This is a genomic window from Staphylococcus sp. HMSC36A10, from assembly GCF_001838845.1.
Lineage (GTDB): Bacteria > Bacillota > Bacilli > Staphylococcales > Staphylococcaceae > Staphylococcus > Staphylococcus aureus.
Genome location: NZ_KV839069.1, coordinates 21,324 through 78,994 on the forward strand (window position 1 = coordinate 21,324; position 57,671 = coordinate 78,994).

The 57,671-nt window shown below is 34.6% G+C and carries 47 protein-coding genes and 1 pseudogene (1 of these 48 only partly in view); 18 read left to right on the forward strand and 30 right to left on the reverse strand.

Features of this window, described 5'->3' with window-relative positions; all coding sequences use genetic code 11:
- The 12 genes and pseudogenes from HMPREF3247_RS01015 to HMPREF3247_RS01065 form a co-directional block, all read right to left on the reverse strand.
- On the reverse strand, positions 1 to 1,456 hold a 1,456-nt coding region (locus HMPREF3247_RS01015), incomplete at its 3' end, for a CDP-glycerol glycerophosphotransferase family protein (RefSeq protein WP_070866167.1).
- 21 nt (positions 1,457 to 1,477) lie between these two features.
- Positions 1,478 to 2,503, reverse strand: a complete 1,026-nt coding sequence (locus HMPREF3247_RS01020) for an alcohol dehydrogenase catalytic domain-containing protein (protein WP_000610189.1) — start codon at positions 2,501 to 2,503, stop codon at positions 1,478 to 1,480.
- Complete coding sequence (locus HMPREF3247_RS01025; RefSeq protein ID WP_000638475.1) at positions 2,496 to 3,212, reverse strand: 2-C-methyl-D-erythritol 4-phosphate cytidylyltransferase; 717 nt, start codon at positions 3,210 to 3,212, stop codon at positions 2,496 to 2,498. The genes HMPREF3247_RS01020 and HMPREF3247_RS01025 overlap by 8 nt, the downstream gene beginning before the upstream one ends.
- Positions 3,213 to 3,739: 527 nt before the next feature.
- Entirely contained in the window at positions 3,740 to 4,783 is a 1,044-nt protein-coding gene (locus tag HMPREF3247_RS01030) for a galactitol-1-phosphate 5-dehydrogenase (RefSeq protein ID WP_000645608.1), read from the reverse strand.
- Positions 4,784 to 4,806: 23 nt separating this feature from the next.
- Entirely contained in the window at positions 4,807 to 4,953 is a 147-nt protein-coding gene (locus tag HMPREF3247_RS01035; RefSeq protein ID WP_000230358.1) for a hypothetical protein, read from the reverse strand.
- Position 4,954: 1 nt separating this feature from the next.
- On the reverse strand, positions 4,955 to 6,010 hold the full coding sequence (locus HMPREF3247_RS01040; RefSeq protein WP_000646203.1) for a zinc-binding dehydrogenase: 1,056 nt from the start codon (positions 6,008 to 6,010) through the stop codon (positions 4,955 to 4,957).
- Positions 6,011 to 6,027: 17 nt separating this feature from the next.
- On the reverse strand, positions 6,028 to 7,287 hold the full coding sequence (locus HMPREF3247_RS01045; protein ID WP_000120109.1) for a PTS galactitol transporter subunit IIC: 1,260 nt from the start codon (positions 7,285 to 7,287) through the stop codon (positions 6,028 to 6,030).
- A gap of 226 nt (positions 7,288 to 7,513) precedes the next feature.
- Complete coding sequence (locus HMPREF3247_RS01050; RefSeq protein WP_000815795.1) at positions 7,514 to 7,792, reverse strand: PTS sugar transporter subunit IIB; 279 nt, start codon at positions 7,790 to 7,792, stop codon at positions 7,514 to 7,516.
- A 22-nt stretch (positions 7,793 to 7,814) separates the two neighbouring features.
- Entirely contained in the window at positions 7,815 to 8,282 is a 468-nt protein-coding gene (locus HMPREF3247_RS01055) for a PTS sugar transporter subunit IIA (protein ID WP_000531479.1), read from the reverse strand.
- Positions 8,267 to 10,363 carry a BglG family transcription antiterminator gene (locus HMPREF3247_RS01060; protein WP_001012754.1) on the reverse strand — a complete coding sequence of 699 codons (2,097 nt, stop codon included), beginning with the start codon at positions 10,361 to 10,363 and terminating at the stop codon, positions 8,267 to 8,269. The genes HMPREF3247_RS01055 and HMPREF3247_RS01060 overlap by 16 nt, the downstream gene beginning before the upstream one ends.
- Before the next feature lie 130 nt (positions 10,364 to 10,493).
- Positions 10,494 to 10,590, reverse strand: a pseudogene (locus HMPREF3247_RS14650) (hypothetical protein).
- Positions 10,591 to 10,699: 109 nt separating this feature from the next.
- A complete protein-coding gene (locus HMPREF3247_RS01065) occupies positions 10,700 to 11,635 on the reverse strand; it encodes a nucleoside hydrolase (RefSeq protein WP_000823223.1) in 936 nt (311 codons plus the stop codon).
- 361 nt (positions 11,636 to 11,996) lie between these two features.
- On the opposite strand from HMPREF3247_RS01065, the gene HMPREF3247_RS01070 reads away from it, so the two are divergent.
- Entirely contained in the window at positions 11,997 to 13,526 is a 1,530-nt protein-coding gene (locus HMPREF3247_RS01070) for a PTS transporter subunit EIIC (RefSeq protein WP_000838204.1), read from the forward strand.
- A 319-nt stretch (positions 13,527 to 13,845) separates the two neighbouring features.
- Here HMPREF3247_RS01070 and HMPREF3247_RS01080 read toward each other — a convergent pair whose 3' ends face one another.
- Both HMPREF3247_RS01080 and HMPREF3247_RS01085 read right to left on the reverse strand, forming a co-directional pair.
- Positions 13,846 to 14,799 carry an L-lactate dehydrogenase gene (locus HMPREF3247_RS01080; protein WP_001031880.1) on the reverse strand — a complete coding sequence of 318 codons (954 nt, stop codon included), beginning with the start codon at positions 14,797 to 14,799 and terminating at the stop codon, positions 13,846 to 13,848.
- A 310-nt stretch (positions 14,800 to 15,109) separates the two neighbouring features.
- Positions 15,110 to 15,217: a hypothetical protein gene (locus HMPREF3247_RS01085; RefSeq protein ID WP_031866208.1), complete on the reverse strand. Its 108-nt coding sequence runs from the start codon at positions 15,215 to 15,217 to the stop codon at positions 15,110 to 15,112.
- 154 nt (positions 15,218 to 15,371) lie between these two features.
- On the opposite strand from HMPREF3247_RS01085, the gene HMPREF3247_RS01090 reads away from it, so the two are divergent.
- From HMPREF3247_RS01090 to nikA, 4 genes are all read left to right on the forward strand, one after another.
- Entirely contained in the window at positions 15,372 to 16,517 is a 1,146-nt protein-coding gene (locus HMPREF3247_RS01090) for a globin domain-containing protein (protein ID WP_000954800.1), read from the forward strand.
- 25 nt (positions 16,518 to 16,542) lie between these two features.
- On the forward strand, positions 16,543 to 16,716 hold the full coding sequence (locus HMPREF3247_RS01095) for a hypothetical protein (protein ID WP_000773990.1): 174 nt from the start codon (positions 16,543 to 16,545) through the stop codon (positions 16,714 to 16,716).
- Between the two features lie 156 nt (positions 16,717 to 16,872).
- Positions 16,873 to 17,229, forward strand: coding sequence for a DUF488 domain-containing protein (locus HMPREF3247_RS01100; RefSeq protein WP_000215214.1), 357 nt, complete (start codon positions 16,873 to 16,875; stop codon positions 17,227 to 17,229).
- A gap of 197 nt (positions 17,230 to 17,426) precedes the next feature.
- Complete coding sequence (nikA, locus tag HMPREF3247_RS01105; RefSeq protein ID WP_001808045.1) at positions 17,427 to 18,902, forward strand: nickel ABC transporter substrate-binding protein; 1,476 nt, start codon at positions 17,427 to 17,429, stop codon at positions 18,900 to 18,902.
- 313 nt (positions 18,903 to 19,215) lie between these two features.
- Here nikA and HMPREF3247_RS01110 read toward each other — a convergent pair whose 3' ends face one another.
- Positions 19,216 to 20,358 (reverse strand): PrsW family intramembrane metalloprotease, encoded by a 1,143-nt coding sequence (locus tag HMPREF3247_RS01110; RefSeq protein ID WP_072399734.1) that lies wholly within the window; start codon positions 20,356 to 20,358, stop codon positions 19,216 to 19,218.
- Between the two features lie 440 nt (positions 20,359 to 20,798).
- On the opposite strand from HMPREF3247_RS01110, the gene HMPREF3247_RS01115 reads away from it, so the two are divergent.
- The 6 genes from HMPREF3247_RS01115 (at position 20,799) to HMPREF3247_RS01145 (ending at position 29,293) form a co-directional block, all read left to right on the forward strand.
- Positions 20,799 to 22,376, forward strand: coding sequence for a fatty acid degradation protein FadX (locus HMPREF3247_RS01115; RefSeq protein WP_072467449.1), 1,578 nt, complete (start codon positions 20,799 to 20,801; stop codon positions 22,374 to 22,376).
- A gap of 25 nt (positions 22,377 to 22,401) precedes the next feature.
- Positions 22,402 to 23,907 (forward strand): long-chain-fatty-acid--CoA ligase FadD, encoded by a 1,506-nt coding sequence (locus HMPREF3247_RS01120; protein ID WP_001008411.1) that lies wholly within the window; start codon positions 22,402 to 22,404, stop codon positions 23,905 to 23,907.
- 111 nt (positions 23,908 to 24,018) lie between these two features.
- Positions 24,019 to 25,230: an acyl-CoA dehydrogenase FadE gene (locus HMPREF3247_RS01125; RefSeq protein WP_000142189.1), complete on the forward strand. Its 1,212-nt coding sequence runs from the start codon at positions 24,019 to 24,021 to the stop codon at positions 25,228 to 25,230.
- 186 nt (positions 25,231 to 25,416) lie between these two features.
- Entirely contained in the window at positions 25,417 to 27,678 is a 2,262-nt protein-coding gene (locus HMPREF3247_RS01130; RefSeq protein ID WP_000154523.1) for a 3-hydroxyacyl-CoA dehydrogenase/crotonase FadB, read from the forward strand.
- A gap of 29 nt (positions 27,679 to 27,707) precedes the next feature.
- Entirely contained in the window at positions 27,708 to 28,892 is a 1,185-nt protein-coding gene (locus tag HMPREF3247_RS01135) for a thiolase family protein (RefSeq protein ID WP_001154616.1), read from the forward strand.
- 293 nt (positions 28,893 to 29,185) lie between these two features.
- Positions 29,186 to 29,293 (forward strand): hypothetical protein, encoded by a 108-nt coding sequence (locus tag HMPREF3247_RS01145; protein WP_031835017.1) that lies wholly within the window; start codon positions 29,186 to 29,188, stop codon positions 29,291 to 29,293.
- A 181-nt stretch (positions 29,294 to 29,474) separates the two neighbouring features.
- On the opposite strand, the gene coa is transcribed toward HMPREF3247_RS01145, so the two are convergent.
- Positions 29,475 to 31,436: a staphylocoagulase gene (coa, locus tag HMPREF3247_RS01150; RefSeq protein ID WP_000744085.1), complete on the reverse strand. Its 1,962-nt coding sequence runs from the start codon at positions 31,434 to 31,436 to the stop codon at positions 29,475 to 29,477.
- A gap of 189 nt (positions 31,437 to 31,625) precedes the next feature.
- On the opposite strand from coa, the gene HMPREF3247_RS01155 reads away from it, so the two are divergent.
- Positions 31,626 to 31,970, forward strand: a complete 345-nt coding sequence (locus HMPREF3247_RS01155; protein ID WP_000211593.1) for a complement inhibitor SCIN family protein — start codon at positions 31,626 to 31,628, stop codon at positions 31,968 to 31,970.
- Positions 31,971 to 32,134: 164 nt separating this feature from the next.
- Here HMPREF3247_RS01155 and HMPREF3247_RS01160 read toward each other — a convergent pair whose 3' ends face one another.
- From HMPREF3247_RS01160 to pflB, 3 genes are all read right to left on the reverse strand, one after another.
- Positions 32,135 to 33,898, reverse strand: a complete 1,764-nt coding sequence (locus HMPREF3247_RS01160) for a glycerophosphoryl diester phosphodiesterase membrane domain-containing protein (protein WP_001566883.1) — start codon at positions 33,896 to 33,898, stop codon at positions 32,135 to 32,137.
- Positions 33,899 to 34,233: 335 nt separating this feature from the next.
- Positions 34,234 to 34,989, reverse strand: a complete 756-nt coding sequence (gene pflA / locus HMPREF3247_RS01170) for a pyruvate formate-lyase-activating protein (protein ID WP_000911657.1) — start codon at positions 34,987 to 34,989, stop codon at positions 34,234 to 34,236.
- Positions 34,990 to 35,011: 22 nt separating this feature from the next.
- Positions 35,012 to 37,261, reverse strand: coding sequence for a formate C-acetyltransferase (pflB, locus tag HMPREF3247_RS01175; RefSeq protein WP_000894659.1), 2,250 nt, complete (start codon positions 37,259 to 37,261; stop codon positions 35,012 to 35,014).
- A gap of 587 nt (positions 37,262 to 37,848) precedes the next feature.
- Between pflB and HMPREF3247_RS01180 the strand changes: the two genes are divergently transcribed.
- The 3 genes from HMPREF3247_RS01180 to HMPREF3247_RS01190 are packed head-to-tail and all read left to right on the forward strand — an operon-like array spanning position 37,849 to position 41,121.
- Complete coding sequence (locus tag HMPREF3247_RS01180) at positions 37,849 to 38,817, forward strand: ABC transporter substrate-binding protein (RefSeq protein ID WP_000837110.1); 969 nt, start codon at positions 37,849 to 37,851, stop codon at positions 38,815 to 38,817.
- Positions 38,814 to 40,370 carry a sensor histidine kinase gene (locus HMPREF3247_RS01185; protein ID WP_000127984.1) on the forward strand — a complete coding sequence of 519 codons (1,557 nt, stop codon included), beginning with the start codon at positions 38,814 to 38,816 and terminating at the stop codon, positions 40,368 to 40,370. Before HMPREF3247_RS01180 ends, HMPREF3247_RS01185 begins: the two co-directional genes overlap by 4 nt.
- On the forward strand, positions 40,363 to 41,121 hold the full coding sequence (locus tag HMPREF3247_RS01190) for a response regulator transcription factor (RefSeq protein WP_000477521.1): 759 nt from the start codon (positions 40,363 to 40,365) through the stop codon (positions 41,119 to 41,121). The genes HMPREF3247_RS01185 and HMPREF3247_RS01190 overlap by 8 nt, the downstream gene beginning before the upstream one ends.
- Positions 41,122 to 41,479: 358 nt before the next feature.
- On the opposite strand, the gene uhpT is transcribed toward HMPREF3247_RS01190, so the two are convergent.
- The gene (uhpT, locus tag HMPREF3247_RS01195; RefSeq protein WP_001008722.1) at positions 41,480 to 42,859 is read right to left on the reverse strand and encodes a hexose-6-phosphate:phosphate antiporter; all 1,380 of its coding nucleotides are present in this window, start codon (positions 42,857 to 42,859) and stop codon (positions 41,480 to 41,482) included.
- 232 nt (positions 42,860 to 43,091) lie between these two features.
- On the opposite strand from uhpT, the gene HMPREF3247_RS01200 reads away from it, so the two are divergent.
- Positions 43,092 to 43,586, forward strand: coding sequence for an isoprenylcysteine carboxyl methyltransferase family protein (locus HMPREF3247_RS01200; protein ID WP_000603755.1), 495 nt, complete (start codon positions 43,092 to 43,094; stop codon positions 43,584 to 43,586).
- A 360-nt stretch (positions 43,587 to 43,946) separates the two neighbouring features.
- Here HMPREF3247_RS01200 and HMPREF3247_RS01205 read toward each other — a convergent pair whose 3' ends face one another.
- From HMPREF3247_RS01205 to HMPREF3247_RS01240, 8 genes are all read right to left on the reverse strand, one after another.
- The gene (locus HMPREF3247_RS01205) at positions 43,947 to 44,915 is read right to left on the reverse strand and encodes a sugar phosphate isomerase/epimerase family protein (RefSeq protein WP_000690406.1); all 969 of its coding nucleotides are present in this window, start codon (positions 44,913 to 44,915) and stop codon (positions 43,947 to 43,949) included.
- Between the two features lie 54 nt (positions 44,916 to 44,969).
- Positions 44,970 to 46,010: a Gfo/Idh/MocA family protein gene (locus HMPREF3247_RS01210; RefSeq protein WP_000163812.1), complete on the reverse strand. Its 1,041-nt coding sequence runs from the start codon at positions 46,008 to 46,010 to the stop codon at positions 44,970 to 44,972.
- A gap of 24 nt (positions 46,011 to 46,034) precedes the next feature.
- Positions 46,035 to 47,111, reverse strand: coding sequence for a Gfo/Idh/MocA family protein (locus tag HMPREF3247_RS01215; RefSeq protein ID WP_000153474.1), 1,077 nt, complete (start codon positions 47,109 to 47,111; stop codon positions 46,035 to 46,037).
- A gap of 73 nt (positions 47,112 to 47,184) precedes the next feature.
- Positions 47,185 to 48,024, reverse strand: a complete 840-nt coding sequence (locus HMPREF3247_RS01220; protein ID WP_000162661.1) for a sugar ABC transporter permease — start codon at positions 48,022 to 48,024, stop codon at positions 47,185 to 47,187.
- Between the two features lies 1 nt (position 48,025).
- Positions 48,026 to 49,294, reverse strand: coding sequence for a sugar ABC transporter permease (locus HMPREF3247_RS01225; RefSeq protein WP_000166888.1), 1,269 nt, complete (start codon positions 49,292 to 49,294; stop codon positions 48,026 to 48,028).
- Between the two features lie 2 nt (positions 49,295 to 49,296).
- Complete coding sequence (locus tag HMPREF3247_RS01230) at positions 49,297 to 50,568, reverse strand: maltodextrin ABC transporter substrate-binding protein (protein WP_000034973.1); 1,272 nt, start codon at positions 50,566 to 50,568, stop codon at positions 49,297 to 49,299.
- 12 nt (positions 50,569 to 50,580) lie between these two features.
- Entirely contained in the window at positions 50,581 to 51,678 is a 1,098-nt protein-coding gene (locus tag HMPREF3247_RS01235) for an ABC transporter ATP-binding protein (protein WP_000818914.1), read from the reverse strand.
- A 382-nt stretch (positions 51,679 to 52,060) separates the two neighbouring features.
- Positions 52,061 to 52,639 carry a M23 family metallopeptidase gene (locus tag HMPREF3247_RS01240; protein WP_000166906.1) on the reverse strand — a complete coding sequence of 193 codons (579 nt, stop codon included), beginning with the start codon at positions 52,637 to 52,639 and terminating at the stop codon, positions 52,061 to 52,063.
- Positions 52,640 to 52,847: 208 nt separating this feature from the next.
- Between HMPREF3247_RS01240 and HMPREF3247_RS01245 the strand changes: the two genes are divergently transcribed.
- Both HMPREF3247_RS01245 and HMPREF3247_RS01250 read left to right on the forward strand, forming a co-directional pair.
- Positions 52,848 to 53,474 carry an FMN-dependent NADH-azoreductase gene (locus HMPREF3247_RS01245; protein WP_001151451.1) on the forward strand — a complete coding sequence of 209 codons (627 nt, stop codon included), beginning with the start codon at positions 52,848 to 52,850 and terminating at the stop codon, positions 53,472 to 53,474.
- A 188-nt stretch (positions 53,475 to 53,662) separates the two neighbouring features.
- Positions 53,663 to 54,436, forward strand: coding sequence for a tandem-type lipoprotein (locus HMPREF3247_RS01250; protein ID WP_000643622.1), 774 nt, complete (start codon positions 53,663 to 53,665; stop codon positions 54,434 to 54,436).
- A gap of 297 nt (positions 54,437 to 54,733) precedes the next feature.
- Here the strand turns inward: HMPREF3247_RS01250 and ggt are convergent, their stop codons facing one another.
- Positions 54,734 to 56,740 carry a gamma-glutamyltransferase gene (gene ggt / locus HMPREF3247_RS01255; RefSeq protein WP_000236408.1) on the reverse strand — a complete coding sequence of 669 codons (2,007 nt, stop codon included), beginning with the start codon at positions 56,738 to 56,740 and terminating at the stop codon, positions 54,734 to 54,736.
- Between the two features lie 37 nt (positions 56,741 to 56,777).
- On the reverse strand, positions 56,778 to 57,671 hold the 3' portion of the coding sequence (locus tag HMPREF3247_RS01260) for an ABC transporter substrate-binding protein (RefSeq protein ID WP_000720804.1). 882 nt of this gene lie beyond the right edge of the window; only the last 894 of its 1,776 coding nucleotides appear in the window; the start codon falls outside the window, past its right edge; its stop codon occupies positions 56,778 to 56,780.

Genomic DNA, 57,671 nt, shown 5'->3' on the forward strand with positions numbered 1-57,671 from the left:
TAAATACTGCATATTCATATATTAAAGATGAATAATCACTAATCAACAAGTCTGTAACAAAGAGAATATCGTTAACTTCACGATGATCTGACACATCGATAAAGTATTGTCTATGTTCACGTGAAATATTAAGTCTATTTTTTACGAACGGATGCATTTTGAATAACACAACTGCATTATGCTTCTCGCAGTATCTTGCTAAACGTTCAAAATCAATTTTAAAAAATGGATAATGTGCCGTACCGTGACCATTACCTCTAAATGTCGGTGCGAATAGAATAACTTTCTTACCTTTTATAATTGGCAATTCATCTTCCATCTCTTGTTTAATTTGTGTTGCATAAGCTTCATCAAATAGTACATCAGTACGTGGTACACCTGTTGGTACAACATTTTCTTCTCTAATTCCAAATGCTTCAGCATAAAATGGAATATCGGTTTCTGATGAAACATATGCTTTCGTGTAACTACGATGGTTTAATGAATCGATAAATGGACCACCTTTTTTACCTGTACGACTAAAGCCAACTGTTTTAAAAGCACCAACGGCATGCCACACTTGAATAATTTCTTGTGATGGTCTAAAGCGAACCGTATAAATTAATGGATGGAAATCATCAACAAAAATATAATCTGCCTTACCAAGTAAATATGGCAATCTAAACTTGTCTCTCCATTTACGTCTATCCGTAATATTCGCCTTAAATACCGTTTTAATATCATAATCAAAATCTACTTTTTGGCGTAGTAACTCATCATATACATACTTGAAATTCCCTGATAAATTCGGACGCGAATCTGATGTGAATAATATTGTTTTGCTTCTTTTAATATGTAGTAACTTTGTAATATTAAAAATAGCTTTAAATAAGAAACTTCTACTTTCAAATGAAGCTTTATGACCTTGTTTATGAAGCCAGTGTGCACTTGTCGCAATGACCCCTGATTTCTCTTGAGGTAAGGTGATTTCAATATCAAATACAAATTCGTTAACGTCACTTGCTATTTCCGGAGTAATGGTATAGACAGTATGTTGTGATACGCCACCTTTACGGAAAACTTTAGCATCATACGCTAATAAATAGTTTGCTTTTCCATTTTGTGTAGTCAGCTCATTGTATTCTTCAATTTGCTCTTCATTTAATCCCTCATAAGCTTGATCAATAATATTTGGATTAAGTTGTCCAATATACTCTAACTGGTCATGATAAACAAATAAATATTTATCCATTGGTAAATAATACCCATCGTCTAATATTGCGACGTTGAATCTACATATAAATGTATTACCGTCTATTTTCATTTCATTTGCTTCTAATGTTTTTGTTTCGGTTAAATTCCTCAGAACAAATTGTCCTGATGTTAAATCGACACCTTCACTATGTCCTTCAATATATAACTGAACACGTTCCCAGTATATGTTATCAATATGTATTGCTTGTTTCGTTTTTGTCATTGTTATTCCCCCATCGGTTTATTAAATCGTCCATTTCAATACTGTTTTTCCCCAAGATGTCGATAAATCCATTTCAAACGCTTGGACGATATCTTGCATCGTACATACATTAATTTCATGTCCTTTTAATAATGCTAACTTTTCAACAATGTCTGGGTACTTACGATATAAATCAACAACTTGCTCAAAATCTTTAGAGCCGCTTCGACTACTACCAATCAACGTTAATCCTTTTTCAAGTACTAATCGTGTATTCACTTCCACGGGTAATTCACTTACGCCTAACAAAGCAATACTGCCTTCTGGTGAAATATGTTCAACTATTTGTTGAAGTGCAACTTGACTTCCTTTACCTCCAACACATTCAAATGCATGATCAATTTTAAGATCATCTGGTATTTGATTTACTGTAAAGATGTCATCTACAAATGAAAAATGACTTAATTTATAGTCTGTCTTACCAAATACATAAGTTTTAGCTTCTGGGTACAACTTACGTAGCAAAATAGCAGTAATATAACCTAAGTTACCATCACCCCAAATACCAAAGCTGGTTTTCAAAGGTATAGATTTACGTTCAAATCGTTGTATAGCATGATAACTTACTGACACTAACTCTGTGTATGAAATCGTACTCAAATCAATGTCATTAGGCAGCGGAACGATACGATCATGTGCCATCACAACGTAGTCTTGCATAAAACCATCATAACCACTAGATCTAAAATAACTAGAGGCTAAGTAATTCTCCGCAATAATATGATGTTGCTCTGTAGGTGTATTCGGTACCATTACTACTTTCGTACCTTTTTCAAATACCCCTTTACTATCAAATACAACTTCACCAACAGCTTCATGAACTAATGACATTGGTAATTTTTTGCGTAGTACATTTTCATCTCTTCGACCTGTGTAATACCTTTGATCAGCTGCACAAATAGACAAGTATAAAGGTCTTACGATGACATGATTACCATAAATATCAACATTATTATATGTGACGTCGAACTGTCTCGGTGCAACGAGTTGATATACTTGATTAATCATCGGCAATATCACCTTGAATAATGGCATTTGCTACTTTTAAATCATACGGTGTTGTCACTTTAATGTTGTATAGTTCTCCACGTACCAATTTAACTGCATGTCCAGATTCGACAATGATTTTACATGCATCTGATAAGATTTCTTTTTGTTCACTACTTAAGGCGCGATAACTATCTTGTAATAATTTAATATTAAATGATTGTGGTGTTTGGCCTTGATACATTTCATTCCTTACAGGGATACTGTGTATGTTCTGTTTATCTTTAGACATTACAATCGTATCAATTGCTTCAATGACTGTATCTACTGCACCATATTTTGCTGCTACTTCAATGTTCTCTTTAATAATACGTTGAGTTAAAAATGGTCTTACGGCATCATGAGTTACAATCACATCATCATTATTAATTCCATTTACATTGCGAATATGGTCGATAATGTTCATAATTGTTTCATTTCGATCCGTACCACCTGCAACTACTTTGACACGTTGATCTGTAATGTTATATTTTTTTAAAATATCCTGTGTATGGGAAATCCACTGTGCTGGCGTTGCGATAATAATCTCATTAAATTCACTCACTAAAATGAACTTCTCAATTGTATGGATTAAAATCGGTTTATTATCAATATCTAAAAATTGTTTTGGTAATGGCACGTTCCCCATTCTCGAACCAATACCTCCTGCTAAAATACCTGCATAAATCATGTTGTCCTCCATTCTGTCATTACATCATTTCCATTTATACATTACTGACCTATGCCCGCACATAAGCCTAACCTATTGCTCACTTGCCTCTTTTATTAATCCAAAGATAGTTGTCACAATAGTGTGATAATTTTTTATAAAAATGTATTTTTGTAACTGACCATTCTAAGTTGTTTTGCCATGCAGTTAATCATTAACTCTGACGATATTAAATTGTTAAAGGTATTAATGTTTACTCTTTTTCAAATTCATTATTACTGCCATCATTTTACCATATATTATAATAAATTTATCTTATTAAGTGGCTGTACTTGATTTTCACTTTAAAAATTATCAAATATTGCCATCTCATTTTAAGTATACAAAATGCAAAACAACCGATTCACAAGCATATTTCACACAAGTAAACCGGCTATTTAGCAACGTATATTCGAAGATGAGTTATTTCGATAGTATCTGTAGACCAGACGGCATTCGCACTTTCATAGCTATAACTATACCAGTGTTTTCGTCCTCAAAGGTGCATACTAATAAATCGTAAACATGACTTTATCAAATCGTTCTTTCTTGTTAACTAATTTATCAAATGTCTCTGGGCCTTTTTCTAACGGTAAAAAATGAGAAATAATAGGCTTTACATTAATATCTTTCGTCTTCATATAATGTAAGGTTGCCGTCCACTCTTTGCCCGGAAAATTACTGGACAAACAGTTCCAAGAGCCACATACTGTCAACTCGTTACGCAGAATTTTTTCAAAATGAACGCGATCAATCTCAATATCATCATATGGTATTCCGAGTAATACCACCTCGCCACCTTTTTTAGGTAGCGTCAATATTTGACCAATCGTAACTTTAGCACCTGATGATTCTATAGCTAAATCGATTTGATTGGCGTAATGATTTTCGATGAATTTCTCAAGATTTTCTTCTTTTGAATTGATTGTTTGATGTGCGCCCAATGATGTTGCAATATCTAGTTTATGCGCATCTATATCTATAGCGATGATATGTGCAGCACCAAATATTCGTGCCCATTGAATAGCTAACAAACCTATACTGCCACACCCCATTACTGCAACAGTCATACCAGGTTGTATATTCGATTTATAAAACCCATGCGCAACAACGGCTGATGGCTCAACCATTGCTGCTTCAATGTAATCAACATTGTCTGGAACCTTTAAAACATTTTGCGCTGGCAATTTGACATATTCCGCGAACGATCCAGGTTCATATGAGCCAATAACGAATAACTTTTCACATCGTGCATATTCACCTTTTAAACAATACTCGCATTGATAACAAGGTATTGCTGGGCAACCTGTCACTTTGTCGCCTACATTAACATGCGTAACATCACTTCCAATGGCATCTACAACACCTGAAAATTCATGACCAAATGGCATACCTTTAATGTATGGCCCCATTTTTTTGTATCGTGACGTGTCTGAACCACATATGCCAGTCGCTCGTACTTTAACAATAACGTCATTCGCACTTTCAATGACTGGCTTTTCATTATCCTCATACCGTAAATCTTCCACGCCATATAATTTCAATGCTTTCACTTGTAAATCACCTCAAATTTGATTTAATTCACAACTTTTTTCTTTTTAAAAATACCTGTCGCAAAATAACCTGCAATGACAATGGAATTACTTACGAGTAAATGTTCCATATAAAAATCAGTGATTTGTCTTAATGGCCCAAGCATAAAAGTTAGCATTGATTCTACCATATTAATTCTCTCCTTCATTTTCATCTAAATCGAGCGGCTTAAGTAATGCTTTAATACCTTCGCCAGATTTTAAATGTTGATACGCCTCGTCCCATTTCGAAATATCATATATTTTTGTCACCAAAGCTTCAGCATTTACTAAACCATCCGCCATAAGTTGCAATGAAGGTTCCCAATCTGCTGGCTTTTGACTTCTACTACCAACAACTGTTATTTCTTTTTGAATCACTTTTTCCATATCAAATGGAATTTCAGCATCCTTAAAAATACCTATTTGACTGTAGAAACCTTTTTTGCGTAAAATATCCAAACCTTGTCGTGCTGCTGGAACTGCACCTGAACATTCAACAACAACATCTGCACCGTAACCGTCTGTAATTCCATTGATATACGTTTTTAAGTCTGTTTGTTGTAAATTGACTACATAATCCATGTGCAATGCTTCTGCTTTATCTAATCTGACTTTGTCATTGTCCAATCCAGTTACCACAACAGTTGCGCCTTTACTTTTTAACACTTGTGCTACAAGTAATCCGATTGGCCCAGGTCCCATTACAACTGCTACATCGCCTGAATTGACTTGAATCTTAGAAACGCCATGATGTGCACATGCTAATGGTTCTGTCATAGCTGCAGACTGATACGATACTTCATCTGGAATATGATGCAAACTTTCTTCACGTGCAATGACATAATTAGTAAATGCGCCATCAACTTGTGTTCCAATACCTTTTCGATGGTTGCATAAATTATAGTCTTTTGATTTACAGTATTCACACTCATTACAAACATAGAATGTCGTTTCAGAAGTGACACGGTCACCAACTTTAAAATCTTTAACGTCTGCTCCAACTTCAACGATTTCACCAGAAAATTCATGACCTAATGTCACTGGAAAATTAACTTTATAATGCCCTTCATAAGTATGAATGTCTGTGCCACAAATTCCTGCATAATGTACTTTAATCTTTACTTTATCATCTAGCGGTGTTGCAACTTCTTTATCAAGAAGTTCTAAGTTGCCATGTCCTTCTCTTGTTTTTACTAAAGCTTTCACCACAAACACCTCGATTTTTAATTGAATAGACTAAATAGTTTAAAGATAAGATAGTTAACGATATTACCACCTTGATCAATACTTGAAATTTCAGATGAACCTTTTGGCATTTGTACATTCGTACCTTTCGCCATATCTGTGAAAATAGGTGCTACGTCTGTTGCAATATATAATGAAATTGCAATCATAATCGTGCCCACAATGACAGAATGAATAATGTTTCCTCTTGCTGCACCAACAATAAACGCGACAACAAATGGTATCGTTGCTAAGTCACCAAAAGGTAGTACTTGGTTTCCTGGTAAAATAACGGCTAATAAAACAGTGATAGGTACTAAAATTAATGCTGTCGAAATAACCGCTGGATGACCTAATGCTACAGCCGCATCCAATCCAATATAAATTTCACGTTCGCCAAAACGTTTATTTAGCCATGTTCTTGCAGACTCTGAAACTGGCATTAAACCTTCCATTAAGATTTTTACCATTCTAGGCATTAATACCATTACTGCAGCCATTGACATTCCTAAATTAATGATGTCTCCAGGTTTGTAACCTGCTAACACACCAATACCTAAACCTAAAATTAAGCCGACAAATATAGACTCTCCAAATGCGCCAAAACGTTTTTGAATTGTTTCAGGATCAGCATCTAACTTATTCAGACCGGGTACTTTTTGTAACAATTTAACTAAGTAAATACCTGGTGCATAAGAAATTGTGCTTCCTGTCGCAATCGATACACCTGGTAAATCAAAGAACTCACTCATCATCGGTGCTGTCCAATCTGCTACTTTCAAACAGATAACTTGGAAAATAACTGCTGCTAATAACGCTTGCCAAATACTGCCTGATACGGCATAAACCATTGCTGCTGTAAACGTATAATGCCAAAAATTCCAAATATCTACATTCATCGTCTTTGTCACTTTAGTTACTAGCAATACAACGTTAACTATGATTCCGAGTGGAATAATAAATGCTGCGACAGATGATGCCCAAGCGATAGATGATGTTGCTGGCCAACCTACATCAATCACATTCAGACTGACGCCTAAATTTTTAACCATCGCTTGTGCTGCTGGCCCTAAATTTTTAACTAATAAATCGATGACTAAGAAAATCCCTACAAAAGCCACACCTATTGTTAAACCAGACCTAAATGCCGCTCCAATTTTCTGCCTAAAGAATAGGCCAAGCAAGAATATGACAACCGGTAAAATAACAGTTGCACCTAAATCTAAAAATCCCCTTACAAAATCAGTGAAGTAACTCATATTTAAACCCTCCCTGTTATATATGCATTGTCACGATACTTTCCGATTGTGATTACATTTGACGTTACGGTCATTTCAACGACAACCCTTACTACATTCGACTGCAGTCCCTTTGAATTACAGTCACTGCGTTTCTATGTCATCAACAATCATTTGTCGTGATAGTCATTTATATGCAATTTGCATATATTTATATGTTATTGACCCACGTTACATATCAATTCCGTTATTTTTGTAACTCTGTTAAGATTTGTTGTTTTGTTTCTTCAATACCAATACCAGTTAAGAAATTACGTGCGTTGATAACTGGGAATTTATATTCTTTTTTTGTCATTGCAGTTGTAACTAATAAATCTGCAGTGTCTTCATAAGGTCCAACTTCTGTAATTTTGATTTGTTTAATATCTACTTTAATATTGTGTTCCTTTGCCATTTCCTCAATTGCATTATTTACTACTGTTGACGTTGCAATACCTGCACCACACGCTACTAATACTTGTTTCATTTTCAATTCCTCCAATTAATTTTTAGTTATATTCCAAATAATCATTGATTAGTGTTGCTAAAATTGTTTCATCTTTCGTTCGTAGAATCTGCTCCAATTTTTCTTCACTTTGAAAAATTTGCATCAACTGTTGTAACAGCTTAAGTTGATCATCTACTTTATTCATTGCTAACATAAAAACGATTTTCACTTCTGTCTGTTGATCAAGTGTTCCCATTTCAATAAACGGCACTTCTTTTTCTAGAACAGCCACACCTATCGTTCTATAGTTAATATGTTCGACATCTGTATGCGGTATAGCGACCGAACATAGATGCGTTGGTAAACCAGTAGCAAATTCTTTTTCTCTATCGATGACTGCATCTTTAAACGTTGACTTCACGAACCCATTTTGAAATAACACATCTGACATTTGTGACAATACGGATTCTTTATCAGTTGCCGACAAATTGAGCATTATATTTTCTTTATGCACTAATTGCTGTCCCATCCATTTTCCCTCGCTTCTTTATTTGAATAATTTTTTAAAATCTCATTTACATCAGAATTTTTGCGACTTTGTATGATGCGCTTAATTGCGTCATTGTCTTGCGCCACATCTCTCAATTGTAGTAACGCTCTTAAGTGTGTCACTTTATCAACAGCAGCAATAGGTACAATAATATGGATTGCTGTGCCATCTGACATGTATATTGGTTCTTGTAATATCATCATACTCATCGCCGTTTTATGTACATGCTTTTCAGAGTATGCATGTGGAATAGCAATATTTTGCATGATAACCATATACGAATCATCAAATGCCTGTTGCATCTCATGAATATATTTAATATCAATAAAATGATTAGCAACTAACACATCACTTGCTTTAGCAATAGCTTCATCAATATTTTCAACATGATGTATTCTTTTCACGTGCCTTGCCGGTATCAAGTCAGCTAAATCTAATGTCTTATTTTGTGTGACAATCGATCCATTAATGGTTGAAATTGAATTATAATTCGCAATAAAATCTTCTAAACCATCACGTAGTTCTGTAATGTCATTAACTGTCGTAGTGCGTTCAATTAATGCCATTAACTTGTTTATTTCCTTATCAATGTCAGCCGATTCCTTATTAATGTACTTCATCACTTCTTTACGTAACTTTCGTTGCTCATTTTCAGATAAAGCTACTTTTGTGATAAATAATTTTTTATGTGTTAGGACAAACATTGGTGAAAAGACGATGTCATAATCTAATGTGTAATTTTCAAATGTTCTAAGTGAAATCGCATCTAAGAAAATAATTTCTGGAAATAAGTTTCGCAACTCGTATAACATCATTTGTGATACTGACGTGCCTTGTGTACACACGATAATAGCTTTTATCTTGCCATCGAAGTTTTCATCTTGACGTCTCAAACTACCTCCGAACAACATGGTTAAATATGCTATTTCATTATCAGGTAACGATTTTCCGAAATATTCAGTTAACGATTGACATGATTGTTTCACCATATGAAATAAGGATTGATAATTTCCTTGTAAAGGATTTATTAATTCATCACGATCCGTTAAGTTATATTTAATCCTATAAAAAGCAGGCGTTAAATGTAACAAGAGTTGCTGTGATAATTTCTCCTTATCTTCAATGTTAATAAAAGTGATTTGTTCAAAATGGTGAATCATTTGAGCGATAGCCATCGTTAAATTCGATATGTTATCTGATTCCTGCAAATCAGTCCATTGCACACTTGTTGAAAGTAAGTGTAATGTCAAATATAACTTTTCCGCTTCTGGCAAATCCGGCTCAAGTTGCGTCATAATCTCCGTTGCTTGATATTCTTTCGTATCCCTCAAATACTGATAATTAATATTTAATGGATTCATCACATGACCACTTTGAATTCGTCTACGAATCACACAAAGGACATAAGGCAATGAACTAAGTGATTTGTCTATAAAGCGACTCTTCAAAAATTGTTCTACCTGTTTGATTTTGTCTTTTTGATATGCGATATCTTCGAATGTTAAGTTGAGCGCCTTTAAAACTTCACTTTTAGTAATATCATGATTCAACCTTTGATCAATCAACTTAATGAAGAAACGGCGAACTTCAAATTCATCACCAACAATTTCATAACCATGTTTTCGAGAATACTTAAGTGACAAACCATGATTTTCCAATTGCTCTTTCACATGATTTATATCGTGAATGACAGTATTTTTACTGACTTGTAAATCAATTGAAAAATGGTTTAGAGACATTGCGTTTTCCTTACTAAAAAGCATGAGCATTAAATAATAACGACGTGTTTCTATGCTAAAAATGACATTGTTGCCGTTTAACATTTGCTGCTCTGATACATCTCGTTTGAACAACGTCATGATTTCAGAACTTACAATAAAATTTCCTTGGCTTGTTCTTTCAAGTTTTGGATAACCCTCTTGTTCAAGCCACAAATTGATTTTTTGAATGCGATATCCTAGTTGTCTACGAGACAAACCAAATATCGATTCAAGTTCTTTACCATGAATAGTAGGATTCAATACAATTTCTCTGAGTATTTGCTGATTATCCCCGTTCATGTTCGATCCTCCTTTGAGCATCTGAGCTCAATTTATCATCAATCGTCACACCGATGTACACACTTTGAACACATATTTTCAAAATGAGCATGTACATCATTGTGATGTTTTAACAACATTTCAATTATATCTATATTTTTTGTGATTTTAATCTTTTAAAATAAAGCAATTGAAATTTCGAATATATTTTTGTATTTTGTGTTTTTTGAAGCATTTTTAACATACATATCTCAATCATTATCAAATTGTCATGACCATTGTAATCCACTACAAAAACCCTAAGGACGCTTATATCAGGCACCTTAGGGCTAACTGTATCTATTTAATTAAGTATTATTATTCGTATGTACGTAACTTATGATCTATCAAGTTCCACACTTCTTCAACATCAACTGCTGTAGCAAAATAAGCATTGGCAGGCTTACCTGTAACATGATTTAAATCGACAGCCATAGTACCATAAGTTAGTGGACTTTGATGTTCAATGTCGATATTAACGGGTACCATTGTAAACAATTCTGGTTGTAACAAATACAAAATTGTACAAGCATCATGTATTGGACCACCGTCCATATTAAAGTGAGTCTTGTATGTCTTCTTAAAGAATTGCAATAATTCTACGACGAACTGTGCAACAGGATTATTGATACTTTCAAAGCGTTCAATCACGTGATCGTCGGCTAAAACTTGATGTGTTACATCTAAACCAAACACATTTATAGTAATCCCACTTTCAAAAACACGCTTCGCTCCTTCAGCATCTACCCAAATATTGAATTCTGCTGTAGGCGTCCAATTTCCAAATGTACCACCACCCATCAAAGTAATAGATTCAATATGCTCAGCGATTCTTGGCTCACGAATCAATGCCGTTGCTACATTCGTAAGAGGACCTGTCGCTACAATTGTTACAGGTGTATCACTCGTCATCACTTTGTTTATAATCACATCTGATGCTGGCATTGCAACTGCTTGACGTGATGGTGTCGACGGTAGTTTCGGACCATCTAATCCAGATTCCCCATGTATTTCAGAAGCAAAGGCAGCTGGTTTAATTAACGGCCTATCCGCACCTTTCGCCACTGCTATATCTTGGCGTCCCATAATATCCAATACGTTCAAGGCGTTTGTCGTATTCTTGTCAACTGATTGATTACCTGCGACTGTTGTTACAGCTAATATCTCTAGTGGACTGTCAATTGCCCCCGCTAAAATTAATGCTATTGCATCATCGTGTCCTGGATCACAATCCATAATAATCTTTCTTTTCATTTATATATCCACCTTTCTTAAGTTGTTATCGATAGCTTATGTATATTTATTTATGTGGTGAATCATGTTTATTTTGAAAAATAGTTTTAACTTTCTCATATTTTTGGATACAAACACTATTTATCTATTTTATGGCTTATAAATTTATCCGATATGCCTTATCAACCTACCTCGCTAAAAATAGGATGTCTACATATCTATACCGACTTTTGTCAACTCATTTTCACAACAATATAAACAGCAATTTATATGATTGTTACATGATTCAAACAATTTTTATGAAAAATATTTTCATACACAGAATATATATTAATATTAAATTTCTCAAAAGCTATATTGAGAATAATTAGGAGGGATGTTGATGAAATCTTTATTTGAAAAAGCACAGCAGTTCGGCAAGTCCTTTATGCTACCTATCGCAATCTTACCAGCTGCAGGTCTATTGTTGGGTATCGGTGGTGCATTAAGTAATCCAAACACCGTTAAAGCATACCCTATTTTAGATATTACCTTATTACAAAATATTTTTACATTAATGTCAGCTGCAGGTAGTATTGTTTTCCAAAATTTACCAGTCATCTTTGCAATTGGTGTCGCAATCGGATTATCTAGAAGCGATAAAGGTACTGCAGGTTTAGCTGCACTACTCGGTTTCTTAATTATGAACGCAACTATGAATGGCTTATTAACTATCACGGGCACATTGGCAAAAGATCAGCTTGCACAAAATGGACAAGGCATGGTGCTCGGTATACAAACGGTTGAAACCGGTGTTTTTGGCGGGATTATCACAGGTATTATGACCGCAATACTTCACAACAAATATCACAAAGTAGTATTACCACCGTATTTAGGTTTCTTTGGTGGCTCTAGATTTGTCCCTATTGTCACAGCATTTGCCGCAATCTTTTTAGGTGTATTGATGTTTTTCATTTGGCCAAGCATACAAGCCGGCATTTATCATGTTGGTGGATTTGTAACGAAAACAGGTGCCATCGGTACTTTTGTTTATGGCTTCATCTTAAGATTGTTAGGTCCACTCGGTTTACATCATATTTTTTACTTACCGTTTTGGCAGACGGCACTTGGTGGTACTTTGGAAGTCAAAGGGCACTTAGTTCAAGGTACGCAGAACATCTTCTTTGCTCAACTTGGTGATCCAGATGTGACGAAGTATTATTCAGGTGTGTCACGCTTTATGTCAGGCCGTTTTATTACGATGATGTTCGGCTTATGTGGTGCCGCACTTGCAATTTATCACACAGCTAAACCTGAACATAAAAAAGTTGTCGGCGGTTTAATGTTATCCGCTGCACTCACTTCATTTTTAACAGGTATTACCGAACCTTTAGAGTTTAGTTTCTTGTTTGTCGCACCTATTCTTTATGTAATCCATGCCTTCTTTGATGGATTAGCATTTATGATGGCAGACATTTTCAACATTACAATTGGTCAAACCTTCAGTGGAGGCTTTATCGATTTCTTACTCTTTGGTGTGCTACAAGGTAATAGTAAAACAAACTACCTATACGTCATACCTATTGGAATTGTGTGGTTCTGTTTGTATTACATCGTTTTCAGATTCTTAATTACGAAATTTAATTTCAAAACACCTGGTCGAGAAGATAAAGCTGCAGCACAACAAGTTGAGGCTACTGAAAGAGCACAAACTATTGTTGCTGGTTTGGGAGGCAAAGATAACATTGAAATCGTTGACTGTTGTGCAACGAGACTACGCGTCACACTTCATCAAAATGACAAAGTCGATAAAGTATTACTCGAAAGTACTGGTGCCAAAGGTGTAATCCAGCAAGGCACTGGTGTGCAAGTAATTTATGGGCCTCACGTTACAGTTATCAAAAATGAAATTGAAGAATTGCTCGGGGATTAAGACTAACCGAAATATCAACAGAACTAATGGCAACGATGTACGAAGTAAGAAGTGACATCGTTGCTTTTATTTTTAATGTTACATTTGAAGCATTAAGTTCATCATGCACTGTAGTGAGCCCGCAAATCGCCTCTGCTAGACAATCATCTTAATGCTATGATTAAAGCTTAAGTGCCAGATTTGAATTTAATTTCAACAACGACTTTCACTACATTAAAAATAGGGCTACTCGACACATATAGTTGTATCAAATAGCCCTTTATACAATTTTTGGGGTAAGGTTTTACAATTTTTGGAATGGTATAGATTTTATAAAAAGTTATTTAAGTTCTTCTGCTTCAGCCATAATATCTTTTAATGTTTTAGCTGAATGTGCGAACTTGCTTTGTTCTTCGTCGTTTAATGGGATTTCTACGACGTTGCGAATACCGTTTCTATTGATGACTGCTGGAACACCAATATAAACATCTTCTTCATCATATTCGCCTTCTAATAATGCTGATACAGTCAATACGGCATCTTCATTTCTGAAAATCGCTTCAGTAATTCTAGCTAATCCCATTGCAACACCATAATAAGTGGCACCTTTAGCTTGAATAATGTCATATGCTGCATCACGTGTTTGAACAAAAATTTGTTCAATTTGCGCTTTGCCCTCAGGACGTTGTTCAAGTAATGTCTTCAAAGGTTGACCCGCAATATTAGCGTGTGACCATACTGGTAATTCAGTGTCACCATGTTCACCAATAATTTGAGCATCGACGCTACGTGGCGCAACATCGAACGCTTCGCTTAACAATAATCTAAAGCGTGCAGAGTCTAAAATTGTACCAGAACCTATAACACGTTCTTTAGGTAAACCAGAGAATTTCCATGTTGCATACGCTAAAATATCAACAGGATTTGTAGCTACCAAGAAAATACCATCAAATTTTGATGCCATTACTTCACCAACAATTGATTTGAATATTTTCAAGTTTTTAGATACTAAATCTAAACGTGTTTCTCCAGGTTTTTGTGCAGCACCAGCACAGATGACAACTAGATCCGCATCATGACAATCACTGTATTCGCCAGCTTTCACACGAACTGTTGTTGGAGAATATGGTGTGGCATGTTTTAAATCCATAACATCTCCTCGAACTTTTTCAGTGTCTAAATCAATGATGACTAATTCATCAACAATGCTTTGGTTCACTAATGAAAATGCGTAGCTTGAACCTACTGCACCATTACCTATTAATACAACTTTGTTCCCTTTAAATTTGTTCATTACAAAAACTCCCTTATGATTAATTCACTAACATACGTGTAGCTTCAAATATGTTAGTTTAATGCTGCTTATTGACGATACAAAAGCAAATAAACATCTCTTTTATTTTCAACGCATAACTTAAAAGGTCATGTGTCATCCGCTTTTAAGTTTGTGATTTATTTCACATATAAAATGTAACATGCATTAAGTACTGGGTCAATATTAAATTGTGATTTATTTCACATTTTATTTTAATTTTTACACCTTTTTAATTTGTATACGATTACATCTTAGATGTCTTTAGTCTTCGTACTTCGCCAGTGATTATTTACACTTTCACATTTTTATTATCATGTTTACTTTTTTCTAGGAAAACAACAATGTTTTTTGAATTAGTCAAATAAATGTGCGCAATCGTCGGTGTGCAAACAGACAATTGTACACAATGCTTATTGATAAGTATTTAAAAAATTAAAAATGTCATACAATTATCAAATTTGCCATTTTATTTATATTTTCTCAAACCAATTAATTGAATATCGAAATTTTTAGTAGAATAATCAAAATAGACAGATTAAAGGAGGAGTATCATGCTTACAGAACAAGAGAAAGACATTATCAAACAAACGGTGCCTTTACTTAAAGAGAAAGGGACAGAAATTACGTCAATCTTTTATCCAAAAATGTTTAAAGCGCATCCTGAACTTTTAAACATGTTTAATCAAACGAACCAAAAACGAGGCATGCAATCTTCAGCATTAGCACAAGCTGTAATGGCCGCAGCGGTTAATATCGATAACTTAAGTGTTATTAAACCAGTCATTATGCCAGTCGCATATAAACACTGCGCACTACAAGTTTATGCTGAACATTATCCAATTGTGGGGGAAAATTTATTAAAAGCCATTCAAGACGTGACAGGATTAGAAGAAAATGATCCTGTCATTCAAGCTTGGGCAAAAGCATATGGCGTTATTGCGGATGTGTTCATCCAAATTGAAAAAGAAATTTATGATCAAATGATGTGGATTGGTTTTAAACCATGCAAAATTACCAATATTAAACAAGAATCTGAAGACATTAAATCATTTACAGTTGAAACTGAAGAATATGACTTTAGTGAATTTACACCAGGCCAATACATCACAGTTGATGTTTCTAGTGATAAACTTCCATATAGAGCTAAACGTCACTATTCTATCGTATCAGGTGAAAAAAACCATTTAACTTTTGGCGTTAAACGTGATGTCACAACAGAACATGAAGGCGAAGTTTCAACAATTTTACACGATGAGATTAAAGAAGGCGATATGATTAATTTAGCTGCGCCTGTAGGTGGATTCGTATTAGAGAATACGACTGAACCACAACTTTTCTTAGGTTCAGGTATTGGTGTTACACCTTTAGTAGCTATGTATGAAGCTGCCTCTGCCAAAGGTTTAGATACACAGATGGTTCAAGTTGCTGAAAATGAACAACATTTACCTTTCAAAGACAACTTCAACAGTATCGCAAGCCATCATGACAACGCTAAATTATATACACACTTAAAAGATAAACAAGGCTATATTGGTGCTGAAGAATTACAAGTATTTTTAGCAAATAAACCTGAAATTTATATCTGTGGTGGTACAAAATTCTTACAATCTATGATCGAAGCACTTAAATCTTTAAATTACGATATGGATCGCGTACACTACGAAACGTTTATTCCAAGACTAAGCGTTGCAGTATAACTGAGAAAAGAGGTTTAGTGCTCATATGAAACTTAATCAACGTTACGTAAAAGTATTTGCATTATATTTCGTAAGTATTGTTACTGCAAATATTATTGTTAAAAATAACAATTTAATCAAAACATTGATTCAAACACTTGCCGGTTACACCGTCTTTGCAGTTGGTTTGAAGTATTTAACTAAACGTAAAAATAAATAACATATATACAAAAACAGCTATGACTTTACTTTGTCATGGCTGTTTTTTAATTGGGAGTGGGACAGTAATGAGATTTTCGCAAAATTTATTTCGTCGTCCCACCACAACATGCATTGATGTATGCTCACTGAATTTCATAAGAAAGGAGTTCACAAGATGACCGTAGATATTGGACGGATTTATGACAATAAAGATAATACCGACGCTATTCGTATCCTAGTCGATAGAGTCTGGCCGAGAGGTATTTCGAAAAGAACTGCTAACCTAGATTATTGGTTAAAAGACATTGCCCCTTCTACTGAGTTGCGACAATGGTTCCAACATGATCCTAAACTTTTTGGAGCTTTTAAAGAAAAATATGAAAAAGAATTACGTGATCAGGATGCACAAAAAGATGCTTTTGACAAATTAAAGGATATTGTAAATCAGCATAATCATGTTCTATTGTTATATGCAGCAAAAGATACTAAACATAACCAAGCTGTAGTACTACAGCAGTTGCTCAATACTTAGGTATATATGTTTATCGTGAATCACTATAAATGTTGCTAACTTCATTTCTAATATTTATTTTTAAAAAGCATAATTACTACAATTAATTGAAATTTAATGATTACTAAACTTGAACAATATTTTACTTTAACAAAATAAAGTTTTAAAATATTAATTGTTGGGTTTTACATAGTAATTAGAAAGAGAGTGTTAATGAAATGAAGTTTAAAAGACTAGCAACTATATTTTCAGCAGTATTAGTGTTATCAGGATGTGGCTCAATGCATTCATCTGGCAAAGACTTAAATATTTCGTTACCGTTAAAAACAAAGTCTATTGCACCTTATGAAACAGATGTACCAGTTAAGATTGGTGCTGCAGAATCATTATTTAAAACAAATGATCAAGGAAAAATAGAAAAAGCATTAGTGAAATCGTATCATCAACCAAATGATACAACGTTAGATATAGAATTAAAAGATAATATTAAATTTCAAAACGGTCAAAAATTGACTGCAGAAAAAGTGAAATCTAGCCTTGAAAATAGCATGAAAAAAAGCGACTTGGTCAAATATTCATTACCAATATCATCAATTACCGCTAAAGGTCAAAAACTGACAATTAAAACCAACTCCGCTTACCCTGAACTTGTATCTGAATTAGCTAATCCTTTTATGGCAATTTATGATACAGATGCTAAATCAGATGTTAATCAAACTCCTGTTGGTACAGGCCCTTACCAAATAAAAGATTATAAGCAATCTCGAAAAATATCATTGTCGAATTTTAAGGACTATTGGCAAGGTAAACCGAAACTTGATCATATTACTGTGACGTACCAAGAAGACGGCAATAATCGCGTCAGAAATTTAGAATCTCAAAAAGATGATTTAATAACTGATGTCCCAGTTAATAAAGTTCATGACATAGAAAATAATCAAAATTTAAAAGTGTCAAAAGAATCTGGATTTAGAACTTCTTTACTTATGTATAATCATACTAATAAAAAAATGACTAAATCCGTTCGTGAAGCATTAGATCATATCATTGATAGACAAGGTATTGCAGATCATATTTATCAAGGTTATGCGAAACCTGCAACGAGTCCATTTAATGATAAAATTCCATATATTAAAGAACCTAAGTTAACCAAACAAAATATCGAACAAGCAAAAACGTTATTAGCTAAAGATGGTTATACAAAAGAACACCCTTTAAAAATTAAGTTAATTACGTATGACGGTCGTCCAGAGCTATCGAAAATTGCGCAAGTATTACAATCAGATGCTAAAAAAGCAAATATTGAAATCGACATTAAAAGTGTTGATGACATAGAAGGTTACTTAAAAGACCGTTCTGCATGGGATGCAACGATGTATAGTTTTGGGACAATCCCTCGCGGTGATACAGGTTATTTCTTTAATCAAGCATATAAAAAAGATGGTGCTATTAATAAAGGAGACTACAATAATAGCAACGTCGATGATTTAATTAATCAATTGAATCATACTGTAGATGTTAAGGAACGTCACAATATTTCTAATGATATTATTAAATTATCAAGTCGAGATGTACCAAACAGTTATATTGCTTACAACGATCAAATAGTCGCTGCTAACTCTAAGGTTAAAAATTATAAAGTAACACCTGAAGGTATCTATTTAATCGATTATCGAACAACGATTGAACGATAAGGGAGTGTGGGACATTGATTTATGTCTCAGCCCTGCTTCAACTATAAAAACCACGCCGAAGTCATCCAATATGATTATGGCGTGGTTTAATTTGCTTATATGATTGTATTAATTTCTGTTTGATGAATTTCAATAAAATGATTATTACATACTTTCAGTGAATCATGTTCATTTTATATAAATCTAATTGTCACTATTTGTTTAACGTGAAACACTTTTTTAACTCCGAAAAGTATTCCTATTCCACTCTTTTAAAGACAAATTATAAAAATAGCTTATGTCACAAACATATGAGCAACATAAGCTTTAATTATTATTCGTCTACTTTTTTCTGTTGTTCTTTAAATTCTTTCTGCAGTAAATTCACTTGTTTTAAACCTGCCCCCATTAAAATGAATACAAGTATCCACACAATAACGATTAAAATAAATATTTTCAACGTATCACTGCCAAGTACAGTTAAAGATGTATCCCAAATGCCATGTAAACCAACGGCTGATAAAAAGAATATTAAAAAGCGTTTATCAAAAATATCTTTGAATTCAAAGCCATGCTGTTCTTTCGCAATAACTATTGCAGCACCAACAATCGCTGACCAAACTAAATGACCACCAATCGCAGTCCACGCACGTGTGAAGACAATATCTAATAATGGGACATTTTCCCCTAAAGCGAAATTCAAAATATAACCTGCTGATTCAAAAACTGCGAACCCTGCACCAATAGCAGCACCGATTAATAATCCATTCAAAATCTTATTTGTTTTCAATTTATTGACGAAATAAACAATAATGAGTGCTTTTCCAGTTTCTTCAACTAATCCTACTAAAAATGCATCGAAAAATGTTAAAGAACCAAACCTTTCGAATTGATCACTAAAAACGACAAATCTATATAATACCATCGTACTTAGTAATGAAAATACGCCGCCAATAAAGAACATGATAATAACTTCAAAAATGCTAATATTTTTAAACGCATTTGATTCATAAAAGAAGAACAAACCCGATAATGGTACTGTTAAAGCCCCTATAAAAATGAGACCCGGAATCGCGTTAGTGTTATTAAAAATCGCTGCCATGACCCATAATCCAATAAATGTTACTGTGAAAGCGATGAATACTCGAGAAAAGAGCCATGGCTTCCCCCATTCTTCTGATATGTCACAAATTGCTGGCGTAGTTTTAGCAGTACCCGCTATAAATATTTCATCTGCTTCGTTTTTAGTATGCGGCTTAAATACTTCAGAAAACATATCTTTTAAATTAAGATTTAAGCTTTCATCATTGCCCGCTAGTCTACCGATTGATTTGGTTGCATTATCAAATAAACTTCTTGCTTCATTTTTTAAATCTGCATTTTGCGCTGTTTCATGCGCTTTGGCTTCCATTTGTTTATCGATAGATTCATTATGTATGTCGGACGTCTTAGTTGATTGTGTAATTGCTGATGACATCCCCTCTTCACCTGTATTAGTTGCAACTGATTGCGTTTGTGTTGTCTCTTCTTTTTCTGTATTTCTTCGATGATTAAGACCTTCCATAGACTTACCTACTTTCACTTTTCATAATAAAACTATTTTAATTTAATATTGATGGATTTTCCATATTTTAATATAAATACTTTGTTCGATTGGGCGCTTTGTATTTCATATTTAAAAATCAAAACCTATTTAACTTTTTATATTCCGAGCAATATTTTTATATAAGTATTTTAATGATATTCAATTCATTACAAACCCTTGATATTACAATTGTTATCAACCATCAAAATGTGTCTATACTGTGTCTATTATCAGAATAAAAAGATATTTCTAATTGATTTTAAACGTCGTTATGTTATATTTCTTGTAAGGGTTTACACAAAGTGTAAAAACGCTATATTTTATCAAATGTGATGGAGGTGACTTGCTTGAAACAAATCACATGGCACGACTTACAACATATCATTAAAGATGGTGATGTGATTGGTTTACCAGCATTAGCTGTAGCCAACTTACCCGCCGAAGTTCTACGTGCTGTGTTAGCGCAACATGACACATATCATACGCCCAAAGATTTAACGTTTATATTAGCGAATGATATCCATAGTTTAGGTGCCGCACCGGATTTAGATGATTTTATAGAACGTCGCATGATTAAACGTGTCATTATGAGCATTTTAACGGCTTCTTCCAAAACGGCACAAGCAATGAAAAATAATGACATTGAAGCTTATTTTTTACCACAAGGTATCATTGCAACTCATTATCGTCAGAGTAATCAATTATTACCTGGAGTTATTACTAAAATCGGATTAAACACAGCTGTTGATCCTAGATACGGTGGCGGTAAAGTAAATACACGAACAACTGATGATTTAGTTTCATTAGTAACCATCAACGATGAAACATACTTACATTACACATTCCCTAGCGTTGATGTGGCACTACTGAGAGGAACATACGCAGATCAACAAGGTAACATTTATTTAACTCAAGAAGCGTACTTGAGCGAGTGTTATCATGTCGCATTAAACGCGAAAGCCAATCATGGGAAAGTTATTGTACAAGTTAAAGCTTTAGTTGACGACTATCAACTAAAACCGAATGAAGTTGTTATCCCAGGAAATCTTGTCGATTATGTATACGTCACAGAAGATGAAAAGAATCACCGCCAAGTAATTCAGAGTCATTATTTACCAGCCTTGTCTGGAGAAGAACGAATTGATGGAATACCTGAAACCACATTACCTTTTAATAGTCGCAAATTGATTCTCCGACGTGCTGCTCAGTTTTTAACTTATGGCGATACAATTAGCATCGGTTATGGAATCAATAATGAACTCTCTAATTTATTGCACGAAGAATGTGTTGAACATGATGTGCAACCGATTCTAGATGTTGGCATTTTCGGTGGATTCGTTGGTAGTCGTGAACATTTTGGTATGAATTACAATGCAGATGTTCGCATGCCTCATGATCGAGCATGGGATTTTATTTATAACAATGGTGTATCAGTTGCCTATCTTAGCTTTGCTGAGGTTGATCAATACGGCAATGTCAACGTGTCTTACTTCAATGACCGACTAAATGGATGTGGCGGCTTTATAGACATTACGCAATCTGTAAATAAAATTATCTTTTCAGGTACTTTTGTAGCTGGCAGTCATGTCTCATGCCATAATCAACGATTAAACATTGAAACTGAAGGACAAAACCAGAAATTTGTATCAGATGTGAGCCATATCGACTTTAATGCACAATATTCACAATCACTCGAGCAAGAAGTCTATTTTGTTACTGAGCGTGCAGTATTCGAACTCACCAATCAAGGCTTGAAACTAATTGAAATTGCTCCAGGTCTTGATTTGCATAAAGATATTTTGAATCAAATGGCTTTTAAACCAATTATTGCTGATCATTTAAAATTAATTGATACCAGCATTTACAAAGAAAAATGGGGACAACTTAAACAATCAATTCATAAAGTATGAAAGTGAAGCTAAAGGGGGTATACTAATGAATTTCGATTGGATAAAAACGCGTTCAGACTTCGATGATGACAAGCCTGCCGTTATTGATCACGCAAAACAAACATCTTGGACATACCAACAACTCAATGCACGCGCTGATAATATGGCACATTATTTAACATCTCAAGGTGTTAAAAAAGGCGATGTTATCGGTATTTTTGCGCCAAATGATATTGCAATATTAGATTTATTATTTGCTTGTTTTAAAACAGGTGTGGTTTTTTTACCATTGAATTGGCGGCTTAACCCAAAAGAAATTGCAGCCATTGTGGAAGATGCACAATTAAAACTGCTTTTCTATGCTGAAAAACATTTAAGTTCACTCACCGATATTGACCAAAACTTATTGCATATGGATATTGATGTAGCCCAATATGATGAAATCGTAAATCCAGATTATCACCAACCTTTTCAAGCAACACCTGTTGAACCACAAGATCTTGCAGCATTAATTTATACAAGTGGTACAACCGGATCACCTAAAGGTGTGATGTTCTCATATGAATCATTTGTTCATAACGGTGCAAACTTAGAGCTGACGTACAAGTTCAATTCAAACTATATTACGATTGTATCAACACCAATGTTCCATGTTTTAGGGTTTAACGATACTGTATTACCAGTATTAATGTCAGGTGGTACACTTATTCTTCAACGTTACTTTAACGGCGAAGAATTGAATGACATGATTGCACAATATCACCCTACATTTATTATCATGATTCCGACAATGTATTATAGTACGCTACGTGCTAGTAATTTTAATCCTGAAAATTTTAAAGCTATGGATTATATCATCCAAGGTGGTTCACAACCATTACCAAGTATCCAAGCAGCTTTTAAACAATATGGCATAAACATTATTAACGGCTATGGTTTAACTGAAGCACCTCTTGTACTTGTTAATACACCGGAAAATTCAAAACGTAAGCCAATGAGTATTGGTAAAGCAGTCATGTTCGTTGATGCACGTATCCTTGATGATAACGGTGAGGAAGTACCTACTGGTGAGATTGGCGAACTTGCAATTAAGGCTAAAAATGTCACGCCAGGATATTGGAATAAACCAGCAGAGACTGCCAAAGCATTTCATGGTCGATATTTATTAACTGGTGACTTAGCGAAGATGGACAACGATGGCGATATATTTATTATTGACCGCAAAAAAGAATTAATCATAACTGGTGGCGAAAATGTCTTACCATCCGAAGTCGAAAATGCTTTAGCTGAGCATCCACTAATAGACCGGTGTGTGGTCGTTGGCTATGATCATCCAAAATATGGTGAATCAATTGCTGCAGCCATTATACTTCGCGAAGATGAACCTCATTACGCTGAAATTTTAAATCAACATATGCGAAGTCGTTTAGCAGGTTATAAAGTCCCAAGAATGTATGTACCAGTGACACATATGCCGTTAAACAGTACGCAGAAACCAGATAAACTTGCGATTCGACAAATGATGAATGACAAAGTCTCACAAACACTTTAAAGGTGATAAAAATTTTTGACATTTAGTGTAAGCGTTTACAAATAAAGCGTGTTGTTTTTGAATTAAATGCATTTCACATTAGTATTCATATTATTTTTAGGAGGAATTTATATGACATTTGAAAAAGAAACAGTCTTAAAAACATTATTTCCTGAAGATGTACTTAGTATTGCTAAAGGTTTAACAGACGGTGAAGTCGAATTTTTACAACAAGTAGATTCATTGCTAGAAAGTAAGTACCGTGAAAATATTAATCAACATTGGATAGACGCTACTGTACCCGAGGACTATTTTAAAGATCTGGGAGAATTAAATTATTTTAACAATCCATTACTTTACAAGGATCGTCCAAACGCCAAAATGCCTAGTCAACTATTTCAGTTTTTCATGTCTTACCTACTCGCGCGATTTGATATTTCCTTAGCTACCCTACTCGGTGTTCACCAAGGTTTAGGGCATAACACTTTCTATTTCGGAGGTAGCAAAGAACAAATTGCGAAATATGTACCTAAATTACAGTCACATGAACTGCGTACATGCTTTGCTTTAACTGAACCAGAACACGGTTCGGACGTTGCGGGAGGTCTTGAAACAGTCGCTGAACGCCAAGGCGATACTTGGGTTATCAATGGTGAAAAGAAATGGATTGGTGGTGCACATGTATCTGATGTCATTCCAGTATTCGCAGTAAATAAAGAAACTGGCAAACCCCATTGCTTTGTAGTCAGACCAGAACAAGATGGCGTCGATATTGAAGTCATTGATAATAAAATCGCACTTCGCATTGTTCCTAACGCCCTAATTAAATTAACTAATGTCAAAGTAGATGAAGCGGATCGCTTACAAAACATAACAAGCTTTAAAGATATTGCCAAAATTCTTTATTCAACGAGAGCAGGCGTTGCTTATATGGCTACAGGTGGTATGGCTGGCGCTTTACGTGCCACATTAGATTATGTCACTGAGCGTAAGCAATTCGGCAAACCAATTAGTAAATATCAGTTAATACAAGAAAAGCTAGCAATGATGCAAGGTAATTTAGCTCAAGCAATGGCAACATGTGCTCAATTAGCTAATATGCAAGCACATGGTGAATATGACGAGGTTGCAACTTCAACGGCGAAGATGATGAATGCCTTACGTTTGCGTGAGACAGTAGCTATGGGCCGCGGTATTACAGGTGGTAATGGCATACTAGCTGACGATTATGATATTGCACGTTTCTTCTCTGATGCAGAAGCGATTTACACGTACGAAGGTACACATGAAATTAATGCCTTAGTAATTGGACGCGCTTTGACTGGAGATTCTGCTTTCGTATAAATAGCAAAGAATTATATGAGATGCAGTAATATCACTAAAAAAAGACTTATTTTAAGCATAAAGCTTTTTCCTTAAATAAGAGGCTAAGATGACTGTCAAAGATACTTAATTAATTTTATAAAATAGCAACGTTATTCCAATTATCTTAATGGTTATCTTATCCTCAACTAAATTGGAGGAATCACTATGACAATTAATAAAGTAACCGTTCTTGGCGCAGGCACGATGGGCGCTCAACTGGCAGCACTCTTTGTGAATGCTGGACTTAAAGTAAAACTATTAGATATTGTAGTGGACAAAAACGATCCAAATCTCATTGCGAAAAAATCTTACGATAAAATTACAGATAAGAAACGGCCGCTACTATTCGACTTAAATCTAGCGAGTCATTTAACATATGGTAATTTTGATGATGACTTGGTAAATGATGATGCTGATTTATATATCGAAGCAGTTAAAGAAGATATTGAAATTAAGCATGCTGTTTGGCAACAAGTTCTACAACATGCTAAAGAAGATGCTTTATTCGCTACAAATACATCAGGTATTCCAATAAATGCGATTGCTCAAGCATTTAACGAGAAGGATCAAGAACGATTCTTTGGTCTACATTTCTTTAACCCACCACGTATTATGAAATTAGTGGAGTTAATACCTACGTCACACACGAAGGAATCTATCATATTAGATGTAAAAAATTTCGCGCAAAATGTGTTAGGTAAAGGTGTCATTGTCGTCAATGATGTGCCTGGCTTTGTCGCAAATAGAGTCGGCACGCAAACAATGAATGATATTATGTATCGCGCCGAGCAACACAAGTTAAGCATTGTAGATGTGGATGCTTTAACTGGGCAAGCGATTGGTCGTCCTAAAACAGGTACATATGCCCTATCTGACCTAGTCGGTTTAGATATTGCAGTGTCTGTAATTAAAGGCATGCAACAAGTACCTGAAGAAACGCCTTATTTTCATGATGTCAAAATTGTAAATACGTTGTTTGACAATGGCGCACTCGGACGTAAAACGAAACAAGGATTTTACAAAAAGGATAAAGAAACTAAAGCTCGGCTTGTTTACGATGTTGAAAAACAAGATTATGTACCTGTATCGCAACCACAATTACCAATTTTAAATGAATTTAATAAAGACTTAGTGCATAACCTTGATACCATATTCAATGCGCAAGACGAAGCGGGACTATTTTTATGGGAGACATTACGTAATAATTTCTATTACTCTGCTATCAATGTACCTAAAGCTACCGATGATTTCCGAGACATAGACCGTGCGCTTGTCTGGGGGTTCAACTGGAAACTTGGTCCATTCCAATTATGGGATGCAATGGGATATGAACGTGTTAAAACACGTATGGAAGACGAAATTGGAGACTTACCACAATGGATTAGTGATTTAGATGGTGGCTTTTATAAACAAGATGAGACCATCGAATATGCAACACCTGTTTCTCACTTCGTAAAAGATGAACTTTGGGATAAAGGTGATGCCAAACTTTCCGTAACTCATGATGATCAACTGTTACTGAAATTACAAAGTAAAAATAATGTCATTACCGATGAATTCAACGATGCGTTAGTTGATGCCATTGATTTACTGGAAAATGACCATTACACAAGTATGGTCATTTATACAGATGGTAACAATTTCAGTGTGGGTGCTAACCTTTTCTTAATGAAAAAGGCGCATGAAGACGGTCTTGTAGATGATGTCGTTGCACAATCAATTGATAAATTACATTATAGCTTTAATCGTTTGAAGTATAGTTTGAAACCAGTAGTCACAGCTGTTCAAGGTCGTGCCTTAGGCGGTGGCTGTGAGCTTGTACTTTACTCACCTATTGTTGTCGCTGCAAGTGAAACATATATAGGTCTTGTTGAAGCAGGCGTTGGCTTATTACCGAGTGGCGGTGGCCTTGCAGAAATGGCTGATCGCATATTACGCACATCGCATAAGTTTGATGACAAACAAGCTTCCATGACAAAAGTACTGACGAATATCGCATTTGCGAAAGTCTCTACAAATGCCTTTGAGGCACGTCGTTATGGTTATTTACGTGATACAGATACGATTATTTTCAATACAGCACAACGTGTCGAAGTTGCGCTCAAACGTGCGAAATATGAAGCAGAAACAAACTATATTCCGAATCCTAGACATCAATATATCGCTTTAGGTGAAGACTTCAAAGCATTGATCCAAGGACAATTAGATGCGCAAAGACGGGGTCATTTTATTAGCGACCATGATTATCATATCGCCTTAAATATCGCCACAATTTTAGCGGGTGGTGATTTACCAAGAAATACATTTATCAATCAACGTTACATTCAATCGTTGGAGAAAATTGGCTTTATTGACTTACTAAAATCTAAAAAATCATATGAAAGAATTGCACATATGTTAAAAACTGGTAAGCCATTACGTAATTAAAAGATAGTCATTAAGAGAGGATGATAACCATGCAAGAAGCATACATTGTAGCTTATGGGCGTTCAGCCGCAGCGAAAGCAAAGCAAGGCGCATTATTCCACGAAAGACCTGATGATGTCGCAGCCAAAGTATTACAAGGCGTATTGAAACGTATTGACGGAAAATTCAATAAGAATATGATTGAAGATGTCATTGTTGGTACGGCTTTTCCAGAAGGATTACAAGGACAAAACATTGCACGAACGATTGCATTGCTTACGGGATTATCTGACACGGTACCGGGTCAAACAGTGAATCGCTACTGCTCATCAGGATTACAAACCATCGCGATTGCAGCCAATCAAATTATGGCTGGTCAAGGAGATATACTTGTAGCTGGTGGCGTTGAATTGATGAGTGCCGTACCAATGGGTGGCAACGAGCCCACAAACAATCCTACCTTACAATATGATGATATAGGTGCGTCATATCCTATGGGTTTAACTGCTGAAAATGTAGCATCCCAATTTGACGTATCACGCGAAGATCAAGATGCTTATGCTGTCAGAAGTCATCAACGTGCCTATGAAGCACAACGTGATGGTCGGTTCAACGATGAAATTATCCCAATACAAGTAAACTCAGTTGAATATACAAACGCAGGACCAAAAGTACACACAAATATCTTTGACCAAGATGAATTTATACGCCCTGACACCACGATGGAGGCATTAGCCAAATTACGTACAGTATTTAAAGCTGACGGCACTGTGACTGCGGGAACATCTGCCCCACTTTCTGATGGTGCAGGATTTGTAGTTTTAATGTCTGGAGATAAAGTGAAAGAACTAGGCGTGACACCTATTGCACGATTCGTTGGTTATAAGGCAGTAGGCGTTGACCCGAAAATTATGGGTATTGGGCCTGCATATGCGATTCCTGAAGTATTGTCACTCAGCAATCTATCTGTTGAAGACATTGATTTGATCGAATTGAACGAAGCATTTGCTTCTCAAACAATTGCATCTATTAAAGAAGTAGGTCTAGATATATCACGTACGAATGTGAATGGTGGCGCTATTGCTTTAGGTCATCCATTAGGTGCTACAGGCGCAATGTTAACCGCGCGTTTACTTAATGAAATGGGTAGACGTCCCGATAGCCGTTACGGCATGGTTACGATGTGTATTGGTGTCGGTATGGGTGCAGCTGCTATATTTGAATATGTGCGTTAGAATGGTTGATTTTGGATGAAGCGGATTCGTTTGGTTATTGAAGTAGGCTGAAGTTGAAGCGGGTTGAAGCAGTTTCGTTTTATTATTGAAGCTATGTGAAACATAGTGATTGAACAAAAAAGTGGTTTAATGGGATGGTGGGTATTTCCGTTTTAGAATTTAACATTTACACGTCTAATTTTAATCATTGTTTTAAATTTTATGAATCGAAGCCCTTTGATTTAATAATATTTGCTAATGCTAGTAACTTATCTGATTGTTCATGTTTAAAATAAAGAAAACCACTCACATCAGTGTGTGTTCGAACTAGACTTGTAAGTTCCAGTTCGGTACGACTTTTTAAAGCAATTATTATTGCTGTGATTGTCGTATATCACTTAGATGTGCGTGGTTTATTTTAATAGGTTAGTAATATATTAGGTCATGTTATGTTTAAGACTATAATGAATAAATAATTTAGAAATATGCTTCCGATTGTTCGATGCTTTAATTCAGTTAGAAGCATCATAGAATGCATGATTACTGTTGTATAGATACATAATTCTTTGTATTGACTGTATGTCTTTGGATAGAGTTATAAATTTATTTTGTTACTCTAGGCCCATATGTCGCAGTACCATCTGCATGTGTTGTTACATTGTATGCATTTGTTTCGCTTGGCTTCTTGTATGTCGGGCGAGCTCCGTATGACACTTGACCGTTTGCATGTGTTGTTACGTTATATGCGTTTGTTTCGCTTGCCTTGTTTTGTGTCGGACGAGCGCCGTATGATACTTGGCCGTTTGCATGTGTTGTTACATTGTATGCATTCGTTTCGCTTGGCTTCTTGTATGTCGGACGAGCTCCATATGATACTTGACCATTTGCATGTGTTGTTACGTTATATGCATTTGTTTTACTTGGCTTGTTTTGTGTCGGGCGAGCGCCATATGATACTTGGCCGTTTCCGTGTGTTGTTACGTTATATGCGTTCGTTTTACTTGGCTTGTTTTGTGTTGGACGAGCGCCATATGTTACTGTGCCATCTTGATTTGTCGTTACGTTGTATGCGTTTGTTTCTGATGGCTTATTGAATCTTGGTCTCGCTTCATATCCAAATGTTCCATCGTTGTATTCACGGATACCTGTACCAGCATCTCTATATTTAACATACTTAGGTGTTTTGTTAAATTGCGGTCTCGGACCATATTGAGAAGCTTCTGTTGTTTCAGTTGCTTGAGGTTTAACTTCAATATCACTTGATTCTCCTTGAGTACCTTTTAACGTTGATTCAGTACCTTGTGGTTTTATTTCAAGTTTAGATGAGCTACCTTCAAGACCTTCTAAAATAGGGTTCGGTGTCGTCGGTTGAGTATAATTATCGCTTAAAGATGGTCTGTTTTGTTCCATTGTTAGAAAATCGGGACCTTGAACGATTTCACCTTGTAACGTTTTATTTTCCATCGTTGGATATTCCGGACCTTTTACAATTTCACCTGTAATTGTGCCCTGTGGAATTTTAACTAATGGTTGTGCAACTGGTTGTGTTGTTTCTTCAGCTTTACCAGCCGTAGTTTTAACCTCTTGCTGGTTTCCAACTTTAGGTAATTGAGGTTCTTCAACTTTCTTCTCTTCTTTTACAACAGGAGATTTTGTTACAGTTTCCTCGTATTTTTTGACAGTTTTATTTTTCCAAGAATCATCAGCCTTAGCAACCGCTTCTCTTGTTTCTTTAACTAAAGCATCGAAGTTTTCTTTGTTATCTTTAGGACTATGAATATTTGGATTATATTTAGTGATTTTAACCGGTCTGTTTTGTCCAGTTTCCATAAAGAAGTCATCGATAATAGAATTTAAATCATCGGTCATTTCTTTTCTAATACGTTCATTAGTTATTCTATTGGGCTTTTTTTCTTCTCCAAGAATAATATCTAGCTTAGCTCTCAACTCTTTAGCGTGCTCCCCATAATCCTTATCTCCATAATATGTTACAACAAGAGTATCAATTTCACTAACTAATGAATATACTTTATCAGTTTCTTCATCTTCAGTTTTCTTGTCATAAGTTTGTAAATCCGAATTCTTTGATTGAATATGTTTAACTTCTTTATAGAACTCTTCCACTGCACCTTTTAGAGAGTGATGGATATCATTATATTCTTTCATTGTAAAATCATAAAGGTTATAATCATAAAATTTCACCGGGCTTAAACCAGCTTTTAAATATCTTTCTCTATATTGTCTATATTCATCTATTTTTTTCTTTAATAAGTATTGGTCTTCACCTAATACCCTAGTCATCAATTTGTCTTTGGCGTCTTTATACTCTTTTTCCCCATATTGATAATCTTCTATAATATCTATCGCATCTGCAAATTGTGACTCCAAGGATTTAACCTTTCCCCAATAATACCAATTTGACATTGGCGAATCATATTTACTCTCTTCTTTCACTCTTGATTCTTTACTATAATCCTTTGTTACTATCGCATCTGCTTTGTTATCCCATGTAAATAAGCTAGATGCAACTGCTAATGCGCCTAGCGAAATTATTTGCTTTTTCATAATTTTTTAATTCCTCCAAAATGTAATTGCCCAATCTACATTAAAGAAACAAAATATTAAAAGACATTAACTATATATTAACTAGAATAAACAAAGCATTAACTATCTTTTTGTTATAGTTAATTAGCTTTGCAATATACAATAGTGTATAATTTTTTTGATTAATGTACATCAAAGGAGTAACAAAGCATGACAACACAAATGAAAATCAAAACATATTTAGTTGCTGGTATTAAAGCGGCGCTCCTTGATACGACTGGTATTAAATTAGCAAGCAAATCTGAAACTACATCACATACGTATCAACATCAAGCGCTTGTAGATCAATTACATGAATTAATAGCAAACACTGACTTTAATAAATTATCGTACCTAAATTTAGATGCGTATCAAAAACGCGACATTTTAGCTGCGCACTATATTGCTAAATCAGCTATACGCACTAAAAATTTGGATCAAATGACTAAAGCGAAACATAGATTAGAAAGTATTTACGTTTCAATTTCTAACCCTTTGCATTCACAAAACAATTAATAATTCACTAATAAATCATGTAAGTGTTTGTGACGCCAAATTGCCTTATAAATCCTTGTCATATGATTATAAACGAATGAAACGATTGCCTATCCCCATAGATGGCAACGTTAAAAAGACCTCTGAAAGTATCATCTTGATAACTTTAGAGGTCTTTGTTTATATTATTCAAACAAAATTCTTATAGAACGATCGAAGTATGTTTCGTCTTTCTTTTCTTCTTTAATCTGATCAGCTAATGCTGGGTCATCTGTGATAATACCATCAACATTGGTTTGTAAGTATTTCGTTAAATCTTCTTCGCCGTTAATAGTCCAAGTATAGACTTCTTTATTTTCCAAGTGCGCTTGATTAACAAGTCTTGGCGAATAAGAAAAATCTTCGATGACAAAGAAATCTAATGATGTTTCTTTAAAATGACCAAACTGCAACGGAATGATATAACCACACTTGAGATATGGCGCTTCTTTTTTCAACTTAGTCATCACATCATAATCCAATGACATCACACGATATTGATGTTCAACACCATGCTTTTTCAAAATATCAATAACACGTTGTGCATAATCTGCTGGTTCTTTACCATGTGGCTTTAACTCTACTAGTAGTTTCACATTTGATTGTTTAGCCGTTTCAATAAATTCGTCTAAGGATACAAGTTTTGCTTCATGTCCATTTTGACGCATTTTCAAACCGACGACATCTTTGAAATTAGATTCAGAAATGTTTTTATTAACACCTGTTAAACGTTTCAAATTGTTATCATGACTAACAACAAATTGTTTATCTTTCGTCATAATTGTATCTAACTCAACGTATTCGACATTCGCTTTTGCAGCAGCTTTCAATGACGGAATAGAATTTTCAACGCCTTTATCTTCGAAACCACGATGGCCAATAATAGAAATATTTGTATTGATAGTATTATTGTAAAGTAAGTACATGTTATAACCGATAAAACATGTCACTGCAAGCACCATTGAAATTATAAAGAACCTAGACTTCCGTTTCGGTTTTGGGTATTTAAATTCTAAGCCCGGTTGGTCTAATACATTCTCTTGTTTTAAGTGCAGTACTAACACACTGATTAATGATAATTTCGTAAATAAATAATAGAAGAACAATGAGCTTTTCAATACAACAAATAAAATTGATGAGACTAAAAACTTATCTCCTTCTTCATCTACACAAATAGCAAGATATGTTGCTCCTGAAATAATTAATGTTAAAATCGCACCAATGATGAGTTCCAATATAACTATTTCTATAACAAGTCGAAACTTATTTCGCTTCGTAATTTGCCAACTTAGTCTCATATTTTTAAATAACGACTGGCGGTTTAAAATCGTTAACGGTAAAGTAAATATTAATTTAAAGTTTAATATAAATACAGCAATCATAAAGGTACCGTAAATGATTATACCTTTCGTCGTTTTCATAAGTTCTTCCGTTAAAAATTTAGGTATGTAAATATTTTTTGTTAATACTGAACTTAGTCCTAGGTTGGCAATGGGTATCATTAACATTAAATAAATGACAAAGAAAATAACTGGTACACCTATGAGTTTACGCACATTTACAAAGGCATTTTTAAAAATGGATTTAAATGTAATAATCTGTCGATCAAAGCCGGCATAAATCATATAAACTAACAATGAAAACTCTACATAAATCAGAAAAGCAACACTTAATATGAATATAATAAGAAGTATCACACTGGCAGGATGACTTACGATTTCCGTCCAATTGTTAATCGTAAGTTGGCTTTGCCCAGCTACTTTTAACATCATATTAAATAGTAAAATTAAGTATGTACTACTAATAAAAATCATGATTAACTGCAATAGTAAGGCATTAATGCTAAAACGCCCTTTATTTTGATACAGTAATTTAAATACTGCCCATATATCTTTACTAATTCTCTTCATAATCACGCTCCGCATTGCTTTAATATTAAGTTTCATCTTAATATTTTTCATTACTCAGGGTCAATAAAAATTTGAAAAGACTCATATTCATATGCAAGTAGCAAATAATAACCCATTCAACATCAGCTAAATGATGATATTGGAACCCCATCTTTAACAAGACATCACATTCTTTATCAGCATAGCTACTTACAAAAACGTCTTCCTTCAACCATTGTAGAAGTTGTCTCATATACTTACTACGTCTTGCTAATACTCAATACTCAATTGAAAAAGAAGCATATGCCCCTTCACTCTTGAAGTTGCATATGCTTTCTTTTCGGTCTGAATTGTATTTATAATTCAACGGGAATTTTCCCTTTGAAGTTAACATAACGGTAGGCTGCTTTAACAGCTTCATCATCGGGCGCTTCGACATCTTCTAATTCATATGCAATGCCCAATGTTTTCCACTTATGAACACCTAACTGATGATATGGCAGAATTTCAAACTTTTCGACGTTATCAAGAGAATTAATAAATTCCCCTAGTTTAATTAAATCGTCTTTATCATCAGAATAACCAGGCACAAGGACATGTCGAATCCATACAGGTTGTTTCATATCTGACAGTTTGCGCGCGAAGTTAAGGATGTGTGTATTAGGCTTTCCTGTCAATCTAATATGTTTGTCATTATCAATATGTTTTATATCTAATAATATCAAGTCTGTATGTTTTTGTAATTCTTCAAAATGCCTTTGAAATGCTTTTGTATCATTAGCACATCCAGCCGATGTGTCTAAGCAAGTGTGCACACCATTTTCTTTTAATTCTGCAAATAATTTTTCTAAGAATGGCATTTGTAACAATGGTTCGCCACCACTGACTGTTACACCGCCACCCGATGCATCAAAGTATGGTTTGTATGGTAATATTTCATTCACCATTTCATCAACTGTGACTTCTCTTGATGGCTCACTAATTTTCCAAGTATCTGGATTGTGGCAATACAAGCATCTAAGTAAGCATCCTTGTGTAAATAATATATATCTTAATCCCGGTCCATCGACAGTACCTAAACTTTCGACAGAATGTAAGTGTCCCTTAAGCATAGTGCTCCCACCTTAAATTTTGTTACATACTTTCATGGAATGTACGAGAAATTACATCTAATTGTTGTTCACGTGTTAATTTAATGAAGTTAACAGCGTAACCAGATACACGGATTGTTAACTGTGGATATTCTTCTGGATGTTCCATTGCATCTATTAATGTTTCACGGTTAAATACGTTAATATTTAAGTGGTGACCACATTGCATTGCGTAACCATCTAACATACTAGTTAAGTTACGGTTTTGATCTTCTGGTTCTTTACCTAATGATTTTGGTACGATACTGAATGTATTTGAAATACCATCTTTACAGCAATCGTAAGGGATCTTAGCTACAGAACTTAATGAAGATAATGCACCTTTTTGGTCACGGCCATGCATTGGGTTTGCACCTGGAGCAAATGGTTCGCCAGCTTTACGTCCGTCTGGTGTGTTACCAGTTTTCTTACCGTATACAACGTTTGAAGTAATTGTTAATACACTCATTGTATGTTCTGAATCACGATATGTTTTATGACTACGTAATTTAGTCATGAAGCGTTCTACTAAATCAACTGCAATATCATCTACACGGTCGTCATTGTTACCGTATTTAGGGAAGTCGCCTTCGATTTCAAAGTCTACTACAAGACCTTCTTCGTTACGAATTGGTTTAACTTGTGCATATTTAATTGCAGATAATGAGTCAGCTGCTACTGATAAACCAGCGATACCTGTTGCCATTGTACGTACAATTTCTGTATCATGTAATGCCATTTCAATACGTTCATAGCTGTATTTATCGTGCATGTAGTGAATAACATTTAATGAGTTAATGTAAACACCTGCTAGCCAATCCATCATTTGATCAAATTTCTTGAATACTTCGTCATATTCTAATACTTCGCTGTTAATACCTTCGAAGTTTGGACCAACTTGTGCACCAGATTTTTCATCTTTACCGCCATTGATAGCGTAAAGTAATGTTTTAGCTAAGTTCGCACGTGCACCGAAGAATTGCATTTGTTTACCAATTGTCATCGCTGATACACAACATGCGATACCATAGTCATCGCCATAGCTTTCACGCATAATGTCATCATTTTCATATTGGATAGAACTTGTTTTAATGCTCATTTTTGCACAGTATGTTTTGAAGTTGTCAGGTAAACGTACTGACCATAATACTGTTAAGTTTGGTTCTGGTGCTGGACCTAAGTTATCTAATGAGTGTAAGAAACGGAATGAGTTTTTCGTAACAAGTGGACGTCCGTCAATACCTACACCACCGATAGATTCAGTTACCCAAGTTGGGTCTCCAGAGAATAATTCATTGTAATCAGGTGTACGAGCAAATTTAACAATACGTAATTTCATGATGAAGTGGTCAATAATTTCTTGAACTTCGCTTTCAGTAATAACGCCTGCTTTAAGGTCACGTTCAGCATAGATATCTAAGAATGTTGATGTACGACCTAAACTCATTGCTGCACCGTTTTGTTCTTTAATTGCAGCAAGGTATGCTAAGTATAACCATTGAACTGCTTCTTTGAAGTTTTCTGCTGGACGGCTTATATCGAAACCATATTTTTGTCCAAGTTCTTTTAATTCTTTTAATGCACGATATTGTTCTGATAATTCTTCACGTAAACGAATTACATCTTCTGACATTTCTGTAGACATCGTGTTGAAGTCGTGCATTTTTTCTTCCATTAAGAAATCTACACCATATAAAGCTACACGACGATAGTCACCGATAATACGTCCACGTCCGTATGCATCAGGTAAACCAGTGATTACACCTGCTTTACGGCAGTTCAACATTTCTCTAGAATATGCATCGAATACACCTTGGTTATGTGTTTTACGATAATCTGTAAAGATTTTTTCAGTTTCTTCGTCTAATTCGTAACCGTAAGCTTCACAAGCTGCTTTCGCCATACGAATACCACCGAATGGTTGCATTGAACGTTTGAATGGCTTTTCAGTTTGTACACCTACAATTGTTTCTAAATCTTTGTCTAAATAACCAGCATCATGAGATGTGATTGTTGAAGCTACTTTCGTGTCCATATCCCACATGCCGCCACGTTCACGTTCTTCTTTCGATAACTGCATTACTTGTTCCCAAAGTTTAGAAGTTGCTTCTGTTGGTCCTGCTAAAAATGAATCATTACCTTCATAAAGAGTGTAGTTTAATTGGATAAACTCTCTTACATCTACGTGTCTGTTCCATCTTCCATTTTTAAATCCTTGCCAAGCTGTTGCATGATTTTTATTTGTTTCTAACATACTAAACGCCTCCATCTGTATAATGTTGTGAATTTGAAATGCTATGTTAACGTTTTCATAGTCATTGTAGCATGTTTGTTGTGATTTTTTTCACATAAATTATGTACAATTTTCATCAAATGTATGTCAAAACATAGAAACTGTACTAATTTGTGTAACAGTAATATGCTAATTGCATTCTGTTACACAACAGTTATAATGTTCACTATTTTCATTGCTTTAAAAGTTAATTTAGGAGTATATATTTGTTTATAAAAAATGATTGTTGATAAGCGTTAAATCAACACTTAGAAAGATTTACTTTTATATATGAAGAGACTGGATTAAATACTTTTATTGACGTAAAAATTCACTTTTGAACCGTTCAATATCTTGCCGATTTTTATATAACAGCTACAAATAAAATATAACAGTTTGATTTTACAGCCTCGGTAAATCGTCTTGACAAACAAAAATTTTGTGCTATCACAACATTTGCAACGTCTTAACAAGTCATCTATAAACATTTCTAAATATTTAACATTACTTATGCGTCATTTATTGCTAAAATTATTGTATTAAAATATACATAGAATTGATGGGATATCATGAAATCAAAAATTTATATCTTGCTATTATTTCTCATTTTTTTATCAGCATGCGCTAATACGCGTCACTCTGAATCCGATAAAAATGTATTAACAGTTTATTCTCCGTATCAATCAAACTTGATTCGTCCAATTTTAAATGAATTTGAAAAACAAGAGCATGTCAAAATTGAAATTAAACACGGATCTACTCAAGTACTGCTTTCAAACTTGCATAACGAATATTTTTCGGAGCGTGGTGATGTCTTTATGGGTGGTGTGTTGTCAGAAACAATTGATCATCCAGAAGATTTTGTTCCCTATCAAGATACATCTGTAACACAGCAATTAGAGGATTATCGCTCGAACAATAAATATGTTACTAGTTTTCTATTAATGCCAACAGTTATAGTAGTGAATTCAGATTTACAAGGAGATATTAAGATTCGAGGTTATCAAGATTTATTACAACCTATACTTAAAGGTAAAATTGCGTACTCAAATCCAAATACAACAACGACAGGCTATCAACATATGCGTGCTATTTATAGCATGCATCATCGAGTAAGTGATGTGCATCAATTCCAAAACCATGCGATGCAACTGTCAAAGACGTCTAAAGTCATTGAAGATGTTGCAAAAGGTAAATATTACGCAGGTCTAAGCTACGAACAAGATGCACGCACATGGAAAAACAAAGGTTATCCTGTATCAATCGTTTATCCAATTGAAGGAACAATGTTAAATGTTGATGGTATTGCTTTAGTTAAAAATGCACACCCTCATCCTAAGCGTAAAAAGTTAGTGCAATATTTAACAAGCCGCTCAGTACAACAACGATTAGTTGCAGAGTTCGATGCCAAGTCAATTCGAAAGGATGTTAGTGAACAAAGCGATCAGTCTATCGAAAATCTTAAGAACATACCTTTAATACCGAAATCTAAATTACCGGACATTCCACATCATAAATTTTTGGAGATGATTCAATGACGGCATACAAACCTTATAGACATCAATTGAGACGATCGTTATTTGCGTCTACTATTTTTCCAGTATTTTTAGTCATTATTATTGGACTAGTAAGCTTCTATGCCATCTATATTTGGATTGAGCATCGTACGATTCATCAACATGTTGATGAAAGTCAGTCATCTTTACATCATACTGAAAAGCAGATTCAGACATTTATTACACAGCATAATAATTCGTTTCAAGAGCTCGATTTAACAAATCATCATGATGTTACCGCTACAAAACGTGAATTATTAAAATTAATACACCAACAGCCCGCAACACTTTATTATGAATTATCTGGACCAAATCAGTTTATAACCAATAATTATGAACATTTAAACACTAAAAATATGTATTTATTTTCAACGCATCAGCTTAAATTCAAAAATAGTACATATATGCTTAAAATTTATATGGCTAACACCCCACGTTTAAGTGAAATTAAGAAAGATAGCCGACAATTCGCACTTATCGTTGATCAATATGACAATATTTTATACGCCAATGATGACCGTTTTACTATAGGTGAAAAGTATAGACCACAACAATTTGGATTTATGAATGAATCTGTAAAATTAAACCATGCTGACCATCGTCTCATTATTTATAAAGATATACATGAAAATATTGAAGATGGTATCACGTTATTAATTGTTATGGCCGTAGTTCTTGTTTTACTAGTAATATTTGGTTTCATTAGCGCAGATAATATGGCTAAACGACAAACAAAAGATATCGAAACGATTATTCAAAAAATTTACTATGCCAAAAATCGTCATCTAGGTACATATACGCCTTTAAAAAACAACAGTGAACTAGAAGAAATTAATAATTATATTTACGATTTATTTGAATCAAATGAGCAACTGATCCATTCTATCGAGCATACAGAACGTCGCTTGCGTGATATTCAGTTAAAGGAAATAGAACGCCAATTCCAGCCTCATTTCCTATTCAATACGATGCAAACAATACAATATTTAATTACGTTATCTCCGAAATTAGCACAAACTGTGGTCCAACAATTATCGCAAATGTTACGTTACTCATTACGTACAAACTCACATACAGTGGAATTAAACGAAGAGTTGAACTACATTGAACAGTATGTTGCAATACAAAACATCCGTTTTGATGACATGATTAAGCTCCATATTGAAAGTTCTGAAGAAGCGCGTCACCAGACAATTGGTAAAATGATGCTTCAGCCACTCATAGAAAATGCTATTAAACATGGTAGAGATACTGAGTCATTGGACATTACTATACGCCTGACATTGGCACGTCAGAATTTACATGTTTTAGTTTGCGACAATGGTATCGGGATGTCGTCATCTCGCCTGCAATATGTACGCCAATCTCTTAATAATGATGTATTTGATACTAAGCATTTGGGATTAAATCATTTACACAATAAAGCAATGATTCAATATGGTTCACATGCACGACTTCATATTTTTTCAAAGCGTAATCAAGGTACGTTAATTTGTTATAAAATACCACTTTCAAGGGGGAATGTAGATGTTTAAGGTAGTTATTTGTGATGATGAACGAATTATTCGAGAAGGTTTAAAGCAAATCATTCCTTGGGGAGACTATCATTTCAATACAATATACACTGCTAAAGATGGTGTTGAAGCATTATCACTAATTCAACAACATCAGCCAGAATTAGTAATTACTGATATTCGTATGCCACGTAAAAATGGCGTCGATTTACTCAATGATATTGCGCATCTAGATTGTAATGTCATCATATTATCGAGTTACGATGACTTTGAATATATGAAAGCCGGCATTCAACATCATGTTCTTGATTATTTATTAAAACCAGTAGACCATGCACAATTAGAAGTTATTTTAGGAAGACTTGTCCGTACCTTATTAGAGCAACAATCACAGAACGGCCGTAGCTTAGCATCTTGTCATGATGCCTTCCAACCACTATTAAAAGTAGAATACGATGATTATTATGTAAATCAGATTGTTGATCAAATTAAGCAATCTTATCAAACGAAAGTGACTGTTTCAGATTTAATTCAACATATCGATGTTAGTGAATCGTATGCGATGCGAACATTTAAAGATCATGTTGGTATTACAATTGTCGATTATTTAAATCGCTATCGTATTTTACAATCTCTGCAATTGTTAGATCGACATTACAAACACTATGAAATTGCAGACAAAGTAGGCTTTTCAGAGTATAAAATGTTTAGCTATCATTTTAAAAAATATTTACAAATGTCGCCAAGTGATTATTGTAAGCAAGCTAAATAGATTAGCACATAACTAATGATTATGGCGCCTACATTTTGTTCTATGAAAAAGCGGACTGATAGAGAAGTTTTCACTTTTCTTTCAGTCCGCTTTTTAGAGAGTTTAAATATAAAACAATACTCCCTACAATATTGACACCGCTATATGTCTTTATTGTAAGGAGTAAATTCATTGAGTCACCCTAAGTCGGGCAAATAAGGATACTTCATAACAGGGAATTATGATCTGCCCCGAGACATAGAGATGATATATTTGCAAGGGTAGAAGCAGTATCTTTCATCTCTTCACGCACATGCCGTCGGGGCAGGATTGCCAACTATATTGCAATAGATTGGCGATACTTTTAATCCGATTTATATTAAATTTTTAAACTTCTAATTTTCTTTTCTTCATAGAAAGCAACGATTCCTAATAGAATCATGCCTAGGAATAATGCAACATAGAAGACGATGAAAACATCTGTCCATCCACTTAATGTATATCCAAAGATGTTTAAACCGTTACGTGTTGGATCAGCAATAGCCGCCAAACCAACTTTCGCCATTGAGTCACCGAATAGATACGCGAATGAACCTGTCATTCCGTTTGCTACACTGATGGCATTTTTAGGAACAAAACCAGTCAATGATACACCAATTAATAATTGCGGACCAAAGATTAACGCACCTAATGCAAACAATGAAATGTTAACCATCATGACACTTGTAGCATTTGTGTAGAATAAGACAACAAATGTAATCATAAACATACAGCCAATAGCTACAATTGCACGACGACCTTTTAATAAGTCTGATACGTAGCCCCATAATAAACTTGCAACTAATGCACCAATTTCAAAGTAGAATATCGTATTAACTGCATCGCCTTTACTAAAGTGTAAATGCTCTGACACATATAACGGTGCCCAGTTATCAATACCGATTCGTACAATGTATACAAAGACGTTTGAAACACATAGAATCCATATAACAGGATTTCCCAGGATATATTTTTTAAAGATCTCCCATTTCGTCATACCTTGAGAATCAATATTTTCTTTATCGACCGGCTCTTCCCAAATTTCTTCAGCACGATTCCATCCTAATTCTTCTGGATCATCTTTTCCGATAAATAATGTTGCGATACCAATAAGTAATGCAATCACCGATGGGAAAATGAACATCCCTATAACATTTCCATGGAAGAATACATTAGCACCCCAAAGTGCAACACCACCTGCAATGGCACCACCGATATTATGTGATGTATTCCAAAATCCTAAGTATCGGCCACGTTTCGTTCTTGGCGCCCATCTTGAAATCGTTGAATAACTTGCAGGTCCACCAACTGATTGGAACACCCCGTTAAGTCCCCAAAGTACAATTAATAATCCCATTACAGAACCAAAGTAACTTAAAACAAATCCCATAATTAAAACTGTAATCGCAGATAAGATAAGTAAGAACGAGATAATACGTTTTGTGTTACGTCCATCGACAAAATATCCAAGTAATGTTTTCCCTAAACCGTACGTGATACTAAATGCTAATCCGATATAACCAAGTTCTAATGTAGATAATCCAATTTCCTCTTTTAAAAACGGTTGGGCCGCCTTAAAGTTGTTTCGAATTAAATACATAGCCATATAAACAAAGAACACTACAAAGAAAGCTTGCATGAAGTTTCTAAGCCATAATTTACGTTGTACCGATAATGGAATGCCTTTGTTCGGAATCTTATGGATATCAAAAAAGTTCATCTCTGTCACCTCAATCATTTTCGTTAAGCCAAATATATCACGTCGGTGTAAGCGCTTAATATCCTTAAAATTATTAAATTATCCAAAATACTGAACATAAACACATACTTAGAAACATATTTATGTACTAAAATTAATAAATAGTTAATAGTATTTGACAAGTTTTATCTATAAAATACTTTATGTTGTCAAAATCAACGCTTATACATATGACATAATGACGGAGGACATCATGATTCTATCTATATTACTTATCTTTTTCTGTATCAGACTTGTCAGCTTAAAGATATCTATTAATCACTCAAAACAATTAAAAGCAGACGGTGCAGTTGAATATGGCGTTAAAAATTCGAAGTTTTTAGCAATAACACACGTTTTAATTTATGTATTGGCTGGTGTAGAGGCATTTATTAATAAAGATACATTTAGCTTTGCAAATGGTATTGGCTTAGTTATATTAATCTTTGCTTATATCATGTTATTTATGGTTATTAAAACTTTAGGTGGTATTTGGACATTAAAATTATTCATTTTACCTAACCATCCTATTATTAAATCTGGATTATATAAAATTACAAAACACCCAAATTACTTCTTAAACATCATTCCTGAATTAATCGGTGTATTATTATTAACACACGCAACATATACAACTATTTTATTAGTACCGTATGCGTATTTCTTATATGTACGTATTAAACAAGAAGAGAAATTAATGAATATTTAAAAAGATGAAAGCCTGTCATCACATTAGTCGACATCGACGTCCATCTTTAAAGTGCGTTCTGAAATATTATATTCAGAAGCCTTTAAAGTATGTCGTGTCTATGACCATTGTGACAACAGGCTTTTTTTATTATCATATACCTCACTATCGAAAAGGTTATATACTCTTTTCAATGGTGAGGATTGTTACTGTGAATGGGTATGACCATCGCTAAACACTTATATAAAGTACACCTTCTTTACAAACAATGACATGATTTAAGGTGTGAAATTTTTGGCAATGGCTTGGCGACATATGCATTCATTCAACACTGCCACCAGTCTTACTTCAGACAAACTTCAGACTAACCTCGAGTTCGTATTATGCCCACCACATGTCTGCTGGCTTGTCGTAAATATTAACAGATTTCAAAGTTTGACAAGCTTTTTGGAAACCTTCTTCTACTGACATAATAGGATCTTCATGTTCAATACTTAATACATAATCATATCCATTAATAATAAGTTGACTTATGATATCTGCCCATACATATGGACTATGTCCATAACCAACTGTACGGAATGTCCATGCTCTTGTCGCAACGTTACCATATGGTTGCATATCAGTTAGACCATACATATTTACATTTTCTTGATTAATATACGTATCTTTAGCATGGAAGTGATGAATTGCATTTGCTTGGCCTAATATGCGAATCGCAGCAATTGGATCAATACCTTGCCACCATAAATGACTAGGATCTAAGTTAGCACCGATATATTCATTTGTAGCCTCACGTAACTTTAACATCGTATATGGTGTATGAACTAAAAATCCTGCATGTAACTCTATGGCAATTTTTACTTCTTGCTCTTTTGCAAACTCAGCTAAATCTTGCCAATATGGTATCAACTTTTCATTCCACTGATAATCATAAATTTCAGAGTAGGCTGTTGGCCAAGGTGTAACAGGCCAATTAGGCTTTTTAGCGGTATCATCTGACCCTGCAATGCCAGAAAATGTATTAACAACTGGCACGTCTAATAGATTTGCTAAACGGATTGTTTTACGTAACGTTTCATCGGCTTCTTTCGCTTCTATCGGATCTGGAGAAATTGGATTGTTATGACAACTGAAACCACTTATTTGTAAGCCTCTGTCTGTGATTGACTTCATAAATGCTTGTCGCTTGTCTTCATTTTCTAACAACTCATCTAACTTACAAAATTTATCTCCTGGGTTACCACCTGTTCCAACTTCAATCATATCCAATCCAGATTCTGCGACATAATCTAACATATCTTCAAAATTTTTATCGTAAAATAATACTGAAAATACACCTATTTTCATTGAAAAGCACTCCTTCTTTTTATATTGAGAATTTTGTATTATATATAATAATCATTAAAGTTGTATGCTCTTGTTATCAAGATCGCTACGATAAATCGCTTCTATAAGGGCATTTACATTGCGTGCTTCTTCCGGTTTCACCACAATCTCTTCTATACCTAAACACGCATTGACAAAGTTACGCGCCTGTCTCTCACCAGCAATGTCTTCGTTATGCTCAACATTAGCTTTGCTTTCAAAAATAGTTCCAAAGCGGGGCTCATATATTTCAAATGGAAATAAATTGATACCGCCATCTTCTCCTGATAAACTAACGTGTACCTTATCTTCCTTTATATTTGCAGACCACGAACATTCAAACTGCATGCTTGCTCGATTGGCAAATGTCATATAACTAGTAACATGATCATCGACATCAAATTTAGTGTGATCAAATGTTCCCCAATCATTAATTTGATTCGGTTGTTTGCTCAATTGATTATATGTTTTTCCTAGCACTTCATGCGGCACCATATCTTTACCTAATAGCCACAAAGATAAGTCTAACAAGTGGCAACCATAATCGATTAAACTACCGCCACCTTGCAACGCTTTATTGGTAAAAACGCCCCACCCAGGTACTTTACGCCTACGCATCGCTTGTACACGTGCTACTAATGGTTTACCAACCACACCTGCTTCAATTGCTTTTTTAGCAGTCATAGCGACATCTGTGTGACGATAATGATAAGCGACAGTTAATAATTTGTGATTTTTATTAGCCGCTTCAATCATGCGATCACACTCTTCCGTCGTCATTGCCATTGGCTTTTCGCATAAGACATGGACACCATGGTTCAATGCTTCTATAGAAAGATCAGCATGGAATTTATTGGGTGTACAAATGACCACCGCATCAACAAGTTTAAACAGCTCGCTAGGTGTCTCAACTGCATGAGGTATATTAAAGCGCTTCGCAACATCAATCATCTGCACTGTATTAATATCTTGTACTGCAACTAATGAGACTGTGTCTTTGAGTTTCAGCAATGCTGGAATATGACGGTCTTGTGCAATACCACCAACACCTATCACACCAACTTTTAATTTTGTCATGATGTGCCTCCTTACCGTATGATGTTATTCAAAGTAAATTGCTTTGCCTGATTTTGCAGACTGATAAATCGCTTCAAGAATTTTTGTAACTACCATTGCTTGTTCCGGTTTCACAACTGGTTCAGTATCATTTACAACTGCATCAATCCAAGCTTTTGCTTCTTCTTCAGCTTCATCCACTTCATTACCTTCATAAAAGTCGACGCCTTTGTTTTCCAATTCAACGTGTTTGGTATAAAGTGTACCCATGTCTTCACCATGAATACGTAGACCATCTTTCATATCAGCACCTGCTTTAGTTCCTGATAATGAACATTTTGCCTCATCCACTTCTAAAGAATTAATCGCCCAAGCGGATTCTAAAATGATCGTCGCTCCATTCTTCATTTTAATAAATCCAAACGCAGAATCTTCAACTGTAAATTCATCTGGATTCCATGAACCCCAAGCGTTTGCCGCATGATGCTGTTTATTTAATTTATGGAATGTTGAACCCATCACTGATTCTGGCTCATAATTATCCATCATCCATAACGTTAAATCTAAAGCGTGTGTACCGATATCGATTAATGGTCCTCCACCTTGAGCTTCTTCGTCTAGAAAGACACCCCATGTCGGTACTGCACGACGACGAATGGCATGTGCCTTTCCGAAGTAAATGTCTCCTAAGTCGCCACGTTGCGCTGCTTGATGTAAAAATTGACTATCTGGTCTGAAGCGATTTTGATAACCTATTGTTAATTTTTTACCTGTTGATTTAGCTGTATCTATCATTTTTTGAGCTTCTGCTGTCGTTTTAGCCATTGGTTTTTCACACATCACATGCTTACCGGCATGCAACCCTGCTACAGTAATTTCACAATGCGAGTCATTTGGCGTACAAACATGGATAACATCAATCGTGTCATCTTTTAACAATGCTTTGTAATCATCATAAACCTTTGCATTGTCAGTTCCGTATGCTTCTGCCGCACTCGCTGCTTTCGAAATGTCTACGTCACAAAATGCGATCATTTCAACATTTTCAACTTTTTGTAAACTTGGCATGTGCTTGCCATTCGCAATACCACCACACCCAATGATTCCAACTTTAATCGTCATCATAACGTCCTCCTTTTAATCTTTATCGTCATTAGTGGTTCTTTATCAATTCTGCCCCACTCCTAATTTCAAACTAACCTTTTGTCGCACCTGTTGTTAAACCTGATACTAAATAGCGTTGCAAGAACAAGAATACGATTGCTATAGGTACTGCAATCATAATTGCCCCTGCTGCAAACACTGTGAAATTATTTGCATACTTATCATTAATAAAGTTGAACAATCCAACTGCTAATGTGAATTTTTCAGGACTTCTTAATAGTATTTTAGGTAATATAAAGTCCATAAATGGTCCCATAAAATTGAACAAAGCAACAACTGCTAAAATCGGCTTAGCTAATGGAAGCATAATTTGTAAGAAAATACGCATATGCCCTGCACCATCAATTTTGGCAGATTCATCAAGTTCTTTTGGAATCGTATCGAAGTAACCTTTCACTAAAAAGGCATTCATCGGTATTGATCCACCAATATATACCAGTGTTAGTCCAAATAAAGAATCTAATAAACCAATTGTATTTAGCAAAATATAGATTGCGACCATTGCCATTAATACAGGGAACATTTGTAAAATCAAAAATGTAATCAGCCCGTATTTACGACCAACAAAGCGATATCTAGAAAAAGCATATGCTGTTAACGTGACAAATATCACACTAAACAGTGCATTTGCAGATGCTACGATAAGCGTATTTTTATACCAAGTCAGGTATTGACTACTGTCATCGAATAGTAAGAATGCATAATTTTTAAATGTTGCATTGTCTGGTATCATTTTGGCACCATACAAGTTCGTACCTGGATTAAGGGAAATGCCAAATGTCCACAGTAGTGGATATAAAATGATGACAAACATCATCGCTATAAAACTGTAAATACCGATTGCTTTTAATATGTTTTTCTTCTTTGTCATCTTATAAACCTCCCTCATCTTTAAATGTACTTGTACGTCTGAATTGAATAAATGCGACAATAGCAACAATAAATCCAATAATTAATGACACAACTGCACCCATGTTGAAGTTGTTAAACTCAAATGTCAGATTATACACCCAAGATATCAAGATATCTGTACTACCAGCATTCTGCCCTGACACTGGTGGACCGCCTTTATTAAATAGATAAATAAGATTAAAATTATTGAAATTACCTGCATATTGCATAATTAACAATGGCGCTGTGGCGTAAATGACATGCGGGAATGTGATGTTTCTAAACTTTTGCCAACTAGACGCACCATCCATATCTGCTGCTTCGTACCAATCTGATGAAATACTTTGCAGTACTCCAGTGAACAGTGCAAAGACAAATGGGAATCCAAGCCATACTTGAATGCCGATTAATGCCACTTTTGCCCAAAACGGATCACTTAACCATGCTGGTGCTACACCTAATAAAGGTTGCAAAATATCATTATTTATCGCACCAAATTCATCATTAAATAACGCTACAAATATTAAAATTGTCACAAATGATGGTACAGCCCAAGGTAGGATTAACACAGTACGGATAAATTTCTTACCTTTGACGACAGGGTGATTTACAATAATTGCCAAAAACAGCCCTAATGCAATTTGAAGTGTCGTTGCAACAAGCGTCCATACTAATGTCCAAGTAATAACACTGAAAAATGTTTTGCGCCAAACGCCAATTGTGAATAACGTTTTAAAGTTATCTAAACCAACCCATTCTAATGTGTGTCTCGGAGGCGCGTTGTATAAATTGTAGTTTGTAAATGCTACTCCAAACATAAATATTAATGGAAATACAACTACAAATATCAATAAGAATGTACCTGGTGAGATTAGTAAGTATGGGAACGTCTTGTCCCATGTTGCCACCATACGCGCCTTCGGATCCTTTATTTCCTCATTGCGATTAAATCGTTCAGCATTACGATATGCATCTAAAATATTAATGATATATAGCATGATTGCGAAAGCAACGAGTAAGATAGAAATAATACCTTGTGCAAGTAAGACACGAGAATCGTCTAACTTAGGTACTGTCCCTAATGTGAACAATCCCCAAAAACCAATATTTAAAAAGCTATAAAAAACAGAAATAAAACTGATGAAAAAGATAAAAAATATCGTCCCTTTAATGGGTCTTTTATTATAAAACTGTCCCAAACCAGGTATAACAGATAATAATGCCGCTAATTTAGGGTTACGTTTCGTCATAACTAATCTCCTTTCTTATCATTTTGTGATGGATGAAGAATCTTAATATTTTGCGTTATATCATTCGTCGCCTCATCTAACGCTTGTTTAGGATTCTTACCATTTGAAATAAATATGCTTGCATTGCCCATCGGTTCCCAAACTTGTCGCATTTCAGGAATATTAGGCATCGGTTCAGCATGACGTGCTTGCTTTTCAAACACTTTTAAATTTGGATTAGATGATTTCACGTCAACACGTCCAGTAATTTCGCTCATTTCATCTGTATATTTTTGTAATGTATCTTTACTAGTGATATACAGCATTAAATCTTTAGCCCAATACTTATGTTTACTATATTCAGATAAATACCAACCACGTACACCGAGAAATGGTTTCATAGGTTTGCCACCATCTGTAGGTAATGTTGTTACTCCTAAATCTTTACCAAACGTTTCTTGATATTCATTAATGTTCCACGGTCCAGTGACAAATTGTCCTACTTTTCCTTCTTTAAAAAGACCAATCATGACATCATGTGTTGCTGCCTTAGGAAGATACCCTTTGTCGTACCATTTTTGTAATCGTTCAGCATTTTTGACGACATGTTTTGAATTTAGTCCTAGCTGATGAATATCATATTCACTGCCATTTTTCTTGAAAATATAATCATCATTGCCGAATAAAAACGGATAATTAAAATAGAAATTTTTAGCATCAAATAACATACCGTATTGTTTCTTTTTACTATCAGTTAGCTTGGCAGCATTAGCTTCAACTTCTTCTAACGTTTGCGGTGCATTTTTCACTAATTTTTTATTATAGAAAAGTGCGGTTGTTTCTACGATAGCTGGCAATGCTAGTTGCTTATTGTCATAATTCATCGCTTTAAGTGCTTGCTTATTGAAACCTTTCAACTCATCTTTTGATAATTTGATTTCAGCAGCTAAGCCTTGTAGATAGGCACTTCCAGTATTATCATGTGCTAAGAAAAAGATATCTGGACCTTTTCCTGCAGGAGCGTCTAGCGAAATATTTTCTAGTTGATCATTTTGACCAATATTTACAAGCTTTACTTTGATGCCAGTTTTTTTAGTATATTGATCCGTAATTTTTTTATAAAACGCCATTTGCTTGTCGCCATCCACCCACATCGTAAGTTGGTTAGGCTTGTCTTTAGAATTATCTTTATTCAATGCTTTATCAATATCTTCTTTCGAACGATTAGGGCCACATGCAGTTACGATTAATAACATTACCACGGCTAACGTGACACATTTTAAAATTTTAGACATGAATACTCCCCCTTAGACGATACGATTTCCTGTTTTTTCATCAAAAAAGTGACACTTATTCATATCAAATGCTAGTGTAATCTTGTCGTTCGCCATCACTTGTGTTCTTGAATCTAATTTAGAAATCAATTCCATTCCTTGGAATGTGCTATGTACCATAATTTCTGAACCTAACAGTTCGGATACAACTACTTCAGATTCAAATTGTGTCTCTGGAGAAGTTTGAATAAATATTGGTTCTTCATGAATGTCTTCAGCTCGAATACCTAAAATAATTTCCTTGTCTAAGTAGCCAGCAGCTTTTAACTTTTCAAATTTTTTATTATGTAATTTAAAATGGTGTGTTCCTACCTTCAATCCGTCCATTTCAACTGTAGCATTCAACATATTCATTGCTGGTGAGCCGATAAATTGCGCCACAAATATGCAATTAGGGGCATCATATATTTCTCTAGGTGTGCCGACTTGCATAATGTCGCCATCTTTCAAAACAACAATTCGACTAGCCATCGTCAATGCTTCAGTTTGATCATGTGTAACATAAATTGTCGTAGTATTAAGTCGCTTATGTAATTTCAATATTTCTGTGCGCATTTGTACTCGAAGCTTCGCATCAAGATTCGATAATGGTTCATCCATTAAAAAGACTTTCGCATCCCTAACAATAGCTCTGCCCAAAGCAACACGTTGACGCTGTCCGCCAGATAACGCTTTTGGTTTACGACCAAGATACTCAGTTAATCCTAATATTTCAGCTGCTTCATTAACTTTTTGTTCAATCTCTTTTTTATTTACTTTACGTAGCTTTAGCCCAAATGCCATATTTTCAAAAACAGTCATATGTGGATATAATGCATAGTTTTGAAATACCATCGCAATATCTCTATTCTTTGGTTCAACATCGTTCATGCGTTCCCCATCAATATAAAAATCTCCAGATGTGATAGACTCTAGTCCAGCAACCATTCGTAATGTTGTTGATTTACCACATCCCGATGGTCCAACAAATACAATGAATTCTTTGTCAGTAATATGTAGATTAAAATCTTTCACTACAGTATTGTTGTTATCATACGTCTTTTTAATATGCTCTAACTTTAGTTCTGCCATGTTATGCCTCCCATACTTTGTTTACAGTTTGATTGTGCAATACACTTTGTGAAAACGTTTGCACAAATACTTACATAAATCATATATTCAGTCATTATTAATGTCAATCATAAATTGTAAACGTTTACATTACTGTCAGAATTAAACTTTTATACAGAAAATTGATATAGTGCACAACTATTTTCTAGTGTGACAATAATGTTTTTTATGTGCGATATTTCACTGCCAATGCAAACAACCTTGTCTTACATTTTAAGTAATATCTAAATCAAACAAGTATGACTTAGCATTACGATTTTCATTGAAAAAAGCAACCATTATGTAAGTATCATACTCACACAATGATTGCTTAATTTTTTAGACTGCGGGCACTCTTCTATAACTACAAATCATATAGGCTACGTTCCCCATCAGGTAACTGATCGATAAACGGTTTAGGATCTTCTGCATATGCATTACCTACGCCACCCTTCATTCTTTGAAAATGTAAATGTGCGCCTGTCGTTTGTTTACCTGTATTGCCTGAATATGCAATAATATCACCTGCTTTAACTCGATCACCTACTTTGACATTATATTTGTCTAAGTGTAGATACCACTGGTGATATTCTCCATTGTCTTCGGCAATCTGTAATACCTTGCCGCCTAATTCATTATTAAAGATACGTGTTACTTTACCATTCGTCGGCGCTTTAATTGGTGTACCTTTTGGCAATGCAAAATCAATGCCATAATGCTTACCATCAAATGGTGAATGTTGATATTTGCCAAAAGTCTCAGTAATCCTACTCCCTCTAAAAAAGTCTTCCCATTTTGAGTGTCCTTGTCCTTTATGATTTTGTGTCAATTTATCGGTATATTGGTTAAACCATTTTTGAATGTCATCTATATAAATAAACGTAAATAATAGTGAAAGAAAAATGATAATTGTTGCCAAAATACGTTTTGGTCGCTTTGTCATAGTGGCATCCATCCTTCATATATTTTGGGTATTAAGTATATATTCTAAATCAACTATTTCATAATTAAATGCACTCATACTTTAGTAGTACTGCCAAATATAGATGAAGAAAATGATGGTAATTTGAATATTTTTATTGATATCAAATTTTATATCTAATATAATAATTATACTCAAGAAAATAACAGAAACAGAGGAGAATTTTCAAATGGCAAAAGTATTATATATTACAGCACACCCTTTTAATGAACTGGTATCAAATTCTATGGCGGCTGGTAAAGCATTTATCGAAACATATCAACAACAACATCCTGATGATGAAGTGAAACATATTGATTTATTTGAAACTTATATTCCAGTTATTGACAAAGATGTATTAACTGGTTGGGGAAAAATGAGTAATGGCGAAACGTTAACTGATGATGAACAAATGAAAGTTTCAAGATTGAGTGACATTTTAGAAGAATTTTTAAGTGCAGATAAATATGTATTTGTAACGCCTATGTGGAACCTTTCTTTCCCACCTGTAGTTAAAGCATATATTGATGCTATTTCAATTGCAGGTAAAACTTTTAAATATTCTGCTGAAGGACCTCAAGGTTTGTTAACTGACAAAAAAGTATTACACATTCAATCACGTGGTGGATATTATACTGAAGGACCTGCTGCTGATTTTGAAATGGGTGACCGTTATTTAAGAACAATTATGACATTCTTAGGTGTGCCATCATATGAAACAATCATTATTGAAGGACACAATGCTGAACCTCATAAGACTGAAGAAATTAAAGCAACTAGTATTAATAATGCTGAAAAATTAGCAACTACATTTTAAATTTTTAATTACACTGTGTGACTCCTCAACGTCATGCAGTTTTTTATTGTATCTCTTTTCCGCTTTTTATAAATATCTATTATTTTCATAAATTTAAAATTTGATATTCACTTTAATACTGATGTAAATATTTTTCAAAATATATTATTATAGTGTTAATGAAGTATTTTGAGAAACGGTGGGAATGTATGAAAGCACATAAAATTTTCTGGTTAAACTTAGCAGCAATTATTATTATTTCAATTGTAGTCAGTGGCGGTATGTTTTTGGCAATGAAGTGGGAACAAATTCATTTGAAAGATGGTCTTAAAAAAGTACTAAGTACGTATCCTATTAAAAACTTAGAAACGCTTTATGAAATTGATGGTCACGATAATCCCCATTATGAAAATAATGATCAAGACACATGGTATATAGAATCCTCTTATTCAGTTGTTGGATCAGATGAGCTTTTAAAAGAAGACCGTATGTTGTTAAAGGTAGATAAGAACACACATAAAATAACTGGTGAATATGACACAACTACAAACGATAGAAAAAATGCTACTGACTCGACATACAAAAGTTATCCAGTAAAAGTAGTTAATAATAAAATCGTTTTCACAAAAGACGTAAAAGATCCCGCGCTGAAACAAAAAATCGAAAACAATCAATTTTTGATTCAAAGTGGTGATTTAACAAGCATTTTAAATAGCAATGATTTGAAAGTCACACATGATCCTACCACTGATTATTATAATTTATCTGGTAAGTTGTCGAATGATAATCCAAACGTTAAACAATTAAAACGTAGATATAATATTCCCAGAAATGCATCAACAAAGGTGGAATTAAAGGGAATGAGTGATTTAAAAGGCAATAATCATCAAGATCAGAAACTTTATTTTTATTTTTCAAGTCCTGGAAAAGACCAAATTATATACAAAGAAAGCATTACTTATAATAAATTAAGTGAACATTAATACTTATGATGTAATTATAGAAATAACCAAATCATTTATTAAAATCACACATTATAAAAACGCCTCACATCATTCATTTAATTGTACCGAATCACATCAAGTTAGATTTTAGACTAACTATTGTGGTGTACATCAAAAACGAATTTGTGGGGCGTTTTATATTTTACAAAGGCGACTAGCGTTTCTTATAACAACTTCAACATTACTACACTCAAGCATCACTCTAAAGTTTGAAATCGAACCCTTTCGTTCAACAAGAATCAAAATCCACTTCAAACTATATATCAAATACATAAATTATCTTGTGATACTATCTCGATCATATCTATAGTATGCATTTGTGTTTGCTTTCACTGAATGATATGTTTCATCAGTTAAGTATAAACTGTCATCCTTTAAGGTAACTTGATAACCTTTCTTCCGTGCCAACCAGGCAATATCTATATAATTTTTTCCGGCGATTTCATAACTTCTTAAATCTTCAATATGCACACTAACTTCAGGGAAAATGATTCTAATAACACTTTCATCAACCCAATATTTGTCATGCATCCACCGCACTTGTTCAGCATATAATGGCAACTGCATATCATTGAAATATACTCGATGGGTGTCATTATCGTATATTTTCGGACTAGGTAATGGTTGTTTTCTAATTGATAATACATCGCCACCTATCACTGTGCCTTCCCTCGTATCATCAGCACCTCCCGACGCGTCACGTGTATTCAAGTCAACCTGTAACCCATGTACATCTCCAATATAGGCATCTGGTTTATGTTCCATTGCATGTCCACGTGCAATCAATGCTAATATTGTAGATTGTGAAAATTGAGGCTCCCATTCAATGCGATTAGGATGGCTACTATAAATTCTAGGTTCATCTATAGCCTGCTGAATATCCATGCCAAACACTAATACATTGATTAATGTTTGCGCAACACTAGCAATGATACTTATGGCACCAGGTGCACCTACTGTTAATATCGGCTTCCCGTGATGCATCACAATCGTTGGAGCCATGTTACTTAGTGGTCGTTTATATGGTGCAATTTCGTTAATACCACCATCTACTACATCAAAACCATCCATTGTGGTATTCAATAACACGCCGTACCCTGGAATCGTAATACCCGATCCGTAAATCATACCGATTGATGTCGTAAATGAAGCAATATTACCTTCCTTATCAATCACACAAAAATGAGTTGTTTCGGTATGATTTTCTTCAACATCTGTATGACTAATGCAATCAGACACAACACCATGCTCTATATCAATATTTGCTTTATTGCTATCAATGAGCGTACTGCGTGCTTTTAAATAATCGTCATCAATTAATGACTGTACAGGCACCTCATGAAAATTATCATCCGCCAAGTATTGCGCGCGATCACTATATGCTAAATGCATCGCTTGTATCAAATGATGCAAGTAATCGACAGATCTTGGACCCATAGATGGTAAATCGACATGTTCTAATAACTTCAATATTTGAATTACCGTGATACCGCCAGAACTAGATGGTCCCATTGAATAAATGTCATAGTCTTTAAATGTTGCACTGATTGGCGCTTTAATCTGAATGTCATATTTGGCTAGATCCTCTAAAGTGATTGTCCCACCACATGCTTTGACAACATTGACTAATTGTTTCGCAATGTCACCTTTATAAAATGCATTAAACCCTTGTTCTCTTAATATTTGAAATGTCTTACCTAATTCGGGTTGTACAATCCAATCACCTTCACGCCAATATTGATTTTCATGCGTAAATACTTGTGCCGTTTCATAATACTTTGTCAATCGTGCGTGTTGCTGGCGCGAATATTTTTCAGTAGCCCAATTGGCTGCATGACCTTCAATAGCTAGTTCAATTGCAGGATTAATTAAATCTTCCAATGACAACTTAGCATAACGCTTGTGAATATAATCAAACAGCTTTGGAATTGCTGGCACAGCGACAGTTTTACCATGTGTAGTCATATCAAAAAATGATTTATATTCGCCTGAATCATCTAGATAAAATTGTTTATCTACATGTGCAGGGGCTGTCTCACGCGCATCAAACGCAGTTATACTGCCAGTACTTTGCTCATAATATAGCAAATACCCGCCACCACCAATACCTGATGCAAATGGTTCTACCACATTCAATGCCAGTTGAATTGCAATCACTGCATCCATGGCGTTGCCACCTTGATCTAATACATCCTTACCAATTTTAGCCGCAAGAGGATGTGATACGGAAATTAACCCTTCTTTAGATGTTTTTGTCTGTTTGTCATTTAAGTTAATGACCATACTATATCCTCCTACTTTCTGTTAAATATTTAAAACATTATTGATTAATGGCTTTTTCTACTTTTTCTAAATCTTGACGTTGCTCGTTACCAGTATCGACAAGTGGTGTAATCGGTGATGCAATTTTAAATTTATCGCCACGATAAAACTTAATAAATTGATCCTGATCTATCGCATTAACTACTGCTTGTCTCAAGTTTGGATGCGTCTTAAATATACCTTTTTTAATATTTAGCATTAAAAAGACTGACTTGCGTCCATTTTTGCGAATAATGCTTAAATTTTTATCCGACTTAATTAAATCAAAATGTTTTTGATTCACATCTGCCAACATATCAATTGAATGATTTCTAAGTTCTGACAATGCATTATTCGGGTCACCATTAAACTTCAATGTAATATTTTTAATTTTAGCTGGTCCATAACTACCTTTTTCTGTTTCGTTGAATCCTGGATTACGTTGAAACGTTGCTTGATATGCATTTTTCTGTGTCATAATGTATGCGCCACTTGCATACAGCGCATTTTTCCCATCTGAATTTGCAGGAATTGTACTGCTATCCCCATATCCTTTTGGATATTCTTGATTTACTTGATTAACAAATTTTTTAGATAAAATGCCTGCCGAAGAGTGTGTTAAGTAATTTACCTCTCGAGGCATCGATTGATCTGTCGTAATTTTAACAATTTGATAAATACCGTCTTTATTATTTACTTTTTGACCATCTGTCGTTAACGATTTGACGTTATAAGCTTTAATCAACTTATCATAGATTGATTTATCGTCCTTGTCTTTCTCTTTACGCAACTGATCGATGTCCTCATCTTTTAATATCTTGATGTCATTTATATGTTTGTGCATATTGTAAGTATTATTGTTAGGCACAGACTTTTTATCACGTGCTCTATCTAAAGAAAACTTAACATCTTC

Coding starts and splice junctions, on each gene's coding strand:
- HMPREF3247_RS01055 (WP_000531479.1), bottom strand. CDS start 8,282: ATGGGACAGCAATTAGTGCATAAAGAAAATATAATGCTCAATTTGTCG.
- HMPREF3247_RS01120 (WP_001008411.1), top strand. CDS start 22,402: ATGAATTTCGATTGGATAAAAACGCGTTCAGACTTCGATGATGACAAG.
- HMPREF3247_RS01245 (WP_001151451.1), top strand. CDS start 52,848: ATGGCAAAAGTATTATATATTACAGCACACCCTTTTAATGAACTGGTA.
- HMPREF3247_RS01125 (WP_000142189.1), top strand. CDS start 24,019: ATGACATTTGAAAAAGAAACAGTCTTAAAAACATTATTTCCTGAAGAT.
- HMPREF3247_RS01060 (WP_001012754.1), bottom strand. CDS start 10,363: ATGAACGGGGATAATCAGCAAATACTCAGAGAAATTGTATTGAATCCT.
- HMPREF3247_RS01025 (WP_000638475.1), bottom strand. CDS start 3,212: ATGATTTATGCAGGTATTTTAGCAGGAGGTATTGGTTCGAGAATGGGG.
- pflB (WP_000894659.1), bottom strand. CDS start 37,261: ATGTTAGAAACAAATAAAAATCATGCAACAGCTTGGCAAGGATTTAAA.
- HMPREF3247_RS01225 (WP_000166888.1), bottom strand. CDS start 49,294: ATGACGAAACGTAACCCTAAATTAGCGGCATTATTATCTGTTATACCT.
- HMPREF3247_RS01090 (WP_000954800.1), top strand. CDS start 15,372: ATGCTTACAGAACAAGAGAAAGACATTATCAAACAAACGGTGCCTTTA.
- pflA (WP_000911657.1), bottom strand. CDS start 34,989: ATGCTTAAGGGACACTTACATTCTGTCGAAAGTTTAGGTACTGTCGAT.
- nikA (WP_001808045.1), top strand. CDS start 17,427: ATGAAGTTTAAAAGACTAGCAACTATATTTTCAGCAGTATTAGTGTTA.
- HMPREF3247_RS01250 (WP_000643622.1), top strand. CDS start 53,663: ATGAAAGCACATAAAATTTTCTGGTTAAACTTAGCAGCAATTATTATT.
- HMPREF3247_RS01100 (WP_000215214.1), top strand. CDS start 16,873: ATGACCGTAGATATTGGACGGATTTATGACAATAAAGATAATACCGAC.
- HMPREF3247_RS01185 (WP_000127984.1), top strand. CDS start 38,814: ATGACGGCATACAAACCTTATAGACATCAATTGAGACGATCGTTATTT.
- HMPREF3247_RS01155 (WP_000211593.1), top strand. CDS start 31,626: ATGACAACACAAATGAAAATCAAAACATATTTAGTTGCTGGTATTAAA.
- HMPREF3247_RS01230 (WP_000034973.1), bottom strand. CDS start 50,568: ATGTCTAAAATTTTAAAATGTGTCACGTTAGCCGTGGTAATGTTATTA.
- HMPREF3247_RS01240 (WP_000166906.1), bottom strand. CDS start 52,639: ATGACAAAGCGACCAAAACGTATTTTGGCAACAATTATCATTTTTCTT.
- coa (WP_000744085.1), bottom strand. CDS start 31,436: ATGAAAAAGCAAATAATTTCGCTAGGCGCATTAGCAGTTGCATCTAGC.
- HMPREF3247_RS01095 (WP_000773990.1), top strand. CDS start 16,543: ATGAAACTTAATCAACGTTACGTAAAAGTATTTGCATTATATTTCGTA.
- HMPREF3247_RS01130 (WP_000154523.1), top strand. CDS start 25,417: ATGACAATTAATAAAGTAACCGTTCTTGGCGCAGGCACGATGGGCGCT.
- HMPREF3247_RS01065 (WP_000823223.1), bottom strand. CDS start 11,635: ATGAAAAGAAAGATTATTATGGATTGTGATCCAGGACACGATGATGCA.
- HMPREF3247_RS01050 (WP_000815795.1), bottom strand. CDS start 7,792: ATGAAACAAGTATTAGTAGCGTGTGGTGCAGGTATTGCAACGTCAACA.
- HMPREF3247_RS01205 (WP_000690406.1), bottom strand. CDS start 44,915: ATGAAAATAGGTGTATTTTCAGTATTATTTTACGATAAAAATTTTGAA.
- HMPREF3247_RS01110 (WP_072399734.1), bottom strand. CDS start 20,358: ATGTCATCAGCAATTACACAATCAACTAAGACGTCCGACATACATAAT.
- ggt (WP_000236408.1), bottom strand. CDS start 56,740: ATGGTCATTAACTTAAATGACAAACAGACAAAAACATCTAAAGAAGGG.
- HMPREF3247_RS01070 (WP_000838204.1), top strand. CDS start 11,997: ATGAAATCTTTATTTGAAAAAGCACAGCAGTTCGGCAAGTCCTTTATG.
- HMPREF3247_RS01180 (WP_000837110.1), top strand. CDS start 37,849: ATGAAATCAAAAATTTATATCTTGCTATTATTTCTCATTTTTTTATCA.
- HMPREF3247_RS01160 (WP_001566883.1), bottom strand. CDS start 33,898: ATGAAGAGAATTAGTAAAGATATATGGGCAGTATTTAAATTACTGTAT.
- HMPREF3247_RS01190 (WP_000477521.1), top strand. CDS start 40,363: ATGTTTAAGGTAGTTATTTGTGATGATGAACGAATTATTCGAGAAGGT.
- HMPREF3247_RS01045 (WP_000120109.1), bottom strand. CDS start 7,287: ATGAGTTACTTCACTGATTTTGTAAGGGGATTTTTAGATTTAGGTGCA.
- HMPREF3247_RS01035 (WP_000230358.1), bottom strand. CDS start 4,953: ATGGTAGAATCAATGCTAACTTTTATGCTTGGGCCATTAAGACAAATC.
- HMPREF3247_RS01200 (WP_000603755.1), top strand. CDS start 43,092: ATGATTCTATCTATATTACTTATCTTTTTCTGTATCAGACTTGTCAGC.
- HMPREF3247_RS01080 (WP_001031880.1), bottom strand. CDS start 14,799: ATGAACAAATTTAAAGGGAACAAAGTTGTATTAATAGGTAATGGTGCA.
- HMPREF3247_RS01115 (WP_072467449.1), top strand. CDS start 20,799: ATGGAGGTGACTTGCTTGAAACAAATCACATGGCACGACTTACAACAT.
- uhpT (WP_001008722.1), bottom strand. CDS start 42,859: ATGAACTTTTTTGATATCCATAAGATTCCGAACAAAGGCATTCCATTA.
- HMPREF3247_RS01235 (WP_000818914.1), bottom strand. CDS start 51,678: ATGGCAGAACTAAAGTTAGAGCATATTAAAAAGACGTATGATAACAAC.
- HMPREF3247_RS01135 (WP_001154616.1), top strand. CDS start 27,708: ATGCAAGAAGCATACATTGTAGCTTATGGGCGTTCAGCCGCAGCGAAA.
- HMPREF3247_RS01220 (WP_000162661.1), bottom strand. CDS start 48,024: ATGACAAAGAAGAAAAACATATTAAAAGCAATCGGTATTTACAGTTTT.
- HMPREF3247_RS01215 (WP_000153474.1), bottom strand. CDS start 47,111: ATGACGATTAAAGTTGGAATCATTGGGTGTGGTGGTATTGCGAATGGC.
- HMPREF3247_RS01020 (WP_000610189.1), bottom strand. CDS start 2,503: ATGATTAATCAAGTATATCAACTCGTTGCACCGAGACAGTTCGACGTC.
- HMPREF3247_RS01210 (WP_000163812.1), bottom strand. CDS start 46,010: ATGACAAAATTAAAAGTTGGTGTGATAGGTGTTGGTGGTATTGCACAA.